Source organism: Bradyrhizobium sp. TM102 (genome assembly GCF_009176685.1).
Lineage (GTDB): Bacteria > Pseudomonadota > Alphaproteobacteria > Rhizobiales > Xanthobacteraceae > Bradyrhizobium > Bradyrhizobium ottawaense.
In genome coordinates, this window is sequence record NZ_AP021855.1 from 2162286 (window position 1) to 2218861 (window position 56576).

The window sequence follows — 56576 nt, forward strand, 5'->3', positions numbered from 1 at the left end:
CGCAGATCGTCCCAGTCGGAGATCTCGTGCACGGCCTCGTAGCGGATGATTTTTTCGAGGATGTTGGCCGGGGTCGACCAGTCAATCCTGCGCAGCACGAGAAACCCCCTGTTGAACCACGAAGAGAGAAGATGCGAGACGTCGCGATCGAGCGCGGCGAGCTCGGTGTGGCCGTTCATCATGCCGAGCAGATCGGCGCGCATGTTGACGAGATCGCCGGTGCCGCCGGGCGCGCGGTTGAGGCGGCGGATCAGCTCCTGCCGCCGCGGCTCCGAGGCGAAATGCAGCGAGCTCGCGTCCTCGTCGCTCGGCGCGGCGCGCCATTTCTCGATCGCCTTGGACAGGCGCTCCCGGTCCGGGCCGAAATCGCGCACCAGTCCGTCGAAGAAGGCGCGGCGTCCCGCCGCATCCAGCTCCCGGTAGATGTCGAGCACCTCACGCGCGATGGCGATGCCCGATGCCTCGCCCCGGCCCGACAGCAGCGCGTCGCAGAGATCGATCAGCCCGTCGGCGTCCCGTCTGGTGTCGGCGGAATCTCCCCGACGAAGCAGCGTGCGGCCGCGCTCGGAGATCGTGGCGAGCAGGTCGGAGAAGAAGGCGTTGGCCATCGGGACTTTCGTGTCGGGTTTGTGCGTTGCGGAAGCTTACACGGGATTTGGGCAGAAACCGATCACAATCAAGCGGAGGAATGCGGCAACTTTAGTTGGGCCGTGCGTCTGGAGAATGCCGGCATGCCTGCCTTTGCGGCAATGCCACCGAGGGCCCCCCTACCGTAGGGTGGGCAAAGGCGCACTTGCGCCGTGCCCACGATCTCTCTCGATTGCGAAAAATGCGTGGGCACGCTCCGCTTTGCCCACCCTACGAGTTCTGCGCTCGTATCGACCAGCTACACTTTCCCCGCAAACTCAGTCGGCGTGCGCCCCGTCACCTGGCGGAACGCGGCCGAGAACGCGGGCACGCTGGCATAGCCGAGCTGCGTCGCGAGCTGTTTCACCGAGACATTCGCATCCATGGAGAGCCGCTGGATCGCCGCCGCAATCCGCGCGCGCTGGCACCAGCTCTTGAAGCTCAGCTGCGTTTCCGTCGAGAACAGCCGCGACAGCGTCCGCGCGGAAGTTCCAACCTCGCGCGCCAGCGCGTCGATGTCGTGCAGGCCGGTGGGATCGTCGAGCACGATCATGGCGGCGCGGCGGCAGCGCACTTCGCGCGGCAGCGGCACGAAGGTCGCGGAATCCTCGGCCTGGTGCAATTCCAGCATGACGAGGCGCACCAGCAGCTCGGTCCGCTCCTCCGTGTTGCGCGCGTCGAACAGCGCCAGGATCGCCTGATTGAGCAGCGGCGACACCCGCACCACGAATTCCCGGGTCAGGCCGTCATAGCGCTGCTCGCGCTTCAGCCAGGACAGGTCGAAATACAGCGTGCGCATCTCGATGTCGGCGAGCAGATCGATGGCATGCTCGAGCCCGGCCGGGACCCAGACCGCGCGGTCCGGCGGCACCAGCCATCGCCCCCCGGGCGTCGTCACCTGCATGGTGCCGCGTGCCGCATAGATCAGCTGCGCCTCGCGGTGCAAATGCGGATCGATCCGCATGCCCTTGGGATAGTCGCGCGCGACCAGGTGCACGCCCGCGGGCGAGCGGTGGTTGCTCCGGACCTCCCTAAGGATTGGCGTTTCCAAGACAGTCATTGGCAGCATCCCGTCATGGGGAGGACATATAACTCATTTCGGAGCAGGAGAGGATTCGTATGAACAGCCCCAGCCGGGTCATCAGTTTCGTCAATGCAGGCCATTTCATCGACCATTATTCGATGCTGATCTTCGCCGCCGCCGTCATCATCATGGGGCCCGCGCTCGGCATGGCCTATTCGGAACTTTTGCCCTACGCGACACCCGGCTTTGTGGCTTTCGGCGCCGGCTCGCTGCTCACCGGCTGGCTCGGCGACCGCTGGAGCCGCCGCCACATGATGCTGATCTTCTTCGTCGGCATCGGAGCGTCCATGATCTCGGTCGGCTTCGTGCAGACCCCGGCGCAACTCGGCGCGGCACTGCTGGCGATCGGCATCTTTGCCTCGATCTATCATCCCGTCGGCACCGCGATGATCGTGTCCTATGCCGACCGGCTCGGCCGCGAGATGGGGATCAACGGCGTCTGGGGCAATCTCGGCGTCGCTTCGTCGGCGCTGGTGACCGGCGTGATCGGCCAGTATCTCGGCTGGCGCTTTGCCTTCATCGTTCCCGGCGTGGTCACGATCCTGATCGGCATCGCCTTTGCGATGCTGGTCGTGCACGAGGACCGCAAGGGTTCGAAGCAGGCGGCGGCGCAGGCGCGGGTGGCAAAACAGGACATGTGGCGCGTGGTGCTGTCGCTGCTGATCGTGGTGATCGCGATCTCCACCACGTTCAACGCCGTCACCGTGGCGCTGCCAAAACTGTTCGCGGAGCGTCTCGCCGATTTGACCAAGAGCCCGGCGTTGCTCGGCGTCATCGCGGCCTGCGTCTACGTGTTCGGCGCGATGACGCAGTACACGATCGGCCGGCTGCTCGACCGTTACTCGCTGAAGACGGTGGCGTTGCCGCTGTCCTTCATGCTGGCGCCGTTCCTCTATCTCGCCGCCAGCCTGAACAATCTGCCGCTGATCCTGGTCTCGATCGGCATCGTCATGGGCGCGTTCGGGCAGGTCACGGTGAACGATGCCATGGTCGGCAAGTACACCAGCGAGGAATGGCGCTCGCGCGCCTACGCCGTGCGCTATTTCATCGGCTTCACCGCGGCCGGCGCCTCGGTCGGCCTGGTCGCCTGGCTCTACGAGCAGGGCGGCTTCGTCACCATGCTGCACGCCTTCGCCGCGCTCTGCCTGCTGGCAATCGCGGCGGCGATCATCCTGCCGCGCGAAATCAGGACGCCGGCTGCAGTGTGAGGGCCCGTGTCCCGGACAAGCTGCAACGCGTAAGCGTTGCGGCGCAGAGCCGGGACCGAGAAAATTGCGGGCAAGTTTCTCGGCGGCATAGGCCCCGGCTCTGCAGCGCACCGCCGAAGAGGCACTGCGCTGCGTCCGGGGCACCAGCGGGGTGGAACCCGCCCCACCTCCCGAGGGTTCTATCCCCGTGGCCCCGACACCGGGGGTGAAGGGGGAAAGACACCAGCATGCCATGGCGCCTGCTCCGACCGGTCGGCCTCGTCCCCGCGGCGCTTGTCCTCACCACCATTGCGGCCGGTGCCGAGGGCGGCAAATCGGCTGGCCCATCCGAATTCCTGTTGGTGGCGCAGATCGTGCTGTTGATCGCGGTCGGTCGCGGTCTCGGCGAGATCATGCAGCGCGTCGGCCAGCCCTCGGTGATCGGCGAGTTGCTCGCCGGCATCATCCTGGGACCGTCGCTGTTCGGCTGGATCTGGCCGGAAGCGCAGCACGCGATCTTCCCGAAGGCACCCGAGCAGAAGGCGATGCTCGACGGCATTGCCCAGTTCGGAATCCTGCTCCTGCTGCTGCTCACCGGCATGGAGACCGACCTCAAGCTGGTCAGGAAGGTCGGCAGGGCCGCGATCGCGATCTCGATCGCCGGCATCCTCGTGCCCTTCGCCTGCGGCTTCGCGCTCGGCGAGTTCCTGCCCGATGCGCTGCTGCCCAATCCGCAACAGCGCCTGGTCGCTTCGCTGTTCATGGGCACGGCGCTGTCGATTTCGTCCGTGAAGATCGTCGCCGTGGTGGTGCGCGAGATGAATTTCATGCGCCGCAATGTCGGTCAGATCATCGTCGCGACCGCCGTGATCGACGACACCATCGGCTGGATCATCATCGCCGTCATCTTCAGCCTGGCCTCGCACGGCACGCTGGATATCGCCTCGGTGGCGAAAGCCGTGCTGGGCACGCTCGCCTTCCTCGCCGTCAGCTTCACCATCGGCCGCCGCCTGGTGTTCCAGCTGATCCGCTGGGCCAACGACAATCTCGTCAGCGCCGCGGCCGTGATCACGGTGATCCTGCTGTTGATGAGCGTGATGGCGCTGATCACGCATCTGATCGGTGTGCATACCGTGCTCGGTGCCTTCGTCGCCGGCATCCTGGTCGGGGAATCACCGATCCTGACGCGGCAGATCGACGAGCGCCTGCGCGGGCTGATCTCCAGCTTCTTCATGCCCGTGTTTTTCGGCCTCGCCGGCCTCAGTGCCGATCTCTCGGTGCTGCGCGATCCCAATCTGCTGATGCTCACCGGCCTCCTGGTCGTGATCGCCAGCGTCGGCAAGTTCGGCGGCGCCTTCGTCGGCGGCACATTGGGCGGCCTGAACAATCGGGAGTCGCTGGCGCTGGCGAGCGGCATGAATGCCCGCGGCTCGACCGAGGTGATCATCGCGACCATTGGCCTGTCCATCGGCGTGCTGAGCCAGAACCTGTTCACGATGATCGTGACCATGGCGATCGTGACCACGATGGCGATGCCGCCGATGCTGCGCGCCGCGCTGGCAAGGCTGCCGATGAACAAGGACGAGAAGGAACGGCTGGAGCGGGAGGAATTCGAGAAGCGCGGCTTCCTCGCCAATCTCGAGCGCCCTCTGCTGGCGGTGGACGAAAGCGTCAACGCCACCTTTGCCGCCCACATCGCCGGCCTGATCGCCGGCATGCGCGGGCTGCCGATCACCGTGCTGCATATCGGCAAGAGCGCCAAGGAACAGGAGAAGGGCCGCGACCAGGAGGAGAGCCACGAAGCGGTGGTGAAGAAGGCCGCCGAAGTCGTCTCCGCCCATGGCGACGGCGGGGCCGGCAACGTCGATGTCGTCACCCGTGCGAGGCAGGCGGAGCTCGGCGAGACCATCGCCGACGAGGCGCGCAAGGGTTTTGATCTTCTCGTCGTCGGCGTCGACAAGGTCGTGACGGCCAAGGACCGTTTCGACCGGAGGATCGACGACATCGCCGCGAAGTTCGAAGGACCGCTTGCGATCGTCGCGGCCAAGGGCAAGCACCTGAAGCAGCCGGCGCCCGATGCGCTCAACATCCTCGTTCCCGTCTCCGGCAGCGGCATCTCCAAGCGCGGCGCCGAGGTGGCGGTCGCGCTGGCGCAGGCCGGGTCAGGCTCGCTCCGGGTGATCTATGTCGCGACGACGCGCGACAAGGGCGCGCAGCGCGGCGCCTCCCGTGGCCTCGGCCAGGAGGCGGGCATCCTCAAGGACGCCAGCGATCTCGCCGCCCGCTACGACGTCGACATCACCACCACGCTGCGGGTGAACCGGGCGCCGGAGGCCGCGATCCTGCGCGAGATCGACACCACCGACGTCGATCTCGTCGTCATGGGCGTCGACCGCATCCAGGCCGACCATCTCTCCTTCGGCGGCGTCGCCGACGCCGTGCTCAGGCAGTCGAAAGTCTCGGTGCTGCTGGTGTCGAGCGGCGAGGCGCGGCAGGCGGTGGTGGAGAAGGCTTAGGATGTGGCTGTAGCCGCGTGGACGGTGCGCTCCCTCTCCCGCTCGCGGGAGAGGGGTGGGGAGAGGTGTTTCCGCAGTGGGCTCTTAGGGCTTCACCTCCGCCGCCGTCTCCACCTTCGCCACCTTCTTGCTCGCCCGCCAGTTCTCGAAGCGCTGCACCACCACGAAGAAGGCCGGCACGAACAGCACGGCGAGGCAGGTCGAGGCCAGCATGCCTGAGAACACCGTGATGCCGATCGACTTGCGCGCGCTGGCGCCGGCGCCGGTCGCGAGCACCAGGGGCACCACGCCGAGGATGAAGGCGAACGAGGTCATCAGGATCGGGCGGAAGCGGGCGCGCGCCGCCTCGATCGCGGCCTCAAGCACCGGCTTGCCGTCGCGGCCGTGGAGCTCGAGCCCGACCTCGACGATCAGGATCGCGTTCTTGGCCGACAGCGCGATCAGGAGGATCAGCCCGATCTGGCAATACAGGTTATTGTCGATCTTGAGCCCGGAGAGGATCAGCATCGGCCCGAGCAGCGACAGCGGCACCGCGAGGATCACCGAGATCGGCGCGTACCAGCTTTCATACTGGCCGGCGAGCACGAGATAGACCAGCAGCATGGCGAGGCCGAACACCCAGTAGATCTGGTTGCTGACCGCCTTCTCCTGATAGGACATCGCGGTCCATTCATAGCCGGTGCCAGGCGGCAGCGTCTTGTCGGCGATCTCCTCCATCAGCTTCAACGACTGGCCGGAGGAGTAGCCCTGCGCCGGCAGGCCGATCACGGTCGAGGACGGATAGAGGTTGTAGAGGCTGATCAGCGAGGGGCCGGTGGCCGGCGTGATCTTGGCGACGGTGCCGATCGGGATCATGTCGCCGTTCGAGTTGCGCACCTGCATGTTGGCGATGTCGCTCTCGGTGACGCGGAAGGCGGGATCGGCCTGGGTGTAGACCTGGAACACACGGCCGAACTTGTTGAACTGGTTGACATAGGACGAGCCGAGATAGGTCGACAGCGCCGAGAACACCTGATCGGTCGTGACGTGCAGCGTCTGGGTCTTGACCCGGTCGATCTCGACGTTGAATTGCGGCACCGAGGAGCGGAACGAGGACTGCACGCGCTGCAGTGCGCTCTGGCTCTGGCCGTTACTGACCATCGCGCCGGTGATCGCCTGCAGCTTGGCGAAATCGCTGTTGCCGTCGCGCAGCTCGACCTGCATCGAGAATCCGGCGGCGTTGCCGATGCCCTGGATCGGCGGCGGCGGCAGCACCAGCGTGCGCGCCTCCATGATGGTCGCGAGCTTGTCATTGAGCCCGTACACCAGCGAGCGCAGATCCTCGCCGGGTCCTTTGCGTGCGTCCCAATCCTTCAGGATGATGTAGGCGACGCCGGCATTGGCCAGGCTTGCGCTGTTGTCGAGCGCGGAGATGCCGGCGATGGTGATGACCTGCGCCACGCCCGGCGTCTCCTTGATCAGCCCGCTCGCTTTGTCGAGCACGGCTTGGGTCCGCTCCAGCGCGGCGCCGTCGGGCAGCTGCACGGCGGCGATCAGATAGCCCTGGTCCTCGATCGGCAGGAAGCCGGTCGGCACCCGCGACAGACCGTAGCCGCTGGCTCCGATCACCAGCAGCGCGAACGCAACCGAGACGGTGGCGTGCCGGCACAGGAAGGTGATCAGCCTTGTATAGCCGCGCTCGACCCGGTCATAGACCGCGTTGAAACCGCGATAGAAGAAGTTGCGCTGCTCCGGCGGCACCGTCGGTCGCAGCCACAGCGCGCATTGCGTCGGCTTCAGCGTCGCCGCGTTGATGGCGGATAGCAGCGCAGTCGCCGCGATCACCAGCGCGAATTGCGAATAGATGCGCCCGGTGAGCCCCGCGAGGAACGAGGCCGGCAAAAACACCGAGATCAGCACCAGCGTGATGCCGACGATCGGCGCGAACAGCTGGTCCATCGCCTTGATCGCGGCATCGTGGCCGTTCATGCCCTGCTCGATGTTGTGCGCCGCGCCTTCGACCACGACGATGGCGTCGTCGACAACGATGCCGATCGCGAGCACGATCGCGAACAGCGTCGACATGTTGATGGTGAAGCCGAGCGCCGCCATCGCCGCAAAGGCGCCGATGATGGTGACAGGCACGGTTGTCGCCGGCACCAGCATCGCGCGCCAGTCCTGCAGGAAGACGAGGATCACGACCAGCACCAAAAGGCCGGCCTCGATCAGGGTCATGTAGACCTCGTGCACCGAGGCCTCGACGAATTTCGTGGTGTCGAACGGCGTGTCGTATTTGATGCCTTCCGGAAACCGCTTGGCGAGGTCCGCCATCTTCTTCTCGACGGCCTGCTCGACCTGGAGCGCGTTGGCGCCGGGCGACTGGAACACGCCGATGCCGACGGCCGGCTGCTTGTTGAGCGAGAAGATCTGGCTGTAGGTCTGCGCGCCCAATTCGACCCAGCCGACATCGCGCACCCGCGTGACGTCGCCACTGGTGCCTGACTTGACGATGATGTTCTCGAACTGGCTGGTGTCGTCGAGCCGTCCGTTGACGTTGAGCGTGTACTGGAACGCCTGGCCCGGCGGCGTCGGCGGCGCGCCGACCTGGCCGGCGGAGACCTGCTGGCTCTGTTGCTGGATGGCGTTGATGACGTCCTGCGGCACGAGGCCACGGACCTGCAGCTTGTTGGGATCGAGCCAGACCCGCATCGAATACTGGCCGGCGCCGAACACGGTGACGTTGCCGACTCCGGGCAGGCGGGAGAGCTCGTCGCGGATGTTGATGGTGGCGTAGTTGCTCAAATAGAGGCTGTCGTATCTCGAATCCGGCGAGGTCAGCGTCACGAACAGGAGGATCGAGGTCGACCGCTTCTGCACGGTGACGCCCTGGTTCTGCACCGCGCTCGGCAATTGCGACAATGCGCTGGAGACGCGGTTCTGCACCAGCACCTGCGCGAAATTTAGGTCGGTGCCGATCTTGAAGGTCACGGTCAGCGTATAGGTGCCGTCGGAGCCGCTGTAGGACTGCATGTAGAGCATGTCCTCGACGCCGTTGACCTGCTGCTCGATCGGCAAGGCAACGGTGTCGATCACGGTCTTGGCGCTGGCGCCGGGATAGCGCGTGGTGACCTGCACGGTCGGCGGCACCACATCGGGGTATTGCGCGATGGCGAGATTGAACAACGCGACGCCGCCGATCAGGATCATCAACAGCGCGATGACGTTCGACAGGACCGGCCGCTCGATGAAGAACTTTGAGATCATGGCAGGCAGCTCCCTACTTGGCAGACGCCTGCGGCTGCTCGATCTTCGTTGTTTGCGGATCGATCTTCTGGCCCGGGATCACCCGCAGCAGCCCCGCGATGACGACGCGGTCGTCCGGCTTCAAGCCGCTTTCGATGACGCGCAGCCCGTTGTCGACCGGGCCGATCTGCACCTTGCGCTGCTCGACGACGTTGTCGCCGTTGACCACCAGCAGATAGCGGCCGCCCTGGTCGCTGCCGAGCGCGGTGTCGGGGACGAGCAGGGCGCTCTTCTCCTGGTCGAAGGGCACGCGCACCCGGACGAAATAACCGGGCAGCAGCACCCGCTTGTCGTTGGGCACGACGCCGCGCACGGCGAGCGTGCCGGTTGATGTATTGAGGGTCGGCGAGACGTAGTCGAGCTTGCCCTCATGCGGATAGCCGGTCTCGGTCTGCAGTCCCACCTGAATCGGGAATTGCTTCATGTCGGCGGGGGTCAGTCCGCGGCGGGCCGCTTCGGCGCGGATGCGCAGCACGTCCTGCTCGTTGACCGTGAAGTTCACCCAGATCGGATCCATCGCGACGATGGTCGCGAGCTGGGTCGGCGAGGAGACGCCGACGAGCTCGCCGATCGAGACCAGGTGGGCGCTGACGATGCCGTCGAACGGCGCTGTCACCCTGGTGTAGCCGTAATTGACCTCGGCCAGCCTCGTATTGACCTGGGCCTGCTGGAGGTTGGCCTGGGCGTTGTCGCGGGTCGATGTCGAGGTGTCCAGGGTGGACTGCGAGACCGCCTGGCGCTGCACGAGCTCGACCTGCCGCTTGAAATCGGCTTCGGCCTGCTTGACCGTGGCTTGCGCACCGACCTCGGCCGCCTTCGCCTGCTCGACCTTGAGCTTGTAGGTCTCGGGCTCGATCGTGAACAGCTGGGTGCCCTGCTTGACGAAGGTGCCGTCCTGATAGTCGATCGACTGCAGGAAACCCTGCACCCGCGCCACGAGATCGACGCTCTTGATCGGCGCGGTGTTGCCGGTGGCCTCGATGTAGCGCGTCACCGGACGCTGCACCGGCGTTGCCACGTCCACCTTGGGCGGCGGCGGTGCGACGAACGTGTTCTTGTCCTCGCAACCCGCCAGTGCGACCACGGCCGCAGCGGCGGCCAGTGTCCGCCCGGCCTGTCTCCACGCTTCATTGCGCCGTGCAGCAGATGCGGGATTCGATGAGGTCATTCGGTAGCCCCCGAGTATCGTCTGTCGGTGCGGCAGGCTACCAACAAATGTCCGGCCGTGGAACACCATAGCCATGGCAGTCGCCGGCCTTGCGCTGCACAGGGCGGTGTGGCCTTTGACAGATTTGTCACGACAAACCGCTTTTCACCGAGGGCACGATCGACCAGAATTGTGCCAAAGACCGTGTGACGGTGCGCGAGCCAGCCGGGAAGAAGCCAAGAAGAAAAGGTGAGGAGAACATGACATGCCCACGTCCCTCCAGTCGGGCCTTGCCAGCCTCGTTCTCGCAGCGATGGTCGCCATGCCGGCGCTAGCAGACGGTCTGAAGGACGAGATCGCGCCGACCGGCAAGCTGCGCGTCGCGATCGCAATCAGCCCCGCAGGCGGCGCATTCTGGTCGACCAAGATCGAAGCCGGCTATGCCGGCGTTCCCGTCGATCTCGGCAAGGCGATGGCCGCCAAGCTCGGCGTCCCCGTCGAATATGTCGTCCACCAGAACTCCGGACAGATCACCGACGCGGCTGGCAAAGGCACGTGGGACGTCACCTGGCTCCCCAGGGATCCCGAGCGCGAGACCAAGATGCTGTTCGGCCCGATCTACGAGGTCGCCGACGCCACCTACATCGTCAAGCCCGGCTCCGCCGTCACCAATTTTGCGACGCTCGACCAACCCGGAATCAAGGTCGCGGCCGTCAACGCCACCACCACCATGCGCGGCGCGATCGCGCATCTGAAGCATGCAACGGTCACCGGCTATCAGACCTATGACGAGATCTTCGGCTTGCTCAGGAGCGGCGAGATCGACGCCTTCGCATTGTCGCGCGACCAGCTCAACAAGATGGCGCAGAAGATTCCGGGGACAAAGGTGCTGGACGAGACGTTCAAGAAGACAGTGACCGCCGTCGCCGTGCCGCTCGGCCACGGCCAGGCACTGGCCTTCGTCACCAAATTCATGACCGAGGCCACGACGAACGGCACTCTGCGCAAGGCCTATGATGACAACGGCCTGAAGGATTCGCCGATCCGGACGGAGTAGACTGTCAGCCGGCTTGCGCGATTGGGCTAGGTTCCGGTTGCCGGTGTCCTTTCGGCATGCCAGGCCGCCAGCACGTCCCGCTCTTCATCGGCGGAAAGCCCGACGACCGGGCCGCCGCTGACGTGAAGCCAATGCAGCGTGTCGCGCGCGGTGTCTCCCGCTGGTCGCGAGGTCAGTCCGGCCTCGCGCGCCGGCGAGGTGTCGCGCGTCAGGAAGCCCGCGAAGTCGGGCAGGGGCAGCCACATCGGCAATGACCGCGGACCGGCCCAGCGCCGCACGTCGTGTGCCTCGAGGAAGGCGCGATCGATCCAGGTGAACGTGCAGGACGTATTCAGCGCCGCCGCGCATTCGATCAGAAGCTCGCCGCGCCTGCGGATTGGTCCAATCCCGTCATAGATGCCGGTGAGACGAATCTCCGCCGCATGCACGATCCATTGCGCGAGGTCGCGGACATCGATGAACTGGACGGCATCGTCAGGCGATCCCGGCGCCAGCACCTCGCCGCCGCGTGCAAGCCGTGTCGGCCAATAGGCGAAGCGTCCGGTCGGGTCCTCAGGGCCTGCGATCAGGCCGGCGCGGCAGATGAAGGCATCGCCGCCGACCGCCTGTTCGCAGGCGACCTTGGCCGCGCCGTAAATGGCATCGGTGCTGTGCTCCACATCCTCGGCCGCAGGCTCGCGCAGCGGCGCCGTGTCGGCACGTTGTCCGGGTATCCGATTGTCCGCATACACGCTGATGGTCGAGACGAAGGTCCAATGCACATTTGGTCGCTTCAGCGCCGCGACCGCGCGGCGAACCTGGCCGGGACGACGCGAGACGTCGACCACGGCATCGAACGACTCGCCTGCGAGCGGCGCAAGCCCGTCGGCCACATCACGGTCGATCCGGACGAGACGCGCGCCTGCCGCAATCGGACCCGCGAGACCGCGGGCGGCGCAGGTCACCTCATGACCGGCAGCACATGCATGGGCTGCGATCGCCCGCCCGAGAAACTGGCTGCCGCCGAGAATGAGAATGCGCATGTGACGGTCCGTGCTGCAAAGGAGATCCCGCAATAATACAATTACTGGTTGTCGCTGCAACTCCGTCAGCGCGGCTTGATCTCCGCATATTTCGCCATCGCCTTCTCGAACTTGCGGTTGAACAGCCACATCGCGGCGAGGATCTCGCGGAAGCTTGCCGAGGTGCGCGCCCGGTCGGCCTGTCCGAAGGCAAAGATGCTGTTGTTGCGCAGATGCTTCATGATCGTCGGGCTCGACACCCTGTAGTTCAGGAGGTCGCCGGACTTGAGCGCCGATCTCGTCGGCGTGGGAACGATCTGGATCAGCTCGAACAGCTTCATCTGGTCGATCGGGTCGGGCAGCGTCTTCACGATTCCAGGGATCTCGCGGAACACATCCGCATGTGCGTTCATCAGGCCGTCGCGCACGTTGGTCCAGTGATTGAAGCGGAGATCGGTGCCGCGGGCCCGCGCCTCTTCCTTGTCGTCGCGCGCGCTTAAGGCGGGATCGATCGCGGCGATCTCGCCCTTGATGGTGCCCCACTTCCTGCGGCCGTTGCGGTCCTCGGACGGGCCGGTCTGGAAGCTGCCCATATAGGTGTTCGAGCGTCCGTTGCGGACGTTCTGCTTGCCGTTGGTCTCGGCAAAGAACAGCCCGAGGCTGATGCGCCCCGCAGCGGCTGCGTGGTGAGGCGCAAGCCCCTTGGCGCGCGCGATCACCGTCGCGAGATCGACGACGTCCTTGAACGGCGTCGGCGAGTTCTGCGCATTGGCCGGCGGCGCCTCCATGACGTCGAACAGTTTCGAATATTCGTCGATCAGCGGCTCGATCTCGGCGTCGAAATAGGCCGGAGGAATCTCGAACTTGTTGGGCCTGCCGATCCGCGACGGCATGGCGTCGGTGAGATCCTTGTAAGAACTGATGACGGCGACGCGGGCGAGGTAGAGCGCCTGTCCCGGCAGGTTCGGCAGCGGCTGCTTCGTCTCGATCTGGCGCCGCCGCTCGGCGAGGATCGATTTGAACTCGGCGAGCGCCTTGTCATAGGTGGCGACCGCCTCGGATTGGCGAGGCGTGAGCGCGCGCTGTTGTCCGACGGCGGGCGCCGCGACGAAGAAGGCAACAGCCGCAAGGGCGGCAAGACGTCTCGATCCCATGGCCGGTTCCTGTCGATTCGGTGGCCAGGGAGATCGTAAGCATCAGAGGCGAGGGCTGGCGAGATGCAAATCCCGCTCAGCCGGAATTCTTATGCCGCCCGGTAGTCCGGCGCCGTCGCCAGGAATTTCGCATAGGCATCCGCATCCGGCGGCTGGAAGCGCCCTTTGAGCCCGCCGCGCTTCTGGTTCTTGGCGCCGATGTCGGCCATCAGCTCGTCGAAATGGCGGTAGTGATAGGGCGCGACGCAGAGGCCGCCATAGACGCCGGCGGCCGGCCGCTCGACGCGCTTGAAGTGCAGCATCATCTCGATGTTGTCGTGCATTTGCGCTGCCGTCGGCTGGTTGGCGAGCTGGCCGTCGGCATAGCGTACCAGCCAGTTGGCGGCGAGGTCGGCGCAGAGCACGGTGCAGAAAGACGAGTTGAAGCCGACGAAGCCGAGCTCGGGCAGATCAGGGTTGGCGATCAGGCGGTAGAGCCGGTACTGGCCGTCGGCATCGACCAGCTTCTGCTTGTAAGCCGCGGGCAGGAACGGCACGCCGAGCTTGTAGCCGATCGCGAGCACCGCGACGTCGGCGCTCACGCGCTCGCCGCCGTTCATCACGATGCTGTCGCCGTCGTAATGGTCGAAGGTGCCGAACACCGCCTTGATGCGGCCGTCGGCGACCATCGGGTAGAAGCCAGGCGTTGCGATCGGCACCGAGCAGTTGACGCCGTCCTCGATCCGCTCCTTCGGCACCATCTTGCAGCGGCCGAGCTTGAGCTGCGCCTTGAGCAGGCTCTCCAGGCCGCGCCAGTTCGCCCAGACCAGCGGCGCGGCGATGCGATGCGCGAGCCGCGTCATCGCTCCGATGCCCCAGCCCGGAAACATCTCCTCCTGCGCGCGGATGTAGAGGATGCGCTTGAAGTTCACGAGCCCGCCGATGAAATAGGGGATGCGCCAGACCGGCTCGCGCATCACGATGGTGACCTCGCGCGCGCCCGATTTCACCGCGTTCACCGCGATGTCGGTCGCCGATTTCGAGCCGCCGAGCACGACGATTCGGCGTCCTTTCGCCAGCGTGGGATCGCCGTATTTCGACGAATGCAGGATCTGGCCGCCCTGGGCGAGGAATTCATCCTCGCCAGGGCAATGCAGCTCGCGCGGCTCGTTGAATTGGCCGGTGCAGACCGCGACAAAATCGAAATCCTCGCTCGTGCTCGTGCCGTGCTTGTCCTTCAGCGCGAGCGTCCAGCCGGGCTTGCCGTCGGCGCGGCGCGCCATGCCGGCGACCTCGGTGCCAAGGCGCAGCATGCGGTCGAGACCAAAACTCCTGGCGTAGTCGGCGAGATAGGCGTGGACCTGCGGCCCGGTTGGCCATTCCGGATAGGCCTCCGGCATGGCGCGGTCGGTGTAGCGGTAGAGTTCTTTCGGGCTCTGCGTCTGCACGTCGGGATAGGAGCGCGCCGGCTCCCAGACGCCGCCGAGATCGGCGCTGCGCTCGACGATGGTGACGCGGTGGCCACGGCTGGAGAACGCCTTGGCGGCAGCAAGGCCGGAGACGCCGGCGCCGATCACGCAGATATGCTTGGGGCTGACCATGGATTTGCTCGCAAACGATGTGTTTTCCGCGCGCAAGCGGCCTCGTTCGGCCGCAAGGCGCGGCCGGCGGACCTGCAAGCAGATGAAAGTGGACGAGGGGGCGCGCCTAGTCGTTGGCCTCGGGCGGCAGGAAGTCGACCTCATGCAGCGCCGAGACGCGCACGACTTCGGCAGGGTCCGTCAGATTGTGCAGCTGGTTGAACAGCGCCTCCAGCTTCTGCATCGGCGAGACCCAGAACAGCGCGCGGCACGGCTTGTCGGACTTGTTGAAATAGCCGTGCGGAATGCCGCGGGGCATGCGCACGAGGTCGCCGGCATGGGCCTTGACCCATTTGCCGTCGAGCTTGAGGTCGAGCGTGCCCTCCTGCACCAGGATGAATTCGTCCTGGGTCGGATGGATGTGCACCGGCACGAACTGGCCGGGATCGCTGTTGGTCTCGAACGCGAAGGTGGAGTCGGTGACGGCCTTGGGGAAGTAGACCTGGCCAAGAATGTTCCAGCTCTTGCCGCCGTAGCCTGTGCCGCTAGCGGTAATGCCCTTTTCGAGTGCAGTCATGGCGCGCTCCTGTTGGATTCCGGTGGGAATGGAGCTTCAGCCAGCGGTGGGTGCCTGTCTATCCGCTAAACGAATCCGCGAACGCCTGTTGCCATGCAGCATGACGATTTCGCCGGCGCTGCCCTTTTCGCGTCCGGGGAACTATTATAGGCTTAAAGCAATTCCCTGACGCGAAGCGTGGTCGACCATGTCCGCAGCCGTGCTGGAAATGAGCGCAAGGGCGCCCGCGGCCGAACGGCTCGCGGACTTCGCCCGCGTCACCACTGACGATGTCGACGAAGCGGCCGAACAGATTGGGCGCATCTTCTGCCCGCACGATCTCAAGCCGGCACGGCTGCGCGCCTCCGGCTTCTCCGCCCGGCACAATTGCGCTGATTTCGACGGCTTTTCCATCAATTACGTCGCCTATGGCGGATCGGTCGGCATCGACCCCGGCTGCCTCGAGCGCTTCTTCCTGGTGCAGGTCCCGCTCACGGGCACGGCCTACATTCGCGCCGGCACGACCGAGCTCGACGCCGCGCCGGAGCGGACCGCGTCGCTGCTGTCGCCGACGATTCCGACCCGAATGATGTGGCGCGACTGCGCGCAGGCGATCCTGCTGTTTGACCGCCGCATGGTCGAGCAGCGCGCCGCGGCGCTGTCGGGCAGGGTCTCCGGGACGGTCGAGTTCGATCCCGTGATCGATTTGGACGCGCCGACCGGGCGGGCGCTGCGGACCAGCCTGGCCGAGCTGATGATGCTCGCCGAGCGTCTCGGTCCCTCCCGCCGGCTGTCACCGGTCGCGATGGCCGATTGGCGGGAGCTGCTGCTCGATCACCTGCTCAATGGCCAGCGCCATGGCCTGTCGGATGCGATTCAGAACTTCTCCGGCCAGGCCGAGCGTCTGCCGCGCGCGCTCCGCGCTGCGCGCGACCACCTGGCGGACAATGCCGGCGAGCCGCTCGACCTTGTGCAGCTCGCCTGCGCCTCCGGCATCGGCATCCGCGCGCTCCAGCTCGGCTTCCGCCGTCACTTCGGCCTGTCGATCTCGCGGATGCTGCTCGACATGCGCCTCGCCGGTCTGCACGCCCGCCTGGCGCAGGCCGCGCCCGATGCCTCCATCACCGACATCGCCTTCGATCTCGGCTTCACCCATCTCAGCCGCATGGCCGGCGCCTATCGCGAAAAATTCGGCGAGACGCCGTCGGCGACGCTGCGGCGAAGGATGAGCTAGCGCGAGAGAGCTATTTCCGTGGCCGCGTTCTGCCGTTGTCTTCCGCCGCCTGTTTGCGCAGGAACGCCTCGACATCGGCCTGCACCGAATAGGGCGTCGGGATCGCGTCGCCGGCGGAATCGACGGCGGTGTCGAGGCAGCGGCGCAGCATGCGTGCGAGCTCGGCCTTGCGATAGGGCTTTCTCAGCAGCGGCGCGCCCATCGTCGCGCGTCCCTGTGCGTGCAGCGAATCGTAGGCGTAGCCCGACGTGAACAGAACCCGCAGGGAAGGGCGCGCCGCCACCATCTGCTCGGCGAGCTCGCGTCCGTTCATGCCGCCGGCCATCACGATGTCGGTGAAGAGCAGGTCGAACGGCTTGCCTTCGGCCGCAATCGCAAGCGCCTCGGTCGCATTGGCGGCTGGGATGACCTTGTAGCCGAGTCCTTCGAGCTGGACCGTGACGTATTGGCGGACGTCGCGGTCGTCTTCGACGCAGAGGACGGTTTCCTTGCCCCCGATGATCTTGCGGTCGTCATAGCCGGTCGGGCGCAGCGCGCTCGCCTCCGCCTTCGGCAAATAGAGCGTGAAGATCGTGCCGCGGCCTTCTTCGGAGGCGACCTTGATGCCGCCGCCGGACTGCTTGACGAAGCCGAACACCATGCTGAGCCCGAGTCCGGTGCCCTTGCCGACCTCCTTGGTGGAGAAGAACGGATCGAAGATCCGCTCCAGGATGGCCTGCGGAATGCCGGTGCCGGTGTCGGCGATCTCGATCTCGACATAGTCACCCGCATAGCCGGCGCCGACCGCGACCGCCTCGCGCACGCCGAACACGACGTTGCGCGTCGTCAGCGTCAGCCTGCCGCCGTCCAGCATGGCATCGCGCGCGTTGATCGTGAGGTTGAGCAGTGCCGAGCTCAGCTGGCCGCGGTCGGCGTAGGCGAGCCAGACGTTGCGGTCGAGCCGGGTGACGATCTCGACCTTCTTGTCGAAGGTCGCCAGCAGCAGCTTTGCGAGCTCTTCCAGCAGCTCGTTGACGTCGATCTCGGCCGGCTGCAGCGCCTGCTTGCGGGCAAAGGACAACAGGCTCGACGTCAGCACGGCGCCGCGATCGGCGGCCTCGCTGATCAGCTTGGTGATGGTTGCAAGCGGCGGGTTGTCCCTGACGGCATGGGCGAGGATCTCGATCGTGCCTGTGATCACCGTGAGCATGTTGTTGAATTCGTGCGCGATGCCGCCGGTGAGCTGCCCGACCGCCTCCATCTTCTGGGACTGCACCAGTTGCTCCTCGGCGGCGCGCTTCTGGGTGATGTCCCGGACGAAGGTGTTGATGAGGGTGCGCCCTGCGAGCCGCATGACCGTGCTGGAGGCCTCGGCCAGGATCCGGTCACCGTTCCGGTGGATCAGGGCGAGCTCGAAGCGCAAGCCGGACGGGGTGTCCGACAATTCCGGCACCAGCCGCGCCATGCGCTGCCTGAAGGCGGCGCGCAGCGGCTCGGCGACGATGAGATCGACGACGTCGGCGCCGAGCGCCTCCTGGCGCGTCCATCCGGTCAGGGCCTCAGCCTGAAAGCTCCACTCCAGCACGGCGCCGCTGTCGTCGATCTGAATGAAGGCATCGAGCGCGGTCTTGATGACGGCTTGTGTCATCTGTGCGCTGTCGCTGCGCGCCCGCGCCAGCTCGGTCGATTGCGTGGCGGCGCGCTTGTCCTCCGATCTCTCGATCGCGCGGGCGCAGAGGCGCACCATCAGCGCCGCAACGGCAGCGCTTGCCATTAGGGCAACAAGCTGGGGAATGCCGAAGCCGGCTCCGGCCATGGCATAGGAGGCGAGGAGGGCCGCCGCGGTCACCACGACCTGTGCGGCCATCGCGAGTGTCAGAAGCCCCCTGAGTTTCATGGTCTCCCACCAAAGAAGACTACCGCATCGGGCCGCCCGGTCCCGGGTGCCGCTTTGATGTGAGCTACAGACTCCGCGCGGCGGCGTCGAGGGGCAATTTGCGGTGGTGTCGGCCGCCAGCCTTTCTCCGGCCTCAACCTGCGGGCGAATCGCATGGCAAGGAGGCGCGCATACAAGCAATGCGATTGACAGCTGTATCTAGTCATGTTCGGTCGAACTGAACTCCAGGAGTGCCCCATGTCCCCGCCACTCACCCGTATCAACAGCGACGAACGCCTGCCGCAGCAGGTCGATGTCGTCGTCATCGGCGGCGGCGTCATCGGCGTCTCCGCGGCCTATCATCTGGCGAAGAAGGGCCTCTCGGTCGCTCTCGTCGAGAAGGGCCATGTCGGCGGCGAGCAGTCGAGCCGTAATTGGGGCTGGTGCCGCCAGCAAGGCCGCGCGCGCGAGGAGATTCCGCTCGCCCGTGAAGCGTTGAGGCTCTGGGAGGACATGCAGAACGACGCCGGCGTCGATGCCGGCTTCCGCCGCACCGGCGTGCTGTTCCTGACCAAGAGCAAGGACGAGCTTGCGAGCTGGGAGCGCTGGGCCGCGGTCGCGCGCGAGATGCAGGTCCACTCCACCGTCCTGACGCCGGCGGAGGTCGCCGAGCGCATGCCGGGCAATATCGACACCTGGGTCGGCGGCCTGTACACGCCGAGCGACGGTCGCGCCGAGCCGTCGATGGCGGTGCCCGCGCTCGCCACCGCCGCGCGAAAACACGGCGTCACCATCCATCAGGGCTGCGCCGCGCGCGGGCTGGAGACGACGGGCGGGCGGGTCAGCGCCGTCGTCACCGAGAAGGGCACCATTCGCACGCAATCCGTGCTGCTGTCGGGCGGCGCGTGGTCGTCGCTGTTCTGCCGCCGTCACGGCATCGAGCTGCCGATCGGTCTCGTCAACGCGACGGCCTGCCGGACCACGCCGGGACCGGAGATCACCTCGGGCGCGCTGGGTACCGATCTCTACTGCGTCCGCCGCCGCCTTGACGGCGGCTTTACGCTGGCGTTGCGCAACCGCGGCACGGTGGAGCTGTCGCCCGATTTGTTCCGCTATGCGCGCACCTTCTGGCCGACCTATCTGCATCGCAAGAACGGACTGAAGCTGTCGCTCGGCAAGTCCTTCTTCGACCAGATCGTGCGCGGCACCAGCTGGAGCTTTGACAAGCCGTCGCCATTCGAGACCGAGCGCGTGCGCGATCCCGAGCCCGACATGTCGCTGGTGAATGCTGCGCTCGCCTCATTGATCAAGGCCAACCCTGAACTCGAGGATGTCGAGATCGCGGAAGCCTGGGGCGGCACCATCGACTGCACGCCCGATACGATCCCGGTGATCTCGCCGGTCGACGCGCTGCCGGGCTTCTTCCTCGCCACCGGATTCTCCGGCCACGGCTTTGGCATCGGCCCCGCCGCCGGCAAGCTCGCCGCCGACATCGTGACCGGCACCACGCCGCTGGTCGATCCCGTGGCCTACAGCCACAAGCGCATGATCGACGGCCGCCGGCTCGCGCCGGTCAGCCCGTTTTGAGGGCTCGCATGACGGTTCTCTACAAGGCCAACATGGTTCGCGGCGCCGAGTGGGCGCGCTTCTTCGCGGAGCGCGCACCCGACGTCCCATTCCGGCTCTGGCCTGACATCGGCGATCCCGCTGATATCCGATATCTCGTGGCGTGGGTGCCGCCCGACGACATCGCGACGACGTTCCCCAATCTCGAGCTGGTCTTCTCGGTCGGCGCGGGCGTCGATCAGTTCGATGCCACCAAAGTCCCGGCGCACATTCCACTGATCCGCATGCTGGAGCCCGGCATCGCCGAGACCATGGTGGAGTACGTCACGATGGCTGTGCTCGATCTGCATCGCGACCTCCTGCATTTCATCAATCAGCAGAAGCAGCAGGTCTGGCGCGAGATCCGGATCACGCCGGCGAAACGGCGGCGTGTCGGCGTGATGGGACTTGGCCAGCTCGGCCAGGCCGTGCTCGAACGGCTCAAGGCGTTCGGCTTTCCGCTGTCGGGGTGGAATCGCTCGGCGCGGAAGATCGAGGGCGTGACCTGTTACGCGGGTGCTGACACCTTGCCGGATTTCCTCGCACAGAGCGACATCCTCGTCTGCCTGCTGCCGCTGACCGACGAGACGCGCGGCATCCTCAACGCGGATTTGTTCGCACGCCTGCCGCGCGGTGCGTCCCTCGTCAATGTCGGACGTGGCCCGCATCTCATTGAGGCCGATTTTCTTGCGGCGCTCGACAGCGGCGCGCTGTCCGGCGCGGTGCTCGATGTCACCGAGCCCGAGCCGCTGCCTGAGGGACATCCGTTCTGGCGCCATCCCCGCATCCTGCTGACGCCGCACAATGCCAGCATGACGACGCCGGACACGGCTGTCGATTTCGTGCTCGATGTCATCGACCGTCACCGCCGCGGCGAGGAGTTGCCGGGACGTGTCGATCGCAGCCGCGGTTACTGAGGTGAATGGGAACACCAGCAGCCCCGGGCTCCTCTTACCTCTCATGCTCGAGGGACGATGGATTCCCGTCGTCTCCTTCGACGTCGCTTGAGGCGAGGATGAGGATCTGTCCTCCTGAAATTGTGACTGGATGGAGCGACAGGGAACTGCGGTATGTGAATTGCCTCATATTCCATCACTCTCTTTTCCAGCTATCACTCCCGCAAGAAATTGTCGCACCCGGCGCCAACTGACAGACACGGGTGAGAGACAATGCCTGCGAAGCCGCGTGCTCGCAGCTTTGGATTGGCTCTCGTCTTGGTCACGAGCAAGCCAACCCCATCACTCAGCAAAGATCTTTCAGAAATTGGAAGCAAGGACATCGCGAAACGCGTCCACGCAGCTCCTATTCGGGGTCGGCCGGTAGGCTGCTACTTAGTAAGGAGTACCCAATGAAGACGAGCAACGCAGCACCCAGCGCATTTTCCCTGACAAGGTACGCCGGCAATCTTCGGATCGCCCGTTCCAGTCTGATCAGGTCGGCCCATCTTCTTGAAAGAATTGGGCTTGCAGCCGTCGGGGCCTCCTGCGGCCTCTATGTGGGTGCGGCCCTATTGCGTCAGAAGGGCGGACTTTTTGAAAGCGGCTGGATCGTGCTGCTGACGGTGCTCTACGGCGCTCTCAGCTATTATGTCGGAATTGATTTGTCCCGGTCGATCGCTCGGAGGTCGATTTCGAGTACCTCCGAAGAATACGATGGCTCCGAGATGGTTGAGATCATGAGTGCGGCCGGAACGTTCGGCGCAGCGATTGCAGCAGCCCTGTCCGTCAGCATCCTTGTCCTTGATCAAAACCTCCCCAACGGCCTGGTAGCCTTCGTCGCTGGCTGCTGGGTGGTTGGCTCTTCGCTTCAAGTTGCGGCGGGAGCGATGGCGCGTAACTGCGAAGTGCCCGACAACAAGGACTAAAGATAATTGTGCTCACGGAAAAACGTCTGCTTGGCGTCGTGACGTGGGCACAGGCCCGGTACCGGGATTAGAAGGCCTGAAAGCGAGTGACTGACGACTCATCGCAACTTCTGTCGTCCAATGCGGCGTGCAGACGATTTTTGGTAGCGCAGCCGCTCGCATCAAACAATGTCCCAGCGTGGAAGCGGTATCGGTACCAAGCAACCTAAGTTATCGCGCAACAAACAAGACGTGCCATCATGGTGAGGTTGGGATATTGTCCCTGCGCGCCGTGGTCCAAAATTCTGCTCACCGCCAACCACACGATCGGTGAAGCCAATGCAGATTGCGGAGTGGCTCGAGAAGCTGGGGCTTGGGCAATACGCAGAGCGTTTTGTCCAAAATGGGATCGACATGGGCGTCCTTCCCGAGCTGATGGTCGAGGACTTCGACAAGCTCGGAGTCCTGCTCGGGCATCGCCGCAAAATGCTGCGTGCGATTGCCGACCTTGATCCAGCCGCGTTGATCGCATCGCCGGCGCCTCCTCACGACGCCGAGCGTCGCCACCTCACTGTCATGTTTTGCGATCTGGTCGGCTCGACTGCGCTCTCGGCGCGTCTCGATCCCGAGGATATGTGGGAAGTGATCCGGGCCTATCGCGCCGCCTGCGCGAGCGTCGTTGCTGCTTATGACGGCAGGATAGCCAGGTTCGTCGGTGACGGAATACTCGTCTATTTCGGCTATCCGCGCGCCCACGAAGATGATGCGGAGCGCGCAGTGCGGGCCGGCCTGGACACCATCTCCGCGGTTCGCCAGCTCAAGATGGGCGCCGACGAACGGGTTGAACTGCGGATCGCAATTGCGACCGGTCTTGTGGTGGTCGGCGACCTCATCAGCGGAGATGCGTCAGAGGAGCGCGCAACCGTCGGCGATACACCAAACCTCGCTGCCCGGCTCCAGAGCCTGGCGGAGCCGGGAGCGGTCGTCGTTGCCTCGTCGACGCGCCGGCTGCTCGGTGATCTCTTCACGTTTCGCAACCTCGGCCGCCGCGAGGTCAAGGGGATATCCGAACCCATCGCGGTCTGGGCGGTCGAGGGAGCGCCCGCATCGGAAAGTCGCTTCGAGGCGGTCCACGCGGCGCGCTCGATCGGCTTTGTCGGCCGCAAGGAGGAGATCGAGCTCACGCTCTCGCGCCAGCGGTTGGCATGGCAGGGGCACGGGCAGATGGTGCTGATTTCCGGCGAAGCCGGCATCGGCAAGTCGCGCATGGTCGCAATGCTGTCCGAAAGCCCCGTGTTGGGGGTGCACCGCCGGGTGCGATATCAGTGCTCGCCGTACCACACCAACAGTGCGCTTCATCCCTTTGTCGCGCAACTCGAGCGCGCTGCCGGCATTTGCTCGCACGACACGCCCGGGCAAAAGCTCGACAAGCTCGAGGCGATGCTGGCGCTTGGAACGCAGCAGGTTGCCCGGGCGACAGCGCTCATTGCGGCACTGCTTTCGATCCCAACCGGCGACCGTTATCCGCCGCTCGGTCTGAGCCCGGCGCAGCTGCGGCGGCAGACCTTTGCCACCCTTCTCGATCAGCTCGAGGGATTGGCGCGAGAGCAGCCCCTGCTGATTGTCTGCGAGGATATGCACTGGGCCGATGCCACGACACTCGAACTGTTCGATCTCGGGGTCGACCGGATCAGGGGGCTGCCGATACTCGTGCTCATGACATCGCGGCCGGAATTCGAGCCCTCCTGGTCGGGCCTTGCCAACGTCAGTCTGTTGCGGCTCGACCGGCTCGACCGGCAGGACACGCGCGCGCTGGTCGAGCAGGTGACCGTTGGTCGCCAGCTGCCACGCGAGATGCTGAAGCAGATCATCGACAGGACGGATGGCGTCCCGCTCTTCGTCGAGGAATTGACCAAGATGGTGCTGGAGTCCGGATGGCTCGTCGAAGGTGCCGGGCGCTATCGCCTCGAAAGTCCGCTCCCGCCGCTGGCTATTCCCGCGACGCTGCAGGATTCGCTGATGGCGCGGCTCGACCGGCTTGCTCCGGTCAAGGAGGTGGCGCAGATAGGCGCCGCCATCGGCCGCGATTTCTCGTACGCGCTGCTGAGATATGTGGCGGGACGCGATGATTTGACGCTGAGCGCTGCGCTGGGGCAACTCGAAGAGGCCGAACTGCTGGTGTGTCGCGGGGCTCCGCCCGAAGCAAGCTATAGTTTCAAGCACGCTCTCGTTCAGGAGGCGGCCTACGAGAGCCTGCTCAAGAGCAAACGGCAGGTGCTTCACACGCGCATCGGTGATGTCCTGCGCGAGAAGTTTCCAGCCGTGGCCGAGACTGAGCCGGAAGTTCTGGCGCACCACTTCACCGAAGCTGGGCTGAACGAGGTCGCCCTCGAGTGGTGGCGCAAGGCGGGCCAGCAGGCGCTGAAACGCTCGGCCTATTCCGAGGCGATTGCGCATCTCGGCAAGGCGATTGCCATTGCCGATGAGTTGCCCGACGAGCCTCGCCGGATGATGAGCAGGCTGCATCTTCAAATCGCCTATGGCCGCGCATTACGGGGCAGCCTCGGCCACAGTGCTCCGGAAACGGTCGCGGCATGGACGCGAGCGCGCCAGTTCGCAGTCGACATCAATGATCCCGTTGAACTTGCGCCGATCCATTCGGGCCTCTTCAATGCCTGCCTGACACACGGCGAGCTCGCTCCGATGCGGGAGCTGGCGGATGCCATCAAGAGCGCGGCCGACCGACGACCGGACTCACCGGTGGCCGCCGTCGTTGCACATTGGACCGGCGGGGTGACCTGTTGGTTCGGGGGCGACTATTTGAACGCGAGGGTGCATCTCGAGCAGGCACTGGACATCTATGGCGCCGAGCCGGATCCAGCGACGTTCAGGGCCTCGGCGCTGGATCTTCCGTTCGTGATCATGAGGTTTCTCGCCTTGGTGCTTTGGCCGCTTGGCAGGATCGCCCGGGCACGCCGCCTCGCCGCCGAAGCGGTGAGTGCTTCCGGAGAAAAACGGGCGCTTTCCCAGGCCAATGCGCTTGTGCATCGAGCCGTCTTCGACGGAGTATGCGGCGGCATGTTGCAGCAAACAGAGACGATCCTGGCGCTCGGTCTCGCGCGCGACCACACGATGCCGCTGTATGTGGCCGCGGGCACCTACCTGAACGGCCTGGCCAAGTGGCGCGACGGCGACCGAGCCACTGGACTTACGGAAATGCGCCGCGGCTGGACCTTGCTACACGAAAATGACTGCTACCTCTGTGAACCGTTTTGGGGGATGCATGTCGCCATGGCGGACGCAGAGTCGGGCCAAGTCGAAACCGGGCTGGAAATCCTGAGCGAATCGATCGCATGGGTGGCGCAATCCGGCCAGCATTGGCTCGATGCCGAGCTGCACCGCGTCTATGGCGAGCTTTTGTTGCGTCAGGATCCTCCAGACGAATCCGGTGCCGAAGATGCCTTCGAGCAAGCGCTGCAAATCGCACGACGCCAGCAGGCGAAGACGTTCGAGTTGCGCAGCGCCCTTGGACTTGCTCGCCTGCACAAGACAAGGGACCGAGCGGGAGCGGTCTCTGAAGTGCTTGCTCCCTTGCTCGCCGAGTTCGATGCGGAGCGAAATCTTCCCGAAGTCGTAGAAGCGAAAGAGCTGCTTGGGAACGGGCGTTAGCCTTGCCGCCATTCGATCGGCGCAAACGCCGCGCCGACTTCAAGCCGGAATGGGTCGATATCTTGATCCTCGACTCGGCAGCCGTAGTTATCCGGTTTTGACACAGCTTAACCTGTTGTGGTGAATGCTAGATATGCTTCTCGTGGTTGCGAAGGCGAGTCTGCCGCGGCGGCGAATCCCGATTTCGGCTGGCGGCAATGTTGTCGGATTGCTCCTTGCCTCAAGGCGCAGACGTCATCCCAGCGCCGGGCCATGCGGCGATTGGCTTGCCTTCGCTGCGGCTGGCGCAGCGACCAAAGCCCATTGGAGATCCAGTCGTGGTTCGTTTGCACGTCGAACGTTTCATTCGTAGCCGGGTTGTTCGTCGAGCCCTGGCGCTCGGGATCATCGCGCTGAGCGGATGGGCCCTGTTGCCGTATGTGACCTACCGAATCGCTCCCTCCGCATTCGTCAATGCCGAGCTCATGCGGGTGACTGCACCCTTCGCGGGTCAGCTCTCGCCTGATCTTCCACGCAAGGGTGAATATTTCCAGCAGAGCCGGGTGGTGCCGATGGTCGGGGCGCGGTCGCCGGATCGCCGGCACCTCATGGACCTCGATCAGCAGCTTGCCATGTCCACCAAACGCGCCGAGCTCGCACGTCGGCAACTCGAGGAAATCGCCGGGCTCGATCGCAAGCTCGGCGAGCGCAGCGAGGACTATCGTTTGGGGATGGTCGCGCGCCTGAACCACGAGATCGGCGAAACGGAAGTTGAAAAAGGCGGCTGTCTCGCCGAGGCGCGGCAGCGGAACGATGTCGCGGGCCGGATGGAGAGGCTCGTGAAGCTCGGCATCAGTTCGCAAATCCGCTCCGGTGAGGCCCAGGCCTCGCAGGAGGCAACCGCAACGCGGTGCCAGATGGCCGATGAACGCCTGCAGCGCCTCAAGACCGAGTTGGGGGCGGCCGAGAAGGGCATTTATCTTCGTGGCGACGCCAATGACGTGCCGTATTCTCAGCAGCAGCGCGAGCGGCTTGTCCTCCGCCGCCAGGAGCTCGAGACAGACCTGTTGCAGAACAGCTCACGTGCCACGCAGCTGGCCGCGGAAATCGCAGAGGAACGCACTCGGCTCGATCGTCTCGATCACTACGATCTGTCCTTGCCCGCAGCCCATGTGGTCTGGTCGGTCGCGGCCAGCCCGGGCTCGATGGTCACGGAAGGGCAATCGGTCTTCGATTTTGCAGATTGCGAACGCCGATTTATCGTTGTTGAACTCCCCGAACGCGATTTCGAGAAGATCAAGGCCGGAGATGCGGCTACCGTGCGCCTGATTGGGAGCCGCGAATGGAAGACCGGCCAGATCCGGCAAGTCCGCGGATCGGCAGCGTACGGCGATGATCGGCTGCTTGCGGCTCGGGTGCCGCGGCCCGATCCGGGCAACATTACCGTTGAGATATCGCTTCCGCCCAATGAGACGTCGGCCGACCATAACGGCTCCTGCGATATCGGACGGTTGGCTGAGGTGCGCTTCGAGCGTAGCGCCGACGGCCTGCTACGATTGGTCAGCTCGAAGTTGAAATGGCTGACCGCGCGCCTGGAGCTCGATCATTCGTCCCTGTGAGCGAGATGTTCCATGCAGGCCATGACTCTGCCTCTCTCTCAGCTGTTCGCGCCGATGCTGGGCATCTTTGCGGCGATGTACCTGTTGGCGCCGACCTTTCCAGTCGCGCGCCTTTGGGCGCGTGTCGCGGTCTTTATCGTGGTTTGGCTTGTGGTCGCCCGCTATCTCGAATGGCGTATTTTCACAACCGTGCTGCCGGCAAGCGGGACTTGGTATCAGGTCGGCTGGATCTGGTTCTGTCTCTTCGTCGAGCTTCTGACCTTCACAGATCAGTTCATTCTCTATCTGACTTTCCTTCGCAGGACCGATCGCAGCAGCGAAGCAGATCAGCACGAGCATCGGCTTCGCAGCCTGCCGGATGACGAGCTGCCCTCGGTCGACGTCTTTATTCCGACCTATGACGAGCCATTCGAGGTGCTGGAAAAGACGATCACTGGCGCGCTGTGTCTGGACTATCCAAACTTCCACGTCTGGGTCCTGGATGATGGTCGCAGACCCTGGCTCAAGGAACTCTGCGAACACAAGGGCGCCGGGTATCTCACGCGCGCCGACAACTTGAATGCCAAGGCCGGCAATATCAATCATGCGCTGACGAAGACGAGCGGCGAGTTCTTCGCGATCTTTGACGCGGACTTCGTGCCGCAGCGCAATTTCCTGATGCGGTCGATGGGCTTCTTCGCTGATCCAAAGATCGGAATCGTTCAGATCCCGCACACCTTCTACAATGAGGACCCGATGCAGGCGAATCTTGGCCTGCACAGGGGGCTGCCGGACGAGCAACGGTTCTTCTTCGATTCCATCATGCCAGCGCGCGACGGCTGGGATGGTGCCTTTTGTTGTGGTTCCAACTCCGTCACGCGTCGCGCAGCACTCCGCGCGGTGGGCGATGCCTTGCCGACCCAGTCCATTACGGAAGACATCCTGCTGACGCTGGTCCTGCTGCGCAAGGGGTACGTCACTCGCTATCTACACGAGCCGCTGGCGATTGGACTGGCGCCGGAAAGCCTTGACGCCTTTTTCGTGCAGCGGCAACGCTGGGCGCGTGGCGCGATCCAGACGCTGTATCTCGCCGACGGCCCGCTCGGCCCCGGATTGGGCTTGATGCATCGGCTCCTGTTCTTTCCGACCCATTGGCTCTCATTGGGCCTGCGGGCGCTCACGGTCGTGGTGGTTCCGATCGTGTTCATGTGGACTGGGCTCGCGCCTGTCGTCGACGTTACCCCTGAGTCGGTCTTCTACTACTTATTCCCCGCGATCCTGGCGCTCAACGGCGGCATCTCGTGGTTTGCGCCGCACGCGCATTTTCCGCTCGCCGCTCAGGTGTCGGCGACGATCCAGAGCTTCAAGATTCTGCCGACGGTGCTTGGGACTCTCGTCAAGCCGACGGGACATGCGTTCAGGGTGACGCCCAAGGGAGCTGCCGCGCGGTGCGCAAGCTACGCCGCGGAGATATTCTGGCCGTCAGCGGCCTTGATGGCGTTGACGGTTGTCGGCCTGGTTGTGAACACCATCCCGGAATGGCGGATGATCGATCATCCGGCCGCTTTACCGATGGTCGCCTTCTGGTCGGTGGTGAACATCGTCGTGCTCTTCTTCGTCTGCATGACCTCGCTGCAGGCGCGGATGGGACGCGCCGAGGAGCGTTTCGACTTCGATGAATCAGTCTTGATCGAGACGGGCACCGGCGAGCGGCTTTCCGGGCGCGTGAGCAACATCTCCCTCTCTGGCGCCGGCGTTCTGCTCGGCGCCGGCATTGACTGTCCTCGCGGTGGAGAACCGCTGCGCGTGCACATCGCGCAGGTGGGGTGGATCGACGCGATGGTCGTGCAACAAAGAGGCCATCTCATCGGGCTGCAGTTCGATTTGCCGCAGTCGCTTGAACGAGACCTGCTGATCCGCAAGCTCTTTACCGTCGCCCGTCTGAAGGGGAACGGTGTCATCGCATGCTCCGTGAACAGGGCTATGCTCAAGAACATCTGGTCAATGGCCGCGCCGTTGCCTCACATTGTTACAACTGGCGCGAAGCCCGCATCGCTCTCGCCGACGGTGCGTCTGCCGGCAGAGAGCCTGGTCATTCGGCCTCAACCGCGGATCGACGATTTGGCACATCTTGCCGGAGTTCGAAGCCTGCATCCGACGAGCTTTACTGAACCTGGCTGCGTCTCTTGATCGATCACCGTAGTGATGTTCGCCAGGGGCGTCTGACGCTCTGGGCCTCGGCATTCGTCGTGGTCGCCTGCTTGGCGATTGTCGCACTCAGCGGTTGGCGGGAGTGGTCCTCGCGACAGACGGTGCTGAAGGGCTCCGAAACAGACATGGCCAATCTGGCCCGGTCGGTGACGCAGCACGCGGACGATACGTTCGAACTCGCGGACACCGTTCTCAATGTGTTGGTTGGCCAACTCGAACTCGAGGGAACCAGCCCGGCGGCAATCGCCAAGATTCAGACCTTTCTTTCCCGGCGCAAAGCCGCGAACCGGATCCGCGCCGTGTTCGTCTATGACGAGACCGGCCGCTGGCTCGCGACCAGCGAGCCTGTGGATTTCGCCGGCCTCAACAACAGCGACCGAGAGTATTTCCAGCATCATCGTGCCGTGGCTGACCGGGGCACCTTCATTGGGTCTCCAGTGAGGAGCAGGTCGGGCGGGCAATGGATCATCGCCGCGTCGAGGCGCTTCAATCATCCTGACGGCAGTTTTGCCGGAGTTGCCCTTACCACGATCGACGTCGACTATTTTCTGCAGTTTTATCGTGGTTTCGACGTCGGCCAGAGCGGTTCAATTGCACTGGCGACAGCGAACGGCATTATCCTCGCGCGTAGCCCGGACAACGGATATACGGGCCGCGATCTGTCGGGTGCTCCGCTCTTCAGGATTATCCGTGAGCGGCCGGCCGCGGACGTCTACTACTTCACGTCGCCTCTCGACGGCGTCCGGCGTCTGAGCTTTTATCAACTCAGCAGTCGCTACCCCGTTCTCGTGGTTGCTACAGAATCGGAAGATGACGTTTTGGCCCCCTGGCGCCGAGCCGCGCTGACACGCATGGCTGCGGTGCTCGGGCTGATAGGAGGACTCGCTGTTGCGGGGCTCTTGCTGGTGCACCAGCTGCACCAGCGGCAAAAGATGGCCGCTGCCCTGGTCGCCAAGGAGGCGGATTTTCGCCTCCTTGCAGAGCAGTCGGGAGACATGGTCATGCGCATAGCGGTCGATGGACGGATCCTCTATGCGTCGCCATCCAGCGCTCGGATTCTTGGCTGGGCTCCAAACCAGTTGGTGGATACGTCAGCCCTCGCCGGCATAAATCCCGCGGACCTGGCCCGGGTTGGGCAGACGCTCTCCGCGTTGGGGAACGGCGAAGCCGAAGAGGCTAGAATCACGTATCGCATCCGGCATCGCGAGAAAGGCGAGGTCTGGATCGAAACCGCACTGCGCGTCGCCAGGAGTGCGCAGAGTGGAGACATCAACGGCGTGGTGGCGATCTCGCGCGACATGTCCGAACGTAAGGATCTGGAGGATAGACTGGCGGCTCTCGCCAGTTCGGATGGCCTGACGGCCTTGGCAAACCGCAGACACTTCGACGAACGGCTTGAGGCGGAATGGGACCGAGCCAGGCGCGAAGGAACGCCCCTGTCACTGTTGATGATGGACGTCGATCATTTCAAGAGTTTCAACGATCAGTACGGGCATCAGGCTGGCGATGCATGTCTTCGCTCGGTCGCCGGGGTCCTGGCGGAGCAGGCCAGACGGCCGGCAGACGTAGCCGCTCGGTATGGTGGTGAGGAATTCATCTTGCTGCTACCAAATACCGACATGGAAGGGTGCGAGCAGGTCGGAGAGCGAATCCGGCAAGCGATTCAGGACCTCGGCATCCTCCACGCGCTCAACCCGCCATCCAGGCAGGTCACCCTCAGCATTGGTGGCGCCACACATATGTCGTTCGGCGACAAGGCGGATTGCACGTCGCTGATAGCGGCTGCGGATAAGGCGCTTTACGCCGCCAAGGAGGGCGGACGCAACCGCCTGGTGATGTCAGGGCAAGTCGTCGCGTGGCCCGGCTCGATACGGGCTTGAAGAGCAATTCCAGCGCGCCGCGGCGTGGTGTCACGAATTGACGTGCACGAAATCCCGCAGCAGCGGATAGATCTCGTTGTTCCAGCGCCGGCCTGAGAACACGCCGTAATGGCCGACGCCGGCCTGCATGTGGTGGACGCGCCGATAGGCGCGCACGCCGGTGCAGAGGTCTTGGGCAGCAAGGGTCTGGCCGATCGAGCAGATGTCGTCCTTCTCGCCCTCGACCGTCATCAGCCCCATGCGGCTGACCGCCTTGGTGTTCACGGGGCGGCCGCGATGCATCAGTTTGCCTTGCGGCAACAGGTGCTCCTGGAAGACGTCGCGCACGGTCTCGATGTAGAACTCGGCCGGCAGGTCCATCACGGCGAAATATTCGTCGTAGAAGGTCTTGATGGTCGCGGCCTTGTCCTTCTCGCCCTTGGCGATGTGGTTGGCGAGATCCATGTGCTGCTTGATGTGGCGCTCGAGGTTCATCGAGACGAAGGCGGTGAGCTGCACGAAGCCGGGATAGACTTTCCGCAGCGCGCCGCGGCACTGCATCGGCACGTAGTTGATCAGGTTCTGCTCGAACCATTCGATCGGCTTGCTCTTGGCGAAGTCGTTGACCCTGGTTGGCTGGATGCGGGTGTCGATCGGCCCTGCCATCAGCGTCAGCGTCGCCGGGCGCGAGGGATGGTTGTCCTCGCACATGATCGCGGCGGCCGCGAGCGCCGATACCGACGGCTGGCAGATCGCGACCATGTGCGGGCGCGGGCCGAGCTGTCCGAGGAAATCGATCAGATGCTCGGTGTAGTCGTCGAGCCCGAAGCGGCCCTCGCTGCGCGGGATGTCGCGCGGATTGTGCCAGTCGGTGATGTAGACGTCGTGGTCCTGCAGCAGCGTCTGCACGGTGCCGCGCAGCAGCGTTGCGAAATGGCCGGACATCGGCGCCACCAGCAGCATGCGCGGCTGCTCCGTCACGCCGTCCTTCCTGAAGTGCAGCAGCGAGCCGAACGGTGTCGCGTAGGCGATCTCCTCGGTGACGGCGACTTCGCGATTGCCCACCATGACGCTGTCGATGCCGTAGGCCGGGCGATGATAGGTGAGGGTGGAGCGCGAGATCAGCTCCAGCGCCGCCGACAGCCGGCCGACGACCTGATCCGACATGCCCTGGGGCACCAAATTGAGGAATCTGAGCGCGGACGAAGCCCCCGCGCGCCACGGCGCAGTCAGGTCCATCTGGTTCTGAAAGGCCTGATAATACATCGACATCATACTGAAGTGCCCACCTGTCCCCCATCTTGATGCAATATCGAAGCCAGATGGGGCCGGACCGCCGGGAAAATTGGCACGTCGCTTGCTGCTCTTTGGGCGGGAAGGACGGGGCGCGCACGCCCGGCAGTGCGCTCCCAGGCGTGAGGGAAGGGCCATATGGCGAAGGCGACACTGACCATCAGCAGCAAGAACTACTCGTCCTGGTCGCTGCGCGGCTGGCTGCTGACGAAATTCTCCGGGCTCGATTTCGAGGAAATCGTCACCGCGCCGGACGATCCGTCGGCGCGCGCCGAAATCCTCTTGCTGTCGTCGTCGATCCTGGTGCCGTGTCTGCGGCACGACGGTGCCGTGGTCTGGGATACGCTCGCGATCGCCGAATACCTCAACGAGGCGATGCCGTCAGCCGGCCTGCTGCCTGATGACCGCGTGCAGCGCGCCCATTGCCGCTCGATCTGCGGCGAAATCCATTCCGGCTTCACCACCTTGCGCGCCTCGCTGCCCGTCAATCTGAAAGGACATTTTCCCGGCTTCAAGATCTGGTCGCGCGCCCAGGCCGACATCGACCGGGTCTGGTCGATCTGGCGCGACTGCCTGGAGAAATCCGGCGGCCCGTTCCTGTTCGGCGAGCGGCGCACCATGGCGGATGCGATGTACGCGCCTGTGGTGACGCGCTTCGTCACCTATGACGTCAAGCTCGAGCCGCAGCTGAAGGCCTACGCCGACACCATCATGGCGATGGATGAGATGAAGGAATGGATCGCGGCGGCGAGCGAGGAGCCGGCCGAGATCGAGGAGCTCGAGGTCGAATATTAGGCAGTCCTTGCCTGACCCTGCCTGTTTCGGGGGCGGGTGCCGGCCAGGGTGGTCTTGCGCGCTATGCCCTTGTCGCGATTAACCTTTGGCGCCCGTGCCCGGCCCGGGCCATCCGCCGCGCTGCGCAGATATTGTACGCGCCGGTAGAGCCGCATCGACATCTAGCCGTGAACAGCTGCGTACGCGGCCGTTCGGCCGATTCGGACGTGATTCGTTCGGGCCGCGTTCCGAAGGTTAAGGCGGAGCGCGGCCGCGTTGCATTTTGGAACAGATATGGGCGTCAGGCGGCCCCGCGCTGCCTCACGCGCGGCAGGCGCCAGCCGATGACGGTCGCTTCCACCGCGATGCCGGCCTCGTGGTTCTGCCAGCGTCCCTCGACATAGCGGCAGGCGAACGGCAGCTGGTACGTTCCGCTGTGGTCCTCGCACAGCACTTCGAGCGCAAGCCCCGGCGGTGGTTCTCCGGCGCCGTCGAATTCCGCCAGTCGTCTATCGCGCGTTGCCATTCCAAAAATCTCCCCTAAACAAAGCCGCGGAACAGCGCCCACTTCTTCCGCGTGCCGATCATCGTTCCCCGTCCAAGGGAACGATGCAAGCTCAACGCGAGAATGCGGTACGAGTGTGGTAGCCCTGAGTGGCTGTGCGCAAAAAGCGCACATTGCCGTGATCGATTGGACGAGGAACCTCTCATGCTGCTTCGAAACGCCGGCATTTGTTTCGCAATATTGCTGCTCGCAACGCTGGCGAATGCGCAGGTGCACGCGCAGGACGTGCCCGGCATCGAGATCTGCACGGTCGAGAAGACCATGGAGCGGCGCACCAGCTGCCTGCAGAGCAATGTCGACTTCCTGCAGAAGACGATCACCAAGCTCACGCTCGACCACCAGCAGAAGCTGGATGCAGCAAACCGCCAGATCGACGCGTTGAAGACGAACCTCGCGGGCCTGCAGAAGACGCTTCTCGATCTCCAGGCCGCCCAGGTGAAGACGGCCGAGGATCTGAAGAAGAAGCAGGACGCGCCGCCGGCGAAGGATGCTGCGAAATAAGCCTGCCGATCACGCCACGCGATAGCGCTCCATCACGTCCCGATCGGGATCATAACCGAGCCCGACGCCCGAGGGCACCGCGACATGGCCGGTGGCATCGCTGTCCGCGCGGTCGCCCCAGAGGCAGGCCTCGCGCTTGAGATAGAACATCTCGACCAGCCCGTCGTCGCGTGTCGCGAGGAGATGCAGCGTCGCGAGCAGGCCCGGACCGAAATACGGGGAGTGCGGAACGATCTTGACGCCGAGCTGATCGGCGAGCGCCGCGACCTTCAGAAATTCCGTGATGCCGCCGACCTTGGTCACCGACGGCTGGGCGTGGCTCACCGCGCCCGCCTCCATCATCTGGCGGAATTGATATTCCGTGCAGGCATTCTCGCCGGCGGCGATCCCGAGCCCGCCTTTGCTTCGGACCTCGGCGAGCGCGGCGAAGTTTTCGGGCGGCCACACCGGCTCCTCCAGAAACATCGGCCGCGCGTCCCGACATGAGGTTGCGAACGCGATCGCCTGCTCGGCCGTGAGCGGGCAGTTCATGTCGACCATCAGCGGAATGGCCGGCCCGATCGCCTCCCGCGCGGCGAACACCGCAGGCGCCGTGGTCTCGTGCAGCTTGATTGCGCCATAGCCGAGCGCGAGCGCCTTCCTGCATTCGGCCGCGATGTTGTCGGGCGAGCCGATCCGCAGCAGGCTCGCATAGGCGGGAATGGCCGTGCGCCTGGTCTCGCCGAGCAGGCGATGCAGGGGCACGCCCTCGACCTTGGCAGCAAGGTCCCAGAGCGCGATGTCGAGCCCCGAGATCGCGAACATGGTGATGCCGTAGCGGCCGAACAGATGCAGATTGCGCTGGATCTGCTCCATCGCGGCGGGGATGCCGGCGGCATCGGGCACCTTCAGCCCGCGGGCCTGCGGCGCGATCATCTCCTCGACGGCGCTGCGCGTGGTGCGCGGGCAGACATAGGCGAAGGCGTCACCCCAGCCGGTCAGCCCGGCGTCGGTGGTGACCTCGACCAGCACCATGTCGAGCGCGGTGATCGCGGATGCGCCCTGGCGGAAGCTCGCAACGCCGGCGTCATAGGGGATGCGGATATGGTGTGCCCGCACATCGGTGATTTCCATGACGCGGGTTCCTCTTTCTCGTGAGCGGTTTCCAAACAGTCTAGCCGCGAACGCCAAGGCGTTGCCAGTGGCCATTCCCGGACTATCCTCCCGCGAGGACAGCAATGCCGATCAAGCGAAGCCGGCGCTGACGGCGCATCATCGTCACGCTTCGAACGAGGGTTGAGCCGCCATGAACCCTGCCCAGCGCGCGCTCTGGTATATCGAGAGCCATCTGGCCGAGCCGATGACGCTCGACGAGATCGCTGCGATCTCGGGCGTGTCGCGGTTCCACATCGTGCGCGCGTTTGCCGCAGCCACCGGACTTCCGGTGATGCGCTATTTGCGCGCGCGGCGGCTGACCGAGGCGGCGCGTCTTCTCGCGAACGGCGCGCCTGATATCCTCAGCGTCGCGCTGGAGGCCGACTACGGCTCGCACGAAGCTTTCACCCGCGCGTTCCGCGACCAATTCGGCACCACGCCCGAAGCGGTCAGGGCGGCAATGTGCGCCAATGACCTCAAGCTTCAGGAGCCGATCCTCATGGACTCCACCATGCTCGACCATCTCGCCCCGCCGCGCTTCGAGACCGCGCGGGCGTTGCTCGTCGCCGGTCCCGGCGAGCGCATTTCTTGCGACAACGGCGCCGTCATCCCCGGCCTGTGGCACCGCTTTCATCAGGAGGTCGCCGATATTCCCTCGAGGGTCGGACAGGTCGCCTACGGCGTCTGCTGCAACGGCGACGATTCCGGCAATTTCGACTACATCGCAGGCGTCGAGGTCGCCGAGTTCTCGGACCTGCCGCGACGCTTCGCCCGCATCCGCATCCCCGAGCAGCGCTATGCCGTGTTCACGCATACCGAGCACGTCGCCTCGATCCGCCGCACCGTCAACACGATCTGGAATCGATGGCTGCCCGCCTCAGGTTTGACGGCCGCGGACGCGCCGAGTTTCGAGCGCTACGACGAGGCGTTCGATCCCGCAACCGGCAATGGCGGCTTCGAGATCTGGCTGCCGGTGAAGCCGTAGGCTTCCGCAACGCTGGCATACCATCCCGCTTGCTTGGCAAGCCGGGGTGTCTTTGTCATAACCGCAGGCAAATCTTGCGTGTGGGGCCCGTGCCGGACATCCCGTGCAAGTCATAACAATCAGCCGGGAGGGGCCCCAATGTCCACAGCCACGTCCAACGTCCGCGTTCTCGCCACCGACCTCGAATTTCCCGAAGGGCCGGTCGTGATGCCTGATGGTTCGGTGGTGCTGGTGGAGATCCGCGGCCAGCGCCTGACGCGCGTTTATCCCGACGGCCGCAAGGAGATCGTCGCGAAAATTCCGGGCGGGCCGAACGGCGCCGCCCTCGGCCCCGACGGCAAGATCTACATCTGCAACAATGGCGGCTTCTCCTGGATCCCGACCCGCAACATGATCATGCCGGGCCCGCAGCCCGACGATTACCTCGGCGGCTCGATCCAGCGCGTCGATCTGCAATCCGGCAAGGTCGAGACCGTCGTCACCAGATGCGGCGCGCACGATCTGCGCGGGCCGAACGATCTGGTGTTCGACAAGCAGGGCGGCCTTTGGTTCTCCGATCTCGGCAAGCGCCGCGCCCGCGAGATGGACGTCGGCGGCATGTACTACCTCAAGCCTGGGATGACCGAGCTGGTCGAGGTCGTGCACGGCATATTGCCGGCGAACGGCATCGGGCTGTCGCCGGATGAGAATACCGTCTACATCGCGGAGACGCCGACCGGCCGGCTCTGGGCCTACGAGCTCTCCGCGCCCGGCACGCTGAAGCCGCGCGACGTGATCTATCGCGGCGAGCGGGGTAAGCCGATCTGCGGCCTCGGCGGCTACCAGATGTTCGACTCGCTCGCGGTGGAGGCGAACGGCAATGTCTGCGTCGCCACCCTCGTTTCCGGCTGCATCTCGGTGATCGCGCCCGACGGCACGCTGGTCGAGCAGGTCCCGACCGGCGACCGCGTCACCACCAACATCGCCTTCGGCGGCCCCGCGCTGAAGACCGCCTACATCACGCTATCGGGCAAGGGCGAGCTCGTCGCCATGGACTGGCCGCGTGGCGGTTTGCCGTTGAACTTTTTGAACAAGTGAATGTATCTGGACGAGCCGTGCCAATACATCCGTCGTCATTCCGGGATGCGTGCGCCGGCACGCAGGCCCGGAATCCATAACCCCGAGCGGTGGTTATGGATTCCGGGCTCGCCGCTTCGCGTCGCCCCGGAATGACAGCAGTCAATATGGAGTGAGAAATGCCCTGGCCCGATCCCATCACCCTGCGTGGACAGCACGCCCGTCTCGAGCCGCTGTCGCAGCAGCATCTCGACGGGCTGGTGACGGCCGTGAAGGATGGCGAGCTGTCAAAGCTCTGGTACACCGCGATCCCGCTGCCGGACAACATGGCCAAGGAGATCGACCGGCGCCTGGGGCTGCAGGCTGCGGGCTCGATGCTGCCGTTCACCGTGTTCGACGCCGGCGGCAACATCGTCGGCATGACCACTTACATGAACATCGATGCCGCCAACCGCCGCGTCGAGATCGGCTCGACCTGGTACGGCAAGAGCGCGCAGCGCGGCCCGCTCAACACGCAGTGCAAGCTCTTGCTGCTGCGCCACGCCTTCGAGACGCTGAACTGCATCGCGGTCGAATTCCGCACCCACTTCTTCAACCACCAGAGCCGCCGCGCCATCGAGCGCCTCGGCGCCAAACAGGACGGCATTTTGCGCAGCCACCAGGTCGCGCCGAACGGCAGCTTGCGCGACACTGTGGTCTACAGCATCACCGCCGCCGAATGGCCGACGGTGCAGACGCATCTGGAATTTCAACTCAACGACAAGCCGCGCTAGGAGCGGCCGAGGCACCATGGACAGATTTGATTATGTGATCGTCGGCGCGGGCTCTGCGGGTTGCGTGCTCACCAGCCGGCTGAGCGAAGACCCCAACGTCAGCGTCTGCGTGCTGGAAGCCGGCCCGTCCGACTGGCATCCCTACATCCATCTGCCGGCGGGCTTCATCAAGACCTTCCACATGAAGAGCATCAACTGGGCCTATCAGCAGGAGCCGGGGCCCTGGACCGGCGGGCGCAGCATCTATGCGCCGCGTGGCAAGACGCTCGGCGGCTCCTCCTCGATCAACGGCCACATCTACAACCGCGGCCAGCGCATGGATTTTGACACCTGGGCGCAGATGGGCAATCGCGGCTGGGGCTATGCCGACGTGCTGCCTTACTTCAAGCGGCTGGAGAAGCGGGTCGGCGAGGGCGACAGCACCTTCCGCGGCCGCGACGGCAAGCTCACGGTCACGACCATGGAGTGGCGCGACCCGCTCTGCGAGGCCTTCATGGAAGGCGCGGTCTCGCTCGGCATCCCGCGCAACCCCGACTATAACGGCGCCAAGCAAGAGGGCGTCTCGTACTGCCAGCGCACCATCGACAAGGGCCTGCGCGTCTCCGGCTCGACCGCCTTCCTCAAGCCCGCGATGAAGCGGCCCAACGTGCATGTGCATACGCACGCGCATGCCACCGAGATCATCTTCGAGGGCAAGCGCGCCGTCGGCGTGCGCTACACCAAGGGCGGCCGGGGCGGCACGCCGGTGGAGGTGCGCGCCAACAAGGAAGTCATCCTGTCCGGCGGCACCTATAACTCGCCGCAGCTCTTGCAGCTCTCCGGCGTCGGCTCGCCGGACCTGCTGGCCGCGCACGGCATCGCAGTGCGTCACGCGCTGCCGGTCGGTGAAGGCCTGCAGGACCACTACGCCCCCCGCACGGTGGCGCGCGTCAAGGACATCAAGACCATCAACGAGCTCCGCCGCGGTGTCTCGCTGTGGATCGAGGCGTTGAAATGGGCGACCGCGCGCCGCGGCCTGCTCTCGCTGTCGCCGACCATGGTTTATTGCTTCTGGCACTCCGGCGAGAGTGCCGACTCATCCGACCTCCAGCTCACCTTCACGCCGGCGTCCTACAAGGAAGGCGTGCAGGGCCAGCTCGAAGACGAGCCCGGCATGACGGTCGCCTCCTGGCAGCAGCGCCCGGAGAGCCGCGGCTATGTCCGCATCCGCTCCAATGATCCGTTCGCGCCGCCGATCATCCAGACCAATTATCTGGACGCCGAGCTCGATCGCCGCGTCATCGTCGGCGGCATGAAGCTCGCGCGGCGCCTGCTCAAGAGTGCGCCGCTCTCGCCCTATTACGCCTACGAGGATTTCCCCGGTCCCAACATCAACACCGACGACGAGTTTTTGGCGGCCGCCACCGAGCGCGGTACCACCACCTTCCACCCCGGCTGCACCTGCCGCATGGGCCCGGCGGATTCCACCTGGGCGGTCGTCGACGACCAGCTCCGCGTCCACGGCCTCGAAGGCCTCCGCGTCATCGACGCCTCCGTGATGCCGCGCATGATCTCGGCCAACTTGAATGCGTCGACGATGATGATCGCGGATCGTGCCTCGGACCTGATCCGCGGCAAGGCGCCGATGGAAGCGGCGCGCGTGCCCGATGCGGCGGTGGCGTGAAAGGCACGGTGGCGTAGGGTGGGTTAGCTAGCGGGCTGCGCGAAGCGCAGTTCGCTGGCGTAACCCACCACTTCTGCCGATGCGGAAACGGAAGAGGTGGGTTACGCTGACGCTAACCCACCCTACGAGCTATTTTGTAGCTACAAGATATTGACGGATAGCTAAATCGTAGCTACGTTAAAGGTAATGAAGATCGTCTGGGACGAACCGAAGCGGCTCGCCAACTTCGACGAGCACGGGCTGGACTTTGCCGATCTCAACGAAGCGTTCTTCGACACCGCGCTGGTCATTCCCTCGCACAACAAGAGCAAGCGCTGGATCGCGGTCGGCGTGAGCATCCGTGGCGTCATTGTTGTCGTATTCGCCCGGCTCGGCCGCGAGGGCGTCAGCATCATCAGCATGCGACCGGCAAGCCGCAGCGAAAGGAAACTCTATGCCGAACGCTAGGAAGAAGTCAGGCTACACAAAGAGAGACCTGCGCGCAGTCAGCGATAATCCGGAGCTGACAAAGGCGGACTTTGCCAAGGCGCGACCGTTTGCCGAGGTCTTCCCAGATCTCGGCGCATCCATCCGGAAGGGCCGCGGCCCGAACAAGGCGCCGACGAAGAAGCTCGTCTCGTTGCGCCTCAGCCCGGAGGTGGTCGAGCATTTCAAGTCGACCGGGCCGGGCTGGCAATCGCGGATCGACGAGACCTTGCGCAAGGCGGTCAAGCGCAAGGCGCCGTGATGGCCGAGATGGGCGATGCGGAGGGATGTTGCCCCGCGATCTTCGGGGGAAGCCTGAACGATCCATCTTTCGTGTCCCGTCGGGCAAAGCACCCCGCAACCCGTCAACCCCTCCGCGCAAAAATATTCCACTTTACCGAAATTCGGAATTGCGGCATACATCGAAGCAGCCCGGCCCGACGAAGAGGGGCGGTTCGCGAGTCGTTCGAAACGCGGGCCGGGTTGCGGTGGACGCGGCAGCGTCGTGCGCGAGAGGCGTGGGCAGGGCGGGTAGTCCCTGTGAGCCCGAGGCTTCGTGCGGACGAGCGGCGCTGAAGTCCGGCGAAGCCTCTTGGCGAAGCCGGATGAGCTGCGTACGGCAAAACCGTGTGGTCCTGGCCGTCGTTGCTACGGTCAAGCCTGTCGCGGAGATGTGCGCGAGCCCAACCGGGCAGACGGCATCATCCAATTCGCGGGGCGAGGGAGGCCAGAGGGAAAGTTCGGCTCCCGGGAGATCACGGCATAAGCCGTCCGACCATCGCGCAGGGAAGGCCGTGTGTTCGGCCGCACCTGTATGCCGCTGTGCAGTCCTTTTGCGCTATCTGCGCACAGCGGACCGCGGGTGCCAAGCCGGCACCCGGCCTTCCCTGCGCCCTCTTTCCTTGGGGGCGACGGAGAGAGCAAAGCTCGGGCGAGATGCGTCGCGAGGCTGCGAAGGTGTGTCTGCGATTCAAAATGCGAGTCGGAAGGGCAACTGCTGCCTCATACTCCGTCATTGCGAGCGCAGCGAAGCAATCCACACTGTCACCGCGGAGGGATTCCGGATTGCTTCGCTGCGCTCGCAATGACGGTGTGGAGAAAGCGGCGCACCGAACTCTACTCTCGTGCCCCGGACGCAGCGCAGCGTCTCTTGACGGTGCGCTGCAGAGCCGGGGCCCATGTCGCCGCATTGTACCGTGTCGCCTACCGGGTCCCGGCTCTGCGCAGCAGCGTTGCACGCTGCAGCGCGTCCGGGACACGGGAAGGTCACACTTCCCGTCTGCTCAAAAATGCCAGCCGCTCGAACAGATGCACGTCCTGCTCGTTCTTCAGCAGAGCGCCGTGCAGCGGCGGGATCAGTTTTCGCGGGTCGCGCTCGCGCAGCTGCTCGACGCTCATGTCCTCGTTGAGCAGCAGCTTGAGCCAGTCCAGAAGCTCCGACGTGGACGGCTTCTTCTTCAGGCCGGGCACCTCGCGCACCTCGAAGAAGATGCGCAGCGCTTCCTCGACCAGGCGCTTCTTGATGCCGGGGAAGTGGACGTCGACGATGCGGCCCATCGTGTCGGCGTCGGGGAACTTGATGTAGTGGAAGAAGCAGCGGCGCAGGAACGCGTCCGGCAGCTCCTTCTCGTTGTTGGAGGTGATCATCATGATCGGGCGCTGCTTGGCCTTGATCGTCTCGCCGGTCTCGTAGACATGGAATTCCATGCGGTCGAGCTCGAGCAGGAGGTCGTTCGGGAATTCGATGTCGGCCTTGTCGATCTCGTCGATCAAGAGCACCGGCCGCTGCTCGGCGGTGAAGGCGTCCCACAGCTTGCCGCGCTTGATGTAGTTCTTGATGTCAGACACCCTGCTATCACCGAGCTGGCTGTCGCGCAGGCGCGACACCGCGTCGTATTCGTAGAGGCCCTGCTGCGCCTTGGTGGTGGACTTGATGTGCCAGGTCAGCAGCGGCGCGTTCAGAGCCTTCGCGACTTCCTCCGCCAGCACCGTCTTGCCGGTGCCGGGCTCACCCTTGATGAGGAGCGGGCGCTCGAGCACGATCGAGGCATTGACGGCGACCTTGAGATCGTCGGTCGCAACATAGTCCTTGGTGCCGGTAAATTTCATCGCGTGTCCTTGGGTCATCGTCGGGCGAGAGGCGTCGGCCCCGTCGCGACAAGCGAACGGCCGCTCGCGGCGGCTGTTCCTGGTTCGGTCAGGCTTTCAGACCCGTTTTATCAGCGAAAGGATGACGAGCACAATCACCGCGCCGATCGTGGCGTCCACGATGGCGCCGACCGTGCCCGTTGCCAGCTGGATGTGCAGCTGGGGCAACACCCAGCTTGCGACCAGCGCACCGATGATGCCGACGACGATGTTGCCGATCAGTCCAAATCCCGCCCCGTGGACAATCTTGCCCGCAAGCCAGCCCGCGATCGCACCGATGATGAGTGCTGCGACAATTCCCATTGCAAACGTCCCCAAAACAACCCCGTGAGGGCCCCAATTCTAGAGCAAAAAGCTTCGCGGTCCAGCACCCCGCGGCGGTCTCCGCCCCTTGACGTCAGCCACCCGACGGGCAATCTGTCACCCATGTTCCTGCAATTCTTCACTTCTCTGCGCGATGCGCAGGTCCCCGTGACGCTGCGCGAATACCTCACGCTGATGGAGGCGCTCGACGCTGACCTGTCGGATTATTCGGTGGAGAATTTCTACTACCTGTCGCGCACCTCGCTGGTGAAGGACGAGCGCAACCTCGACAAGTTCGACCGCGTCTTCGGCACGGTGTTCAAGGGGCTAGAAAACCTGCTCGACGCCATGGAGAAGGCGGAGATCCCCGAGGAGTGGCTGAAGAAGCTCGCCGAAAAATACCTGACTGACGAAGAGAAGAAGCAGATCGAGGCCATGGGCTGGGACAAGCTCATGGAGACCCTGAAGAAGCGCCTCGAAGAGCAGAAGGGGCGGCACCAGGGGGGCTCGAAGTGGATCGGCACCGCCGGCACCTCGCCGTTCGGCGCCCACGGTTACAATCCCGAGGGCGTGCGCATCGGCCAGGAGAAGAACCGCAACAACCGCGCCGTGAAGGTGTGGGACAAGCGCGAGTTCAAGGACCTCGACGGCAATGTCGAGCTCGGCATCCGCAACATCAAGGTGGCGCTGCGCCGCCTGCGCAAATTCGCGCGCACCGGCGCACCCGACGAGCTCGATCTCGACACCACCATCCGCGAGACCGCCAATCACGGCTATCTCGACGTCCACATGCGCCCCGAGCGGCGCAATGCGGTGAAGCTTTTGGTGTTCTTCGACATCGGCGGCTCCATGGACGCGCATATCGAGCAGGTCGAGGAGCTGTTCTCGGCGGCGAAGAGCGAGTTCAAGCACATGGAGTATTTCTACTTCCACAACTGCCTCTATGAGGGCGTGTGGAAGCAGAACAAGCGCCGCTTCACCGACCGCACGCCGACCTGGGACGTGCTGCACAAATACCCGCACGACTACAAGATCGTGTTCGTCGGCGATGCGTCGATGAGCCCGTACGAGATCATGGTGCCCGGCGGCTCGGTCGAGCATGTCAACGAGGAGCCGGGCTCGGTCTGGCTCGACCGCATCATCCGCACCTATCCGCATGCGGTGTGGCTCAATCCGGTCGCTCAGAAGCATTGGGACTATTCGGAATCGACCACAATCATCAAACGCATTTTTGCGAACCGCATGTACCCGATCACGATCGAGGGGCTTGAGGGTGCGATGAAGGAATTGACGCACTAGCTTCTCGTCATTCCGGGGCGAGCCCGGAATCCATCGGGCCGCAGTGCGTGTAGAGGAATGGATTCCGGGCTCGCGCTGCGCGCGCCCCGGAATGACAACAAGAGGGAGAACCACATGCCCCAAAACATCACCCGCGGCATCAAGGCGCTGATCGACGAGGCCAATGCCGAGATCGAGACGCTCAACGCCAAGGACGCCATCGAGATCTCCAAGAATGGCGACGTCGTCATCGTCGACATCCGCGACCCTCGCGAGATCGAGCGCGACGGTCGCATCCCCGGCGCGTTCGCCTGCACGCGCGGCATGCTGGAATTCTGGATCGACCCGCAGAGCCCCTACGCCAAGCCGGTCTTCCAGGAGGACAAGAAGTTCGTCTTCCACTGCGCCGGGGGCCTGCGCTCCGCACTCGCGGCCAAGACCGCGCAGGACATGGGCCTGAAGCCCGTCGCCCACATCGCCGGCGGCTACGCCGCCTGGCGCGATGCCGGTGGGCCGACGGAAGCGTGGGAGCCGAAGAAGAAGGGGTGAATTGGATACCGCGCGTACCACACACTCCGTCATGGCCGGGCCTGTCCCGGCCATCCACGTTCTTGCTCGCGCGCCGAAAGACGTGGATGCCCGGGACAAGCCCGGGCATGACGACCGACAAAGTTGCCAGAGAGTACATCAATGACTGACACCCCCACCGACCCCCTCGTCTCCACCGAATGGCTCGCCGCGCACATCAACGACGCCAACGTCAAAGTGCTCGACGCCAGCTTCAAGCTGCCGGGCGTGCTGCCGTTGCCCAAGGACGATTATCTCGCCGCGCACCTGCCCGGCGCCGTGTTCTTCGACGTCGATGCGGTGTCGGATCATTCCAACCCGCTGCCGCACATGTATCCGAGCGCCGAGCAGTTCGGCCGTGACATCGGCAATCTCGGCATCTCCAACGCCGACACCGTCGTGCTCTACGATGCCGGCGGCTGGGTCGCCGCGCCCCGCGCCTGGTGGATGTTCCTGGCCTTCGGCCATGACAACGTGCGCATCCTCAATGGCGGCCTGAAGAAGTGGCGGGCCGAGGGGCGAGCGGTCGAGAGCGGCGAGGTGAAGCCGAAGCCAGCGACGTTCAAGGCGAGCTACGATTCAAATCGCGTGCGCAGCATGCAGCAGCTGATCGCCAATGTGGAAAGCCGTGCCGAGCAGGTGATCGACGCGCGCGCCGCCGACCGCTTCGAGGGCCGCGCCCCCGAGCCGCGCGCAGGCATTCGCTCCGGCCACATCCCCGGCGCCCGCAACGTGCCCTACAATCAGCTGTTCGATGCCGCGACCGGCACGATGAAGCCGCTCGATGAACTGCGCGCCGCCTTCACGAGCGCCGGTGTCAAGCTCGATGCGCCGATCGTGACGAGCTGCGGCTCGGGCGTCTCAGCCGGGGTGCTGACGCTCGCGCTCTATCGCCTTGGGATCACCGACACCGCGCTCTATGACGGCTCCTGGTCGGAATGGGGCCAGGAGGGCGGCCCGGCCATCGCGACCGGGCCGGCGTGAGCGTCACGATGACGGTGCGCGCCCTCGCGCTCTCCACGCCTTGAGCGCGCGCCTCGAAGGATGGCCACAAGCGAAATCGCTCCCGCAAGCGGGGCGCGGTGAAGATCACCGCGTGCGCGTTGTCGTCGTCGCAAACGTCTGCGGCTGGCCGAACGGATCGAGCTGCTGCTGCAACTGCTGAGGCGGCGGACGACGCACCACGCGATGCCGCTTCTTGGCCTTCGCCTTGCGCTTGGTCGCCTTGTCGTCGGCCTTGGTATCTGCCTTGCTCTCGGTCTTGGCCTTCGCCGGCGCATCCTTCACGGCCGTCGTCGCCGGCTCGTTCAAAGCGGCCAGCTTGGCCGAGGCGGCATCGAGTGCGGAGGAGGCCACGGCCGCGCTGGGATCGACCGGCGCTGGCTCGCTGGCGGTCGCGGCAGGCTCGGCCGCGGGGATCGACGCCGTGGTGTCGGCCGGGGTGAGCGTGTCGGCGGGCGCCGGCGCTGCGGCCTCCGTCGTCGTCTCGGCCTTCGTTGTCTCGGCCTTCGTTGTCTCGGCCTTGGCCGGTTCTGCGACCGGGACGTCAGCCGGAGGTGCCGCGACCTGGGACTGGGCCTCGGTCTCGGTCGTCAGCACGGCGACCTGGTCGGGCTCGCTTTCGGGCAGTCCAATGGTCGGCACCTTGTCGCGCAGCGACGGCTCGGGCTCGGCGGTCGGCTCCGGCTCCGCGCGGAGGACCGCGAGCACCGGCTGGGCCGGCTCGGGAGCCTGCGCGAACACCTGCTCCTGCGGGCCGTTCCGCCAGGAGGGGTTGCTGACATACTGCTCGTGGCTCGCCCGCAGCAGTGCGGCGGCGCCCAGGCCGAACACCAGGATGGAGACTGACAGCAGGATCGCGGCAAACAGGAAGCGAAAGCCGGGAAGCATCGAGCGATTGCGAATTTCCGCCCCGGCGGCGAAGAGGCCAGGGCCCAAGAGCCATCTGAACGCGGTGACGGTACTGTTTGCCGCGTTCGCCACGCGGGGATCGGGAGCTCAAATGGGCGGCGAATCAGGCTGATTCGAACATACCGCAACGATTCCGACCCGTTCCGCAAAAAACGGGGCCGAAGACTCCGGCAATTGACGCCATGAGCTGATTTCCGCCCCGTGATGCAACGGGGCAACGGTAGTCTTGCGGATCACAAATCGGCAGGTCCCGCGCAAATAAGCCTGATATGTCTTGAATGTGCCGCTATCTTCGGCCATCTGGCCGTTAACGGTCCGATCGGGCTTGGGGACTATACAAGAGCGATGATGATCAAACATTTTCTGACGATATGCGCTGCCGCAACAGTCGCTGCGGCGGGAACCTCGCTCGCGCAGGCTCAGAGCTATCCGGTTCAGCAGGCGCCGAGCTACGGCGCCCCGGCCGAATATCGGCCCGGCGACCGCACGCCGAATTTCGACGCGCTGGAAGATGACGACGACGCGATGCCGCAGGCATCGTTGCCGCCGCCCGGCCCAGCCGACGATCCGCGCTATGGCCGTCCGGTCGGTGCTCCCCCGGTCTACTCGGCCGCGCCGCCGCAGGGTCCGGTGATGTCGCCGGATGATCCGCGTTATGGCCGCCCGACTGGGGCGCCGGTCTATTCGGCCGCACCGTCGCAGGGCCCCGTGATGTCGCCCGACGATCCCCGCTACGGCCGCCCCGCGGGTCCGCCGCCAGTGATCTATGCCAATCGTCCGGGCCAGCAGGGGCAGGCTCCCGCCGGTGACGGCATGCGTCCGCCGGAGGCCGTTGGTGGTCCCGCCGCGACCGGAACGGTCCAGGCCGGGCAGCCGCCGGTCGGCGCTGACGGAAGGCCGATGACGATGGCCGCGCTGCCGCCTGAGGAGCAGCCCGATGCTGCGCCGGTGCAGCTGCCGCAGAACCTGCGCCGCCAGGAGGTCTCGTTCCAGACCAAGGAGCCCGCGGGCACCCTCGTGGTCGATACCCCCAACACCTACCTCTATTACGTGCTCGGTGGCGGCCGAGCGATCCGCTACGGCGTCCGCGTCGGCCGCGACGGCTTCACCTGGACCGGCGTGCAGAAGATCACCCGCAAGGCCGAGTGGCCGGATTGGCATCCGCCGACCGAGATGATCGAGCGCCAGCCCTATCTGCCGCGTTTCATGGCCGGCGGCCCCGGCAATCCGCTCGGCGCCCGCGCGATGTATCTCGGCTCGACCGTCTACCGCATCCACGGCACCAACCAGCCCTCGACCATCGGCAAGTTCGTCTCGTCCGGCTGCATCGGCATGCTGAACGAGGACGTCTCCGACCTGTTCGATCGCGTCAAGGTCGGCACCCGCGTGGTGGTGATGCCGGGTGGTCCGCCGCCGGGAACCGCGACGGCGTCCGCCGCGCCGGCGCCCGGTCCTGCCGCAGGTCCGGCTCCGATGGCCGCGCAGGCCGGTCCGGTCCCGGGCACGCAGCCGACCGTGGTGCCGCCGCTACCCGCGCCGGTCACCGTGCGCTAAGCGCGCCGCGAATATTCAAATTACAAAAGGGCGTGCCATCGGCACGCCCTTCATCATTCAGGCCAGCTTGCGCGGCAGCTCGCTGCCTTTGGTGAAAGCGTCGATCGCCTCGACCATCTGGCCGTAATGGATGCGCAGGCCGTCCTCGGTGGCGTAGCCCAGATGCGGCGTCAGCACGAGGTTGTCGAGCTTGCGGAAGGGATGGTCGACCGGCAGCGGCTCGACCGAGAAGACGTCGATGCCGGCGCCCGCGATCTTGCGCTGCTGCAACGCCTCGAGCAGCGCCGCCTCATCGACAATTGGCCCGCGCGCGGTGTTGACGAGGAAGGCCGTCGGCTTCATCCGCGCGAGATCGTCGCGGCTCACCAGCCCGCGCGAGCGCTCGCTCAGCACCACATGGATGGTGACGATATCGGCCTTGGCGAACAGCTCCTCCTTGGTGGCGTAGCCGACGCCGGCCGCCGCGCATTTCTCCGGCGTCAGGTTCGGGCTCCAGGCAATCACGTTCATGCCGAACGCCTTGGCGATCCCGGCCATCCTGCTGCCGAGCTTGCCGAGCCCGACAATGCCGAGCGTCATGCCCTCGATCTCGACGCCGGCAAAGGTCTGCCAGGGCTCGCCAGCATGCATGCGCGCGTTCTCGCGGCCGATGCCGCGGGTCAGCTCCAGGATCAGGCCCATGGTCAGCGGTGCGGTGGGATCGCGCGAATATTGCGTGCCTGCGACGGTGACGCCGCGCGCCTTCGCGGCTTCCATGTCGATCGCGGCGTTGCGCATGCCCGACGTGAGCAGCAGCTTCAGCTTCGGCAGGCTCTCGAACAGGCTCTTCGGGAAGGCCGTGCGCTCGCGCATCGCGCAGATGATCTCGAAATCGGCCAGCGCGCTGGCCGCAGCCCGCTCGGAGGCGAAGGGATGGCTGAACACGGTGACGTCGAGGCGGTCGGACAGTTTCTGCCAGTCGGCGACGTCGAGCGCGAGATTGAAATAGTCGTCGAGAATTGCACAGCGCAGCCGGCTCATCAGCGTTCATCCAGGGCCAGAGTTGATGGCGAGAGGTGAGGGCGCTGGGCGCGCGCCATCGTCGGAACCGGGCCATGGTTGCGCGCAATCAGGACGGCGCGCAAGCCGCTTGCGTCTTCAAAAGTCCGATAGGAAGGAGGCGCTCAGAGATCCCGGGGCTTCAGGCGGAACGGCGCATCCATGCCGTGCTTGGCGCGCCATGCCGGACCGGGGCCACGCATGTAGTGCAGTTCGGGCCGGTAGGGATTGAAGGCGGTGGCGAAGAAGCGCTTCCAGAATCCCTTGATCTCCGAGACGAAGCCGGAGACGTGGCCGGCTTCTGCCGGAACAGGAAGAGAATGGGTCTCGATCAGAGCCATGATGCGGCCTCGCTGTGCTCCCGTTCGTTCTGAGCGGGTGGCGCTGTTTCCGCGCGAAACCGAGCTTTCGGCCTGATTTATTAAAAGATGGTTTCAATTGTCCGGATCGGTGACCGGATGGTGTCCGTCCCGTATTCATCCGTGGTGAACGGACGGAAAACATTGCCCTTTGGGGGCGGGATCGCTACATCGCAGGCTAAGCAAATTTCCTCAAATCGAAGGTTTTCGGGACCGATGGCACGCCAGTTCATCTATTTCATGCAGGGCCTGACCAAGAGCTACCCGACCCGGAAGGTGCTCGATAACATCCATCTGTCGTTCTACCCGGACGCCAAGATCGGCGTGCTCGGCGTCAACGGCTCGGGCAAGTCGACGCTGCTCAAGATCATGGCTGGCCTCGACAAGGAGTATAACGGCGAGGCCTGGGTCGCGCAGGGCGCCCGTGTCGGCTATCTCGAGCAGGAGCCGCACCTCGATCCGGCACTCAGCGTGCGCGAGAACGTCATGCTGGGCGTCGCCAAGCAGAAGGCCATCCTCGATCGCTACAACGAGCTGGCGATGAACTACTCCGAGGAAACCGCCGACGAGATGACCAAGCTACAGGACGAGATCGAGGCCCAGGGCCTCTGGGATCTCGACAGCAAGGTCGACCAGGCCATGGACGCGCTGCGCTGCCCGCCCGACGATGCGGATGTCACGAAGCTCTCCGGCGGTGAGCGCCGCCGCGTCGCGCTGTGCAAGCTGCTGCTCGACCAGCCCGAGCTGCTGCTGCTGGACGAGCCGACCAACCATCTCGATGCCGAGTCGGTGTCCTGGCTCGAAGGCCATCTGCGCAACTATCCCGGCGCGATCCTGATCGTGACCCATGATCGCTACTTCCTCGATAACGTCACGAGCTGGATTCTCGAGCTCGATCGCGGCAAGGGCATTCCCTACGAGGGCAATTACTCGTCCTGGCTGGTGCAGAAGCAGAAGCGGCTGGAGCAGGAGGGACGCGAGGACGCAGCGCATCAGAAGACGCTCGCGCGCGAGCAGGAATGGGTCGCCTCGTCACCGAAGGCACGCCAAGCCAAGTCCAAGGCGCGCTATCAGCGCTACGAGGATCTGCTCAAGCAGGCGAGCGAGAAGCAGACCCAGACCGCGCAGATCATCATTCCCGTCGCCGAGCGGCTTGGCGCCAACGTCGTCGACTTCGAAGGTCTCAGCAAAGGCTTCGGCGACCGCCTGCTGATCGACGATCTCACCTTCAAGCTGCCGCCCGGCGGCATCGTCGGTGTGATCGGCCCCAACGGCGCCGGCAAGACCACGCTGTTCAAGATGATCACCAAGCAGGAACAGCCGGACAACGGCACCATCACGGTCGGCGAGACCGTGCATCTCGGTTATGTCGACCAGTCGCGCGACGCGCTCGACGGCAGCAAGAACGTGTGGGAGGAGATCTCCGGCGGCAACGAGCTGATCCTGCTCGGCAAGAAGGAAGTCAACTCGCGCGGCTATTGCTCGGCGTTCAACTTCAAGGGTGCCGACCAGCAGAAGAAGGTCGGCGCGCTGTCCGGCGGTGAACGCAATCGCGTGCATCTCGCCAAGATGCTGAAGTCCGGCGCCAACGTGCTGCTGCTGGACGAGCCGACCAACGACCTCGACGTCGACACGCTGCGCGCGCTCGAAGAGGCGCTGGAGGACTTTGCCGGCTGCGCCGTCATCATCAGCCATGACCGCTGGTTCCTCGACCGTATCGCGACCCACATCCTGGCCTTCGAAGGCGACAGCCATGTCGAATGGTTCGAAGGCAACTTCCAGGATTACGAGAAGGACAAGATGCGCCGGCTCGGCCAGGACAGCATCATTCCGCACCGCGTGAAGTACAAGAAGCTGACGCGGTGATTTCGGCATGATGCGGCGGGCGCTCATCGCTGCGGTGATCGTGGTCACCTGCGGCTGGACGCCCGCGCGCGCCGCCGATGCCGCCTTCACCCAGTTCATCGCCTCGCTGTGGCCGGAGGCGCAGGCAGAAGGCGTCTCGCGCAAGACGTTCGACGAGCAGACGCGTGGGCTCGAGCCCGACTACAAGCTGCCCGATCTGATCCTGCCCGGACGGCCCGCGCTAGGTGCGCCGTCGCAGGCCGAGTTCGTGCAGGTGCCGGCCGACTACGTCAAGGAAGCCTCGATCGCGCGGCTTGCCGGCGAGGGGCAGCGGCTGCTGCAGAAATATCGCGCCTCGCTGAGCGAGATCGAGAAGAAGTCCGGCGTGCCGGCAACCGTGATGCTCGCGATCTGGGGCCGCGAGACCGATTACGGCCGCTACACGCTGCCTTACGATCTCGTCCGTGTGCTGGCGACGCAGGCCTATGTCGGGCGACGCAAGGATCAATACCGCACCGAGTTCATCCTTGCGCTGAAGATCCTCGGCGAAGGCGTGGTGACGCGCAAGGACATGCGCTCGTCCTGGGCCGGCGCCACCGGGCTGACGCAGTTCCTGCCGTCCGAATATTACAAGCACGGCGTCGATTTCGACGGCGACGGCCGCATCGACATCTGGCATTCGGTGCCGGATGCGCTGGCCTCGGCCGCGCAGCAACTCGTCAACAAGGGCTGGCAGAGCGGCGTGCGCTGGGCCTACGAGGTGCAGGCGCCGGCCAAGGTCGATTGCACCACCGGTGTGCCCGAGGTGACGAAGCCGCTCGGCCAGTGGTTGCGCGAAGGCCTTGTGCCGGTGCGCGGGCAGAAGCTGAGCGCCACCGAACAGGCGCAGCCGGCCTCGCTGCTCCAGCCGGAAGGCATCTATGGTCCCTCGTTCCTGACGACGAAGAACTACTTCGTCATCAAGGAATACAATTTCTCCGACCTCTATGTGCTGTTCGTCGGTCATCTGGCCGACCGCATGACGAGCCCGCTTCCGTTCGCAACGCCATGGGCGGCCTCGAAGCAATTGCGCACCAGGGATGTCGAGACCATGCAGCGTGGGCTTACGCGCGTCGGGCTCTACAAGGACAAGATCGACGGCAAGGCCGGCATGCAGACGCGCGCCGCGCTCGGTGCCTATCAGAAGTCGGCGGGCCTCAAGGTCGATTGCTGGCCCAGCGAAGAGGTGCTGCGCTCGATCCAGGCGGCGCGATAGCGCGCGACCAAAGAAAAAGCCCGGCCGATGGTCTCGGCCGGGCTTCGATCGCGGCGCTCACGAGCGCCGGTGCGATCAGATCAGTAGCAGACGCGAACCGGACGAACGACCCAGCCGTAACCGTCCCAATAACGCTGACGCTGCCAGTAGCAGGGCGGGGGCGGCGGGCCGGGCTCGGCGACGTAAACGGGGCCGCCATAGGCCGGACGGCTCGACGCGATGGCGCCGCCGACGATGGCGCCGCCGATCAGGCCGGCCGCGATGCCGGCGCCAACGCCGTCATGGGCCTTGGCGGACGGAGTGGCGGTCACCAGCGAACCGGCGACCGTCGCAACCGTGAGGGCGGCAACTAAAGTCTTCTTCATGCTCTTGGCTCTCCTGGGAGATGGGTTCCTCTTGTTAGAGGCGCCCGGGTTTCAAAGGTTCACGCACACGCTGATGGAATTGGCCGTGCAGCTAGGAAGCGCGCAATTGGTCAACCCACGGTAAACGCACACGGAGCTGTGACGAGAAAAAGCGGTCTTTTTCAGGCCCGGAGATGAACGGCGAATCCGTAGTGAACCGGTCAGCCGATGTGGTCGCGATGGACCGGTTCGAGTCGCCTCAGCCGCAGACTCTGACGCGGCGGACGCGCCAGGCATAGCCGTCCCAGAAGCGCTGCTTCTGCCAGACGCAGCCGCCGCCGTAATAGTCGTCAGAGACATAGCCCGGGCCCGGCGCATAGTAGCGGGGCGGGTAATAGCCGGGTTCGTAATAGCCGGGTCCGGGTCCGTAATAATACGGAGAGGCCAGCGCGCCGCCGACAATGGCGCCGCCGATGATGCCGGCCGCTACGCCCGCCGCGACGCCGCGCTGTGCATGGGCCGGGGTTCCGGCCGCAACGGCCAGGGAGGCGACGGCGGCGACCGTCAGGAGCAACTTCTTCATCGGCTTGACCTTTCGTACGAACACGCGGGAACCCTTTGGGAGCAGAGTTCCATACTTCGTTTGAATGATCAATGAACGGCACCTTGGTGGCGGGCGACCAATTGATGTGAACCGCAGGCTCGGCCAGGAGGCGACGATGGGCAACGCGATGATCAATGCATTGATTGCTGCCGGGGTCGTGTCCGCGATCGGTTACGGCTGGCTCACCCATCTCCAGAACCGCGGCCAGCGGCGCTCCCGCGCCGGGGCGGGTGGCGATGGCAGCAGCAGCGGCGACACCTATTCGGGCAGCAATAACGGCTTCTCGCTGGGAAGCTGGTTTTCCAGCGACAGTTCGGGCAGCTCGGCCGACAGCGGCAGCTGTTCCAGCAGCGACAGCGGCAGCAGTGGTGGCGATTGCGGAGGCGGCGGCGGCGATGGTGGGGGAGGCGGAGGCGGCGATTAGATCCGCTCCAATCTTGATCCAGCGCAACGCTGAAATTTAGGGCCGTTCTAGGCTGCTTTTGGGCCAGTTTGGAATAGCTTCAAATACCGCTTTTTCCTTTTGCATCCGGCGGGCCCGTTAAATATCGATGATGACGCATCACCGAAGGGCCTGCCGCTTCCATGATCGTTTGTTCCTGTAACGTGCTGAGCGATGACGACATCCGTGCCGCCGTCGCCGAGTCCGACGACGCCGTGCGCCATGCCAAGCAGGTCTATGGATGCCTCGGCTGCAGCGCCGAATGCGGTCGCTGCGCCCGGACGATCAAGACCATCATCGACGAAGCCCTTGGCCCCTGCGCCCAGTCCTGCTGTGCCGGCTGTCCGCACAACCACACTGTGGCTGCCAATGACGAAGCGGCTGAGCCCGCCCAGTTCGCCCTCGCGGCCTGCTGAAAGCCTTCGCAGCTCGGTTGAGCATTTCCCCGGCCGCGCCGCCGTAGCCAGTTGCCCTCATTCGTAAACTGACTTAGAAGCGTTCTAAATTCGGTTTTGGGCCGATTTGGACTGCAAGAGCTGGAGTGAACCATGCAGGGCGACGCAAAAGTCATCGACTATCTCAACAAGGCACTGCGTCACGAACTGACTGCGATCAACCAGTACTGGCTGCACTACCGCTTCCTCGACAATTGGGGCCTCCTCGACATGGCCAAGGTCTGGCGCAAGGAGTCCATCGAGGAGATGGAGCACGCCGACAAGCTCACCGCGCGCATCCTGTTCTTCGACGGCTTTCCGAACATGCAGGTGCTCGATCCCTTGCGCATCGGCCAGAACGTCAAGGAGATCATCGAGTGCGACCTCGCTGCCGAGATGAGCGCGCGTGCGCTCTACCAGGAAGCGGCGACCTACTGCCACGGCGTCAAGGACTACGTCACGCGTGACTTGTTCGAGAAGCTGATGAGCGACGAGGAGCACCACATCGACTTCCTCGAAACCCAGCTCGACCTGATCGGCCGCATCGGCCTCGAGCTCTACACCCAGAAGCACGTCGGTGGGCTCGAGGGTGAGGGGCACTAAGCTTCGGCTCTGGCGCATACTCGGTGTCGTCCCGGCGAAAGCCGGGACCCATACCGCGTGATCTATCTGGATGCGCCGGTATGAGTACCGTGGGACGAGTTCTTCACTGCGAGTCTTCGCAAAACCACTCCCTGTGGCTATGGATCCCGGATCTGCGCTGCGCTTGTCCGGGACGACACCGTGATTGTCGCCCCACCTACAACTGCGTCTTGTAGATCTCTTCCACGGTCTCCTGGCTCGCCGGTTCGCCGAGGCCGGTCTGGTCGTGGATGACCGTGACGATGCTGGGCATCACCGAGCGCTGCACTTTCTCCGGCGACCACAGCTTCGAGCGCATCAGCGCCTTGCCGCAATGGAAATAGACTTCGCTGACGGCGACGTTCAGCACCGCCCGCGGTGGCTTGCCGAATTCCACCATGGAAGCGAGCAGATCCGGATCGGCCGACAGCGTGCCGCGTCCGCCGACGCGTAGCGTCTCGTCGATGCCGGGCACGAAGAACAACAGATGCACGAAGCCCGAGCCTTCGACGACGTTGCGGAAACTGTCGATCCGGTTGTTGCCGGAGCGGTCAGGCATCAATAGCTGGTTCGGACCGGCGACGTGGACGAAGCCGGTGCCGCCGCCGCGTGGCGAGGCATCGACGCTGCCGTCCGCGCCCGACGTCGCGAGCACGCAGAACGGCGACATCTCGATGAACTTCCTCGCATGCGCGTCGATCGCGGGACGCGCTTTCGCGATCACGCGCGGGCTCGGCTTGGCGTAGATGGTGGTGAGGTCTTCGGCGCAAAGATCGGTCAATGGCGTGCCTCCGCTTCAGCTTGGCGGCAAGCTACCCAATCGGGCCGCCTCCAGCCAATGGAATCGATCAAGACGTTTTACACGGCATCGGCCGGCACGAAGCAGCTGATGATGATGGCGCCGCGGTGGCGAACGTACCACACCACGGCCTGGCCGACCGGATTGCCCCGGTCGCGGATGATGGCGCGCTCGGGCACCTCCATCCATTGCCCTTCGATCGGCACCCAATAAGCGCCGCTGCGCACATCGTAGTCGGTGCGATGGCCGTCCGAGACATCGCAGCAGGGCACGCCGTTCGGCGCGATCACGCTCTTGAACCAGGCGCGGATATCGGGCGGGATGTGGTCATATTGCCCGTTGTCGAATGCGAGTGCGGCGCTGGTCAGCGCCGTCATCGCGACCAGCCAAACGCACAGTGCGAGCCTGTGCATGCGATCCCTCCTCGTCGCGTTCCGCTATTCGCGCGCGAGTCTTGCTCGCGTCGATTCCATCGGTGACGCGATTAAGCCCGAGCTGTCAGCGCATTGCATGCCCAAATAATATGCGGCTCCGAAGTGCCGCACATGATGCGCTGCAAAATCAGCGACGCGCCGATTCGATCGTTTGTTGCGGCGTGCTCTCCAGCAAGTGCCGCACCTGCTCGCTGTAGAATTTCGCATTGCCGGTGGTGCCGTGGCCGCGCGTCTCGGCGCTCGCCGGGATCAGATAGAGGCGGCCGTTTTTGACCCGCTTCATGGCCGCGTCCGTGATGCCGGTCTCGGGCGGGTTGCGCTCGTCGTCGGCGGAATTGATCAGCAGCAGCGATGCTTCGATGGCTTCCAGCTTCTCGCCGGCATTATAGTCGTGCGAGGACTCCCACT

Annotated in this window: 50 protein-coding genes (2 of these 50 cut by a window edge); 28 read left to right on the forward strand and 22 right to left on the reverse strand. The window is 64.8% G+C overall.

Annotated features, from left to right (window positions below; translation table 11 throughout):
* Positions 1–608, reverse strand: the 5' end (the start) of a protein-coding gene (locus tag GDN70_RS10180; protein WP_028145642.1) for a malonyl-CoA decarboxylase. 745 nt of this gene lie to the left of the window's left edge; 608 of the gene's 1353 nt are visible here — the first part of the coding sequence; its start codon is at positions 606–608; its stop codon lies beyond the left edge, outside the window.
* Between the two features lie 278 nt (positions 609–886).
* On the reverse strand, positions 887–1687 hold the full coding sequence (locus GDN70_RS10185) for a helix-turn-helix transcriptional regulator (protein WP_173015779.1): 801 nt from the start codon (positions 1685–1687) through the stop codon (positions 887–889).
* 59 nt (positions 1688–1746) lie between these two features.
* On the opposite strand from GDN70_RS10185, the gene GDN70_RS10190 reads away from it, so the two are divergent.
* A complete protein-coding gene (locus tag GDN70_RS10190) occupies positions 1747–2919 on the forward strand; it encodes an MFS transporter (RefSeq protein ID WP_038973451.1) in 1173 nt (390 codons plus the stop codon).
* Between the two features lie 227 nt (positions 2920–3146).
* Positions 3147–5414 (forward strand): cation:proton antiporter, encoded by a 2268-nt coding sequence (locus GDN70_RS10195; RefSeq protein ID WP_095426009.1) that lies wholly within the window; start codon positions 3147–3149, stop codon positions 5412–5414.
* Between the two features lie 84 nt (positions 5415–5498).
* On the opposite strand, the gene GDN70_RS10200 is transcribed toward GDN70_RS10195, so the two are convergent.
* Complete coding sequence (locus GDN70_RS10200) at positions 5499–8657, reverse strand: efflux RND transporter permease subunit (RefSeq protein ID WP_028145638.1); 3159 nt, start codon at positions 8655–8657, stop codon at positions 5499–5501.
* 13 nt (positions 8658–8670) lie between these two features.
* Positions 8671–9864, reverse strand: a complete 1194-nt coding sequence (locus GDN70_RS10205) for an efflux RND transporter periplasmic adaptor subunit (RefSeq protein WP_028145637.1) — start codon at positions 9862–9864, stop codon at positions 8671–8673.
* Between the two features lie 244 nt (positions 9865–10108).
* Between GDN70_RS10205 and GDN70_RS10210 the strand changes: the two genes are divergently transcribed.
* Entirely contained in the window at positions 10109–10900 is a 792-nt protein-coding gene (locus tag GDN70_RS10210) for an ABC transporter substrate-binding protein (protein WP_152102468.1), read from the forward strand.
* Between the two features lie 26 nt (positions 10901–10926).
* On the opposite strand, the gene GDN70_RS10215 is transcribed toward GDN70_RS10210, so the two are convergent.
* From GDN70_RS10215 to GDN70_RS10230, 4 genes are all read right to left on the reverse strand, one after another.
* Positions 10927–11922 (reverse strand): NAD-dependent epimerase/dehydratase family protein, encoded by a 996-nt coding sequence (locus GDN70_RS10215; RefSeq protein WP_095426011.1) that lies wholly within the window; start codon positions 11920–11922, stop codon positions 10927–10929.
* A gap of 65 nt (positions 11923–11987) precedes the next feature.
* Positions 11988–13055 (reverse strand): hypothetical protein, encoded by a 1068-nt coding sequence (locus tag GDN70_RS10220; RefSeq protein ID WP_152102469.1) that lies wholly within the window; start codon positions 13053–13055, stop codon positions 11988–11990.
* 89 nt (positions 13056–13144) lie between these two features.
* Positions 13145–14635: an NAD(P)/FAD-dependent oxidoreductase gene (locus tag GDN70_RS10225; protein WP_152102470.1), complete on the reverse strand. Its 1491-nt coding sequence runs from the start codon at positions 14633–14635 to the stop codon at positions 13145–13147.
* A gap of 106 nt (positions 14636–14741) precedes the next feature.
* The gene (locus GDN70_RS10230; protein ID WP_152102471.1) at positions 14742–15191 is read right to left on the reverse strand and encodes a cupin domain-containing protein; all 450 of its coding nucleotides are present in this window, start codon (positions 15189–15191) and stop codon (positions 14742–14744) included.
* 187 nt (positions 15192–15378) lie between these two features.
* Between GDN70_RS10230 and GDN70_RS10235 the strand changes: the two genes are divergently transcribed.
* On the forward strand, positions 15379–16404 hold the full coding sequence (locus GDN70_RS10235) for an AraC family transcriptional regulator (RefSeq protein WP_028145631.1): 1026 nt from the start codon (positions 15379–15381) through the stop codon (positions 16402–16404).
* A 10-nt stretch (positions 16405–16414) separates the two neighbouring features.
* Here the strand turns inward: GDN70_RS10235 and GDN70_RS10240 are convergent, their stop codons facing one another.
* Positions 16415–18280, reverse strand: a complete 1866-nt coding sequence (locus tag GDN70_RS10240; protein WP_152102472.1) for an ATP-binding protein — start codon at positions 18278–18280, stop codon at positions 16415–16417.
* 237 nt (positions 18281–18517) lie between these two features.
* On the opposite strand from GDN70_RS10240, the gene GDN70_RS10245 reads away from it, so the two are divergent.
* The 7 genes from GDN70_RS10245 (at position 18518) to GDN70_RS10275 (ending at position 31044) form a co-directional block, all read left to right on the forward strand.
* Positions 18518–19846 (forward strand): FAD-binding oxidoreductase, encoded by a 1329-nt coding sequence (locus GDN70_RS10245; protein WP_152102473.1) that lies wholly within the window; start codon positions 18518–18520, stop codon positions 19844–19846.
* A gap of 8 nt (positions 19847–19854) precedes the next feature.
* Positions 19855–20781, forward strand: a complete 927-nt coding sequence (locus GDN70_RS10250; protein ID WP_095426015.1) for a glyoxylate/hydroxypyruvate reductase A — start codon at positions 19855–19857, stop codon at positions 20779–20781.
* Between the two features lie 431 nt (positions 20782–21212).
* A complete protein-coding gene (locus tag GDN70_RS10255; protein WP_028145627.1) occupies positions 21213–21728 on the forward strand; it encodes a hypothetical protein in 516 nt (171 codons plus the stop codon).
* 318 nt (positions 21729–22046) lie between these two features.
* Complete coding sequence (locus GDN70_RS10260) at positions 22047–25376, forward strand: adenylate/guanylate cyclase domain-containing protein (protein WP_038950880.1); 3330 nt, start codon at positions 22047–22049, stop codon at positions 25374–25376.
* A 317-nt stretch (positions 25377–25693) separates the two neighbouring features.
* Entirely contained in the window at positions 25694–26974 is a 1281-nt protein-coding gene (locus tag GDN70_RS10265) for an HlyD family efflux transporter periplasmic adaptor subunit (RefSeq protein WP_240536535.1), read from the forward strand.
* A 12-nt stretch (positions 26975–26986) separates the two neighbouring features.
* Positions 26987–29143, forward strand: a complete 2157-nt coding sequence (locus GDN70_RS10270) for a glycosyltransferase (protein WP_038973444.1) — start codon at positions 26987–26989, stop codon at positions 29141–29143.
* On the forward strand, positions 29140–31044 hold the full coding sequence (locus GDN70_RS10275; protein ID WP_038973443.1) for a diguanylate cyclase domain-containing protein: 1905 nt from the start codon (positions 29140–29142) through the stop codon (positions 31042–31044). Before GDN70_RS10270 ends, GDN70_RS10275 begins: the two co-directional genes overlap by 4 nt.
* Before the next feature lie 30 nt (positions 31045–31074).
* On the opposite strand, the gene GDN70_RS10280 is transcribed toward GDN70_RS10275, so the two are convergent.
* Entirely contained in the window at positions 31075–32298 is a 1224-nt protein-coding gene (locus tag GDN70_RS10280; RefSeq protein WP_028145622.1) for a polyhydroxyalkanoate depolymerase, read from the reverse strand.
* A 156-nt stretch (positions 32299–32454) separates the two neighbouring features.
* Between GDN70_RS10280 and GDN70_RS10285 the strand changes: the two genes are divergently transcribed.
* Positions 32455–33111: a glutathione S-transferase family protein gene (locus GDN70_RS10285; protein WP_038950877.1), complete on the forward strand. Its 657-nt coding sequence runs from the start codon at positions 32455–32457 to the stop codon at positions 33109–33111.
* A gap of 280 nt (positions 33112–33391) precedes the next feature.
* Here the strand turns inward: GDN70_RS10285 and GDN70_RS10290 are convergent, their stop codons facing one another.
* On the reverse strand, positions 33392–33616 hold the full coding sequence (locus GDN70_RS10290; protein WP_018318578.1) for a hypothetical protein: 225 nt from the start codon (positions 33614–33616) through the stop codon (positions 33392–33394).
* A gap of 183 nt (positions 33617–33799) precedes the next feature.
* Between GDN70_RS10290 and GDN70_RS10295 the strand changes: the two genes are divergently transcribed.
* Positions 33800–34156 (forward strand): hypothetical protein, encoded by a 357-nt coding sequence (locus GDN70_RS10295; RefSeq protein ID WP_038973441.1) that lies wholly within the window; start codon positions 33800–33802, stop codon positions 34154–34156.
* A gap of 9 nt (positions 34157–34165) precedes the next feature.
* On the opposite strand, the gene GDN70_RS10300 is transcribed toward GDN70_RS10295, so the two are convergent.
* Positions 34166–35269 carry a mandelate racemase/muconate lactonizing enzyme family protein gene (locus tag GDN70_RS10300; RefSeq protein WP_152102474.1) on the reverse strand — a complete coding sequence of 368 codons (1104 nt, stop codon included), beginning with the start codon at positions 35267–35269 and terminating at the stop codon, positions 34166–34168.
* A gap of 172 nt (positions 35270–35441) precedes the next feature.
* Here GDN70_RS10300 and GDN70_RS10305 point away from each other — a divergent pair, with 172 nt between their 5' ends.
* The 6 genes from GDN70_RS10305 to GDN70_RS10330 all read left to right on the forward strand — a co-directional run bounded on the left by GDN70_RS10305 (position 35442) and on the right by GDN70_RS10330 (position 40494).
* The gene (locus GDN70_RS10305; RefSeq protein WP_028145618.1) at positions 35442–36275 is read left to right on the forward strand and encodes an AraC family transcriptional regulator; all 834 of its coding nucleotides are present in this window, start codon (positions 35442–35444) and stop codon (positions 36273–36275) included.
* A 138-nt stretch (positions 36276–36413) separates the two neighbouring features.
* The gene (locus tag GDN70_RS10310; protein WP_038973439.1) at positions 36414–37352 is read left to right on the forward strand and encodes an SMP-30/gluconolactonase/LRE family protein; all 939 of its coding nucleotides are present in this window, start codon (positions 36414–36416) and stop codon (positions 37350–37352) included.
* A 158-nt stretch (positions 37353–37510) separates the two neighbouring features.
* A complete protein-coding gene (locus GDN70_RS10315) occupies positions 37511–38104 on the forward strand; it encodes a GNAT family N-acetyltransferase (RefSeq protein ID WP_038950869.1) in 594 nt (197 codons plus the stop codon).
* A gap of 16 nt (positions 38105–38120) precedes the next feature.
* A complete protein-coding gene (locus GDN70_RS10320) occupies positions 38121–39767 on the forward strand; it encodes a GMC family oxidoreductase (RefSeq protein ID WP_038973438.1) in 1647 nt (548 codons plus the stop codon).
* Positions 39768–39953: 186 nt separating this feature from the next.
* Positions 39954–40214 carry a BrnT family toxin gene (locus GDN70_RS10325; RefSeq protein ID WP_038973437.1) on the forward strand — a complete coding sequence of 87 codons (261 nt, stop codon included), beginning with the start codon at positions 39954–39956 and terminating at the stop codon, positions 40212–40214.
* A complete protein-coding gene (locus GDN70_RS10330) occupies positions 40201–40494 on the forward strand; it encodes a BrnA antitoxin family protein (protein ID WP_028145613.1) in 294 nt (97 codons plus the stop codon). Before GDN70_RS10325 ends, GDN70_RS10330 begins: the two co-directional genes overlap by 14 nt.
* A 1004-nt stretch (positions 40495–41498) precedes the next feature.
* On the opposite strand, the gene GDN70_RS10340 is transcribed toward GDN70_RS10330, so the two are convergent.
* On the reverse strand, positions 41499–42341 hold the full coding sequence (locus GDN70_RS10340; protein ID WP_028145612.1) for a MoxR family ATPase: 843 nt from the start codon (positions 42339–42341) through the stop codon (positions 41499–41501).
* 96 nt (positions 42342–42437) lie between these two features.
* Positions 42438–42683, reverse strand: a complete 246-nt coding sequence (locus tag GDN70_RS10345) for a GlsB/YeaQ/YmgE family stress response membrane protein (protein WP_018318587.1) — start codon at positions 42681–42683, stop codon at positions 42438–42440.
* 123 nt (positions 42684–42806) lie between these two features.
* On the opposite strand from GDN70_RS10345, the gene GDN70_RS10350 reads away from it, so the two are divergent.
* The 3 genes from GDN70_RS10350 (at position 42807) to sseA (ending at position 45512) form a co-directional block, all read left to right on the forward strand.
* Positions 42807–43982 carry a VWA domain-containing protein gene (locus tag GDN70_RS10350; RefSeq protein ID WP_028145611.1) on the forward strand — a complete coding sequence of 392 codons (1176 nt, stop codon included), beginning with the start codon at positions 42807–42809 and terminating at the stop codon, positions 43980–43982.
* A 114-nt stretch (positions 43983–44096) separates the two neighbouring features.
* A complete protein-coding gene (locus tag GDN70_RS10355; protein WP_028145610.1) occupies positions 44097–44510 on the forward strand; it encodes a rhodanese-like domain-containing protein in 414 nt (137 codons plus the stop codon).
* 141 nt (positions 44511–44651) lie between these two features.
* Entirely contained in the window at positions 44652–45512 is an 861-nt protein-coding gene (sseA, locus tag GDN70_RS10360; RefSeq protein WP_038950867.1) for a 3-mercaptopyruvate sulfurtransferase, read from the forward strand.
* 105 nt (positions 45513–45617) lie between these two features.
* On the opposite strand, the gene GDN70_RS10365 is transcribed toward sseA, so the two are convergent.
* Positions 45618–46418: a hypothetical protein gene (locus tag GDN70_RS10365; protein WP_173015780.1), complete on the reverse strand. Its 801-nt coding sequence runs from the start codon at positions 46416–46418 to the stop codon at positions 45618–45620.
* A gap of 369 nt (positions 46419–46787) precedes the next feature.
* On the opposite strand from GDN70_RS10365, the gene GDN70_RS10370 reads away from it, so the two are divergent.
* On the forward strand, positions 46788–47993 hold the full coding sequence (locus GDN70_RS10370; RefSeq protein WP_028145607.1) for a L,D-transpeptidase: 1206 nt from the start codon (positions 46788–46790) through the stop codon (positions 47991–47993).
* Between the two features lie 57 nt (positions 47994–48050).
* Here the strand turns inward: GDN70_RS10370 and GDN70_RS10375 are convergent, their stop codons facing one another.
* Complete coding sequence (locus GDN70_RS10375) at positions 48051–49013, reverse strand: D-2-hydroxyacid dehydrogenase family protein (protein WP_038971294.1); 963 nt, start codon at positions 49011–49013, stop codon at positions 48051–48053.
* Between the two features lie 143 nt (positions 49014–49156).
* The gene (locus GDN70_RS10380; protein WP_028145605.1) at positions 49157–49372 is read right to left on the reverse strand and encodes a hypothetical protein; all 216 of its coding nucleotides are present in this window, start codon (positions 49370–49372) and stop codon (positions 49157–49159) included.
* A gap of 234 nt (positions 49373–49606) precedes the next feature.
* Here GDN70_RS10380 and ettA point away from each other — a divergent pair, with 234 nt between their 5' ends.
* Together ettA and GDN70_RS10390 are read left to right on the forward strand one after the other, a co-directional pair.
* Positions 49607–51256, forward strand: a complete 1650-nt coding sequence (ettA, locus tag GDN70_RS10385; RefSeq protein ID WP_028145604.1) for an energy-dependent translational throttle protein EttA — start codon at positions 49607–49609, stop codon at positions 51254–51256.
* A gap of 7 nt (positions 51257–51263) precedes the next feature.
* Positions 51264–52490 (forward strand): lytic murein transglycosylase, encoded by a 1227-nt coding sequence (locus GDN70_RS10390; protein WP_152102476.1) that lies wholly within the window; start codon positions 51264–51266, stop codon positions 52488–52490.
* A gap of 80 nt (positions 52491–52570) precedes the next feature.
* Here the strand turns inward: GDN70_RS10390 and GDN70_RS10395 are convergent, their stop codons facing one another.
* Both GDN70_RS10395 and GDN70_RS10400 read right to left on the reverse strand, forming a co-directional pair.
* The gene (locus tag GDN70_RS10395) at positions 52571–52855 is read right to left on the reverse strand and encodes a hypothetical protein (RefSeq protein ID WP_028145602.1); all 285 of its coding nucleotides are present in this window, start codon (positions 52853–52855) and stop codon (positions 52571–52573) included.
* A gap of 238 nt (positions 52856–53093) precedes the next feature.
* Positions 53094–53417, reverse strand: a complete 324-nt coding sequence (locus tag GDN70_RS10400) for a hypothetical protein (RefSeq protein ID WP_028145601.1) — start codon at positions 53415–53417, stop codon at positions 53094–53096.
* A 136-nt stretch (positions 53418–53553) separates the two neighbouring features.
* On the opposite strand from GDN70_RS10400, the gene GDN70_RS10405 reads away from it, so the two are divergent.
* The 3 genes from GDN70_RS10405 to bfr all read left to right on the forward strand — a co-directional run bounded on the left by GDN70_RS10405 (position 53554) and on the right by bfr (position 54917).
* Positions 53554–53862: a hypothetical protein gene (locus GDN70_RS10405; protein WP_152102477.1), complete on the forward strand. Its 309-nt coding sequence runs from the start codon at positions 53554–53556 to the stop codon at positions 53860–53862.
* Positions 53863–54023: 161 nt separating this feature from the next.
* Complete coding sequence (locus tag GDN70_RS10410) at positions 54024–54296, forward strand: bacterioferritin-associated ferredoxin (RefSeq protein WP_018318601.1); 273 nt, start codon at positions 54024–54026, stop codon at positions 54294–54296.
* Between the two features lie 132 nt (positions 54297–54428).
* Entirely contained in the window at positions 54429–54917 is a 489-nt protein-coding gene (gene bfr / locus GDN70_RS10415) for a bacterioferritin (RefSeq protein ID WP_011089420.1), read from the forward strand.
* A 196-nt stretch (positions 54918–55113) separates the two neighbouring features.
* Here bfr and GDN70_RS10420 read toward each other — a convergent pair whose 3' ends face one another.
* The 3 genes from GDN70_RS10420 to GDN70_RS10430 all read right to left on the reverse strand — a co-directional run.
* Positions 55114–55716 carry a pyridoxamine 5'-phosphate oxidase family protein gene (locus GDN70_RS10420; protein ID WP_028145599.1) on the reverse strand — a complete coding sequence of 201 codons (603 nt, stop codon included), beginning with the start codon at positions 55714–55716 and terminating at the stop codon, positions 55114–55116.
* Positions 55717–55793: 77 nt separating this feature from the next.
* On the reverse strand, positions 55794–56147 hold the full coding sequence (locus GDN70_RS10425) for a hypothetical protein (RefSeq protein WP_028145598.1): 354 nt from the start codon (positions 56145–56147) through the stop codon (positions 55794–55796).
* A 148-nt stretch (positions 56148–56295) separates the two neighbouring features.
* Positions 56296–56576, reverse strand: partial view of an alpha/beta fold hydrolase gene (locus GDN70_RS10430; RefSeq protein WP_097668417.1) — the final stretch only. It continues 796 nt past the right edge of the window; only the last 281 of its 1077 coding nucleotides appear in the window; its start codon lies beyond the right edge, outside the window; its stop codon occupies positions 56296–56298.

Excerpts from the sequence above, each read along its gene's own strand:
- GDN70_RS10315 (WP_038950869.1), top strand. The coding sequence starts at position 37,511 with ATGCCCTGGCCCGATCCCATCACCCTGCGTGGACAGCACGCCCGTCTC.
- GDN70_RS10295 (WP_038973441.1), top strand. The coding sequence starts at position 33,800 with ATGCTGCTTCGAAACGCCGGCATTTGTTTCGCAATATTGCTGCTCGCA.
- GDN70_RS10350 (WP_028145611.1), top strand. The coding sequence starts at position 42,807 with ATGTTCCTGCAATTCTTCACTTCTCTGCGCGATGCGCAGGTCCCCGTG.
- GDN70_RS10300 (WP_152102474.1), bottom strand. The coding sequence starts at position 35,269 with ATGGAAATCACCGATGTGCGGGCACACCATATCCGCATCCCCTATGAC.
- GDN70_RS10280 (WP_028145622.1), bottom strand. The coding sequence starts at position 32,298 with ATGATGTCGATGTATTATCAGGCCTTTCAGAACCAGATGGACCTGACT.
- GDN70_RS10330 (WP_028145613.1), top strand. The coding sequence starts at position 40,201 with ATGCCGAACGCTAGGAAGAAGTCAGGCTACACAAAGAGAGACCTGCGC.
- GDN70_RS10235 (WP_028145631.1), top strand. The coding sequence starts at position 15,379 with ATGTCCGCAGCCGTGCTGGAAATGAGCGCAAGGGCGCCCGCGGCCGAA.
- GDN70_RS10195 (WP_095426009.1), top strand. The coding sequence starts at position 3,147 with ATGCCATGGCGCCTGCTCCGACCGGTCGGCCTCGTCCCCGCGGCGCTT.
- GDN70_RS10345 (WP_018318587.1), bottom strand. The coding sequence starts at position 42,683 with ATGGGAATTGTCGCAGCACTCATCATCGGTGCGATCGCGGGCTGGCTT.
- GDN70_RS10250 (WP_095426015.1), top strand. The coding sequence starts at position 19,855 with ATGACGGTTCTCTACAAGGCCAACATGGTTCGCGGCGCCGAGTGGGCG.
- GDN70_RS10210 (WP_152102468.1), top strand. The coding sequence starts at position 10,109 with ATGCCCACGTCCCTCCAGTCGGGCCTTGCCAGCCTCGTTCTCGCAGCG.
- sseA (WP_038950867.1), top strand. The coding sequence starts at position 44,652 with ATGACTGACACCCCCACCGACCCCCTCGTCTCCACCGAATGGCTCGCC.
- GDN70_RS10325 (WP_038973437.1), top strand. The coding sequence starts at position 39,954 with ATGAAGATCGTCTGGGACGAACCGAAGCGGCTCGCCAACTTCGACGAG.
- GDN70_RS10290 (WP_018318578.1), bottom strand. The coding sequence starts at position 33,616 with ATGGCAACGCGCGATAGACGACTGGCGGAATTCGACGGCGCCGGAGAA.
- ettA (WP_028145604.1), top strand. The coding sequence starts at position 49,607 with ATGGCACGCCAGTTCATCTATTTCATGCAGGGCCTGACCAAGAGCTAC.
- GDN70_RS10380 (WP_028145605.1), bottom strand. The coding sequence starts at position 49,372 with ATGGCTCTGATCGAGACCCATTCTCTTCCTGTTCCGGCAGAAGCCGGC.
- GDN70_RS10270 (WP_038973444.1), top strand. The coding sequence starts at position 26,987 with ATGCAGGCCATGACTCTGCCTCTCTCTCAGCTGTTCGCGCCGATGCTG.
- GDN70_RS10340 (WP_028145612.1), bottom strand. The coding sequence starts at position 42,341 with ATGAAATTTACCGGCACCAAGGACTATGTTGCGACCGACGATCTCAAG.
- GDN70_RS10240 (WP_152102472.1), bottom strand. The coding sequence starts at position 18,280 with ATGAAACTCAGGGGGCTTCTGACACTCGCGATGGCCGCACAGGTCGTG.
- GDN70_RS10225 (WP_152102470.1), bottom strand. The coding sequence starts at position 14,635 with ATGGTCAGCCCCAAGCATATCTGCGTGATCGGCGCCGGCGTCTCCGGC.
- GDN70_RS10320 (WP_038973438.1), top strand. The coding sequence starts at position 38,121 with ATGGACAGATTTGATTATGTGATCGTCGGCGCGGGCTCTGCGGGTTGC.
- GDN70_RS10260 (WP_038950880.1), top strand. The coding sequence starts at position 22,047 with ATGCAGATTGCGGAGTGGCTCGAGAAGCTGGGGCTTGGGCAATACGCA.
- GDN70_RS10355 (WP_028145610.1), top strand. The coding sequence starts at position 44,097 with ATGCCCCAAAACATCACCCGCGGCATCAAGGCGCTGATCGACGAGGCC.
- GDN70_RS10400 (WP_028145601.1), bottom strand. The coding sequence starts at position 53,417 with ATGAAGAAGTTGCTCCTGACGGTCGCCGCCGTCGCCTCCCTGGCCGTT.
- GDN70_RS10230 (WP_152102471.1), bottom strand. The coding sequence starts at position 15,191 with ATGACTGCACTCGAAAAGGGCATTACCGCTAGCGGCACAGGCTACGGC.
- bfr (WP_011089420.1), top strand. The coding sequence starts at position 54,429 with ATGCAGGGCGACGCAAAAGTCATCGACTATCTCAACAAGGCACTGCGT.
- GDN70_RS10375 (WP_038971294.1), bottom strand. The coding sequence starts at position 49,013 with ATGAGCCGGCTGCGCTGTGCAATTCTCGACGACTATTTCAATCTCGCG.
- GDN70_RS10245 (WP_152102473.1), top strand. The coding sequence starts at position 18,518 with ATGTCCCCGCCACTCACCCGTATCAACAGCGACGAACGCCTGCCGCAG.
- GDN70_RS10395 (WP_028145602.1), bottom strand. The coding sequence starts at position 52,855 with ATGAAGAAGACTTTAGTTGCCGCCCTCACGGTTGCGACGGTCGCCGGT.
- GDN70_RS10370 (WP_028145607.1), top strand. The coding sequence starts at position 46,788 with ATGATCAAACATTTTCTGACGATATGCGCTGCCGCAACAGTCGCTGCG.
- GDN70_RS10405 (WP_152102477.1), top strand. The coding sequence starts at position 53,554 with ATGGGCAACGCGATGATCAATGCATTGATTGCTGCCGGGGTCGTGTCC.
- GDN70_RS10425 (WP_028145598.1), bottom strand. The coding sequence starts at position 56,147 with ATGCACAGGCTCGCACTGTGCGTTTGGCTGGTCGCGATGACGGCGCTG.
- GDN70_RS10285 (WP_038950877.1), top strand. The coding sequence starts at position 32,455 with ATGGCGAAGGCGACACTGACCATCAGCAGCAAGAACTACTCGTCCTGG.
- GDN70_RS10410 (WP_018318601.1), top strand. The coding sequence starts at position 54,024 with ATGATCGTTTGTTCCTGTAACGTGCTGAGCGATGACGACATCCGTGCC.
- GDN70_RS10305 (WP_028145618.1), top strand. The coding sequence starts at position 35,442 with ATGAACCCTGCCCAGCGCGCGCTCTGGTATATCGAGAGCCATCTGGCC.
- GDN70_RS10220 (WP_152102469.1), bottom strand. The coding sequence starts at position 13,055 with ATGGGATCGAGACGTCTTGCCGCCCTTGCGGCTGTTGCCTTCTTCGTC.
- GDN70_RS10200 (WP_028145638.1), bottom strand. The coding sequence starts at position 8,657 with ATGATCTCAAAGTTCTTCATCGAGCGGCCGGTCCTGTCGAACGTCATC.
- GDN70_RS10255 (WP_028145627.1), top strand. The coding sequence starts at position 21,213 with ATGAAGACGAGCAACGCAGCACCCAGCGCATTTTCCCTGACAAGGTAC.
- GDN70_RS10310 (WP_038973439.1), top strand. The coding sequence starts at position 36,414 with ATGTCCACAGCCACGTCCAACGTCCGCGTTCTCGCCACCGACCTCGAA.
- GDN70_RS10390 (WP_152102476.1), top strand. The coding sequence starts at position 51,264 with ATGATGCGGCGGGCGCTCATCGCTGCGGTGATCGTGGTCACCTGCGGC.
- GDN70_RS10190 (WP_038973451.1), top strand. The coding sequence starts at position 1,747 with ATGAACAGCCCCAGCCGGGTCATCAGTTTCGTCAATGCAGGCCATTTC.
- GDN70_RS10365 (WP_173015780.1), bottom strand. The coding sequence starts at position 46,418 with ATGCTTCCCGGCTTTCGCTTCCTGTTTGCCGCGATCCTGCTGTCAGTC.
- GDN70_RS10205 (WP_028145637.1), bottom strand. The coding sequence starts at position 9,864 with ATGACCTCATCGAATCCCGCATCTGCTGCACGGCGCAATGAAGCGTGG.
- GDN70_RS10215 (WP_095426011.1), bottom strand. The coding sequence starts at position 11,922 with ATGCGCATTCTCATTCTCGGCGGCAGCCAGTTTCTCGGGCGGGCGATC.
- GDN70_RS10185 (WP_173015779.1), bottom strand. The coding sequence starts at position 1,687 with ATGACTGTCTTGGAAACGCCAATCCTTAGGGAGGTCCGGAGCAACCAC.